The organism is Paenibacillus sp. 23TSA30-6, from assembly GCF_014858585.1.
Taxonomy (GTDB): domain Bacteria; phylum Bacillota; class Bacilli; order Paenibacillales; family Paenibacillaceae; genus Paenibacillus.
Genome location: NZ_SLTL01000007.1, coordinates 172529 through 230199, shown reverse-complemented (window position 1 = coordinate 230199; position 57671 = coordinate 172529). Strand labels below are relative to the sequence as shown.

Annotated in this window: 52 protein-coding genes, 1 tRNA gene and 1 pseudogene (2 of these 54 running past the window's edge); 45 read left to right on the top strand and 9 right to left on the bottom strand. The window is 46.1% G+C overall.

What is annotated here, in order from left to right; genetic code table 11:
- On the bottom strand, positions 1-600 hold the 5' portion of the coding sequence (locus tag E0698_RS08985) for a phosphodiester glycosidase family protein (RefSeq protein ID WP_192511326.1). It extends 531 nt beyond the left edge of the window; the window shows 600 of its 1131 coding nt (coding positions 1-600); the start codon lies at positions 598-600; the stop codon falls past the left edge of the window.
- A gap of 88 nt (positions 601-688) precedes the next feature.
- On the opposite strand from E0698_RS08985, the pseudogene E0698_RS08980 reads away from it, so the two are divergent.
- The 5 genes and pseudogenes from E0698_RS08980 to nspC all read left to right on the top strand — a co-directional run.
- Positions 689-903, top strand: a pseudogene (locus E0698_RS08980) (hypothetical protein); the annotation flags it as partial.
- A 111-nt stretch (positions 904-1014) separates the two neighbouring features.
- Entirely contained in the window at positions 1015-1638 is a 624-nt protein-coding gene (locus tag E0698_RS08975; protein ID WP_134910368.1) for an SMI1/KNR4 family protein, read from the top strand.
- 181 nt (positions 1639-1819) lie between these two features.
- On the top strand, positions 1820-3700 hold the full coding sequence (htpG, locus tag E0698_RS08970; RefSeq protein WP_192511325.1) for a molecular chaperone HtpG: 1881 nt from the start codon (positions 1820-1822) through the stop codon (positions 3698-3700).
- 425 nt (positions 3701-4125) lie between these two features.
- Complete coding sequence (locus tag E0698_RS08965) at positions 4126-5325, top strand: saccharopine dehydrogenase family protein (RefSeq protein ID WP_137062499.1); 1200 nt, start codon at positions 4126-4128, stop codon at positions 5323-5325.
- 8 nt (positions 5326-5333) lie between these two features.
- Positions 5334-6473: a carboxynorspermidine decarboxylase gene (gene nspC / locus E0698_RS08960; RefSeq protein ID WP_192511324.1), complete on the top strand. Its 1140-nt coding sequence runs from the start codon at positions 5334-5336 to the stop codon at positions 6471-6473.
- A gap of 188 nt (positions 6474-6661) precedes the next feature.
- On the opposite strand, the gene E0698_RS08955 is transcribed toward nspC, so the two are convergent.
- Positions 6662-7156: a hypothetical protein gene (locus E0698_RS08955; RefSeq protein ID WP_192511323.1), complete on the bottom strand. Its 495-nt coding sequence runs from the start codon at positions 7154-7156 to the stop codon at positions 6662-6664.
- 536 nt (positions 7157-7692) lie between these two features.
- Between E0698_RS08955 and E0698_RS08950 the strand changes: the two genes are divergently transcribed.
- Together E0698_RS08950 and E0698_RS08945 are read left to right on the top strand one after the other, a co-directional pair.
- A complete protein-coding gene (locus tag E0698_RS08950) occupies positions 7693-8208 on the top strand; it encodes a hypothetical protein (protein ID WP_192511322.1) in 516 nt (171 codons plus the stop codon).
- Between the two features lie 72 nt (positions 8209-8280).
- The gene (locus tag E0698_RS08945; protein ID WP_192511321.1) at positions 8281-8787 is read left to right on the top strand and encodes a GNAT family N-acetyltransferase; all 507 of its coding nucleotides are present in this window, start codon (positions 8281-8283) and stop codon (positions 8785-8787) included.
- A gap of 97 nt (positions 8788-8884) precedes the next feature.
- Here the strand turns inward: E0698_RS08945 and E0698_RS08940 are convergent, their stop codons facing one another.
- The gene (locus E0698_RS08940; RefSeq protein WP_192511320.1) at positions 8885-9328 is read right to left on the bottom strand and encodes a GNAT family N-acetyltransferase; all 444 of its coding nucleotides are present in this window, start codon (positions 9326-9328) and stop codon (positions 8885-8887) included.
- 417 nt (positions 9329-9745) lie between these two features.
- Between E0698_RS08940 and E0698_RS08935 the strand changes: the two genes are divergently transcribed.
- Positions 9746-9829 (top strand) — tRNA-Leu (locus E0698_RS08935).
- Positions 9830-9973: 144 nt separating this feature from the next.
- On the opposite strand, the gene E0698_RS08930 is transcribed toward E0698_RS08935, so the two are convergent.
- Entirely contained in the window at positions 9974-10498 is a 525-nt protein-coding gene (locus E0698_RS08930) for an NAD(P)H-dependent oxidoreductase (RefSeq protein WP_192511319.1), read from the bottom strand.
- Between the two features lie 200 nt (positions 10499-10698).
- On the opposite strand from E0698_RS08930, the gene E0698_RS08925 reads away from it, so the two are divergent.
- Positions 10699-11055, top strand: a complete 357-nt coding sequence (locus E0698_RS08925) for a winged helix-turn-helix transcriptional regulator (RefSeq protein ID WP_192511318.1) — start codon at positions 10699-10701, stop codon at positions 11053-11055.
- Between the two features lie 216 nt (positions 11056-11271).
- Complete coding sequence (gene fabV / locus E0698_RS08920; protein ID WP_192511317.1) at positions 11272-12444, top strand: enoyl-ACP reductase FabV; 1173 nt, start codon at positions 11272-11274, stop codon at positions 12442-12444.
- Between the two features lie 249 nt (positions 12445-12693).
- Here fabV and E0698_RS08915 read toward each other — a convergent pair whose 3' ends face one another.
- On the bottom strand, positions 12694-12897 hold the full coding sequence (locus tag E0698_RS08915; RefSeq protein ID WP_025685103.1) for a hypothetical protein: 204 nt from the start codon (positions 12895-12897) through the stop codon (positions 12694-12696).
- 168 nt (positions 12898-13065) lie between these two features.
- Here E0698_RS08915 and E0698_RS08910 point away from each other — a divergent pair, with 168 nt between their 5' ends.
- The 4 genes from E0698_RS08910 (at position 13066) to E0698_RS08895 (ending at position 18239) form a co-directional block, all read left to right on the top strand.
- Positions 13066-14217 (top strand): sn-glycerol-1-phosphate dehydrogenase, encoded by a 1152-nt coding sequence (locus E0698_RS08910; RefSeq protein ID WP_192511316.1) that lies wholly within the window; start codon positions 13066-13068, stop codon positions 14215-14217.
- A 199-nt stretch (positions 14218-14416) separates the two neighbouring features.
- The gene (locus E0698_RS08905; protein ID WP_134910359.1) at positions 14417-15514 is read left to right on the top strand and encodes a GntR family transcriptional regulator; all 1098 of its coding nucleotides are present in this window, start codon (positions 14417-14419) and stop codon (positions 15512-15514) included.
- A 320-nt stretch (positions 15515-15834) separates the two neighbouring features.
- The gene (gene araD / locus E0698_RS08900; RefSeq protein ID WP_192511315.1) at positions 15835-16545 is read left to right on the top strand and encodes an L-ribulose-5-phosphate 4-epimerase; all 711 of its coding nucleotides are present in this window, start codon (positions 15835-15837) and stop codon (positions 16543-16545) included.
- Entirely contained in the window at positions 16542-18239 is a 1698-nt protein-coding gene (locus E0698_RS08895; RefSeq protein ID WP_192511314.1) for a ribulokinase, read from the top strand. The genes araD and E0698_RS08895 overlap by 4 nt, the downstream gene beginning before the upstream one ends.
- 173 nt (positions 18240-18412) lie before the next feature.
- On the opposite strand, the gene E0698_RS08890 is transcribed toward E0698_RS08895, so the two are convergent.
- Positions 18413-18997, bottom strand: coding sequence for a helix-turn-helix domain-containing protein (locus tag E0698_RS08890; protein WP_013370447.1), 585 nt, complete (start codon positions 18995-18997; stop codon positions 18413-18415).
- Positions 18998-19298: 301 nt separating this feature from the next.
- Here E0698_RS08890 and E0698_RS08885 point away from each other — a divergent pair, with 301 nt between their 5' ends.
- From E0698_RS08885 to E0698_RS08790, 20 genes are all read left to right on the top strand, one after another.
- Positions 19299-19511, top strand: a complete 213-nt coding sequence (locus E0698_RS08885) for a hypothetical protein (RefSeq protein ID WP_192511313.1) — start codon at positions 19299-19301, stop codon at positions 19509-19511.
- Complete coding sequence (locus E0698_RS08880) at positions 19492-22536, top strand: hypothetical protein (protein WP_192511312.1); 3045 nt, start codon at positions 19492-19494, stop codon at positions 22534-22536. The genes E0698_RS08885 and E0698_RS08880 overlap by 20 nt, the downstream gene beginning before the upstream one ends.
- Positions 22537-22589: 53 nt before the next feature.
- Positions 22590-26333 (top strand): DUF6531 domain-containing protein, encoded by a 3744-nt coding sequence (locus tag E0698_RS08875; RefSeq protein ID WP_238353923.1) that lies wholly within the window; start codon positions 22590-22592, stop codon positions 26331-26333.
- Positions 26263-27555, top strand: a complete 1293-nt coding sequence (locus E0698_RS08870) for an RHS repeat domain-containing protein (protein ID WP_192511310.1) — start codon at positions 26263-26265, stop codon at positions 27553-27555. The genes E0698_RS08875 and E0698_RS08870 overlap by 71 nt, the downstream gene beginning before the upstream one ends.
- A gap of 14 nt (positions 27556-27569) precedes the next feature.
- Positions 27570-28226 (top strand): hypothetical protein, encoded by a 657-nt coding sequence (locus E0698_RS08865; RefSeq protein WP_134910351.1) that lies wholly within the window; start codon positions 27570-27572, stop codon positions 28224-28226.
- A 262-nt stretch (positions 28227-28488) separates the two neighbouring features.
- A complete protein-coding gene (locus E0698_RS08860) occupies positions 28489-30285 on the top strand; it encodes an RHS repeat-associated core domain-containing protein (protein ID WP_192511309.1) in 1797 nt (598 codons plus the stop codon).
- An 82-nt stretch (positions 30286-30367) separates the two neighbouring features.
- Positions 30368-31021, top strand: a complete 654-nt coding sequence (locus tag E0698_RS08855; protein WP_192511308.1) for a hypothetical protein — start codon at positions 30368-30370, stop codon at positions 31019-31021.
- Between the two features lie 183 nt (positions 31022-31204).
- Complete coding sequence (locus tag E0698_RS08850) at positions 31205-31699, top strand: hypothetical protein (RefSeq protein ID WP_192511307.1); 495 nt, start codon at positions 31205-31207, stop codon at positions 31697-31699.
- A 926-nt stretch (positions 31700-32625) separates the two neighbouring features.
- On the top strand, positions 32626-33762 hold the full coding sequence (locus E0698_RS08845; RefSeq protein WP_192511306.1) for a polysaccharide deacetylase: 1137 nt from the start codon (positions 32626-32628) through the stop codon (positions 33760-33762).
- A 321-nt stretch (positions 33763-34083) separates the two neighbouring features.
- On the top strand, positions 34084-34509 hold the full coding sequence (locus tag E0698_RS08840) for a phage holin family protein (RefSeq protein ID WP_192511305.1): 426 nt from the start codon (positions 34084-34086) through the stop codon (positions 34507-34509).
- A gap of 80 nt (positions 34510-34589) precedes the next feature.
- A complete protein-coding gene (locus tag E0698_RS08835) occupies positions 34590-34877 on the top strand; it encodes a Dabb family protein (RefSeq protein WP_192511304.1) in 288 nt (95 codons plus the stop codon).
- 26 nt (positions 34878-34903) lie between these two features.
- On the top strand, positions 34904-35344 hold the full coding sequence (locus tag E0698_RS08830) for a DUF86 domain-containing protein (RefSeq protein WP_134910343.1): 441 nt from the start codon (positions 34904-34906) through the stop codon (positions 35342-35344).
- Positions 35345-35352: 8 nt separating this feature from the next.
- Positions 35353-36000: a helix-turn-helix transcriptional regulator gene (locus tag E0698_RS08825; RefSeq protein ID WP_134910342.1), complete on the top strand. Its 648-nt coding sequence runs from the start codon at positions 35353-35355 to the stop codon at positions 35998-36000.
- A gap of 96 nt (positions 36001-36096) precedes the next feature.
- A complete protein-coding gene (locus E0698_RS08820; protein WP_149094918.1) occupies positions 36097-36420 on the top strand; it encodes a YtxH domain-containing protein in 324 nt (107 codons plus the stop codon).
- A gap of 208 nt (positions 36421-36628) precedes the next feature.
- On the top strand, positions 36629-37438 hold the full coding sequence (racE, locus tag E0698_RS08815; protein ID WP_025683453.1) for a glutamate racemase: 810 nt from the start codon (positions 36629-36631) through the stop codon (positions 37436-37438).
- Between the two features lie 117 nt (positions 37439-37555).
- Positions 37556-38812, top strand: coding sequence for a M14 family metallopeptidase (locus tag E0698_RS08810; RefSeq protein ID WP_192511303.1), 1257 nt, complete (start codon positions 37556-37558; stop codon positions 38810-38812).
- Positions 38813-38946: 134 nt separating this feature from the next.
- A complete protein-coding gene (locus E0698_RS08805; protein WP_134910339.1) occupies positions 38947-39213 on the top strand; it encodes a hypothetical protein in 267 nt (88 codons plus the stop codon).
- A gap of 190 nt (positions 39214-39403) precedes the next feature.
- On the top strand, positions 39404-39706 hold the full coding sequence (locus E0698_RS08800) for a heme biosynthesis protein HemY (protein ID WP_014280825.1): 303 nt from the start codon (positions 39404-39406) through the stop codon (positions 39704-39706).
- A gap of 23 nt (positions 39707-39729) precedes the next feature.
- On the top strand, positions 39730-39951 hold the full coding sequence (locus tag E0698_RS08795; protein WP_007429791.1) for a DUF1450 domain-containing protein: 222 nt from the start codon (positions 39730-39732) through the stop codon (positions 39949-39951).
- A 93-nt stretch (positions 39952-40044) separates the two neighbouring features.
- On the top strand, positions 40045-40314 hold the full coding sequence (locus E0698_RS08790; RefSeq protein WP_192511302.1) for a hypothetical protein: 270 nt from the start codon (positions 40045-40047) through the stop codon (positions 40312-40314).
- Positions 40315-40468: 154 nt separating this feature from the next.
- On the opposite strand, the gene E0698_RS08785 is transcribed toward E0698_RS08790, so the two are convergent.
- Complete coding sequence (locus E0698_RS08785; RefSeq protein ID WP_192511301.1) at positions 40469-42478, bottom strand: sulfatase-like hydrolase/transferase; 2010 nt, start codon at positions 42476-42478, stop codon at positions 40469-40471.
- A 245-nt stretch (positions 42479-42723) separates the two neighbouring features.
- A complete protein-coding gene (locus tag E0698_RS08780) occupies positions 42724-43878 on the bottom strand; it encodes a THUMP domain-containing class I SAM-dependent RNA methyltransferase (protein ID WP_192511300.1) in 1155 nt (384 codons plus the stop codon).
- A gap of 157 nt (positions 43879-44035) precedes the next feature.
- On the opposite strand from E0698_RS08780, the gene E0698_RS08775 reads away from it, so the two are divergent.
- Positions 44036-44680, top strand: coding sequence for a class I SAM-dependent methyltransferase (locus E0698_RS08775; RefSeq protein ID WP_192511299.1), 645 nt, complete (start codon positions 44036-44038; stop codon positions 44678-44680).
- A gap of 123 nt (positions 44681-44803) precedes the next feature.
- On the opposite strand, the gene E0698_RS08770 is transcribed toward E0698_RS08775, so the two are convergent.
- The gene (locus E0698_RS08770) at positions 44804-46024 is read right to left on the bottom strand and encodes an MFS transporter (RefSeq protein WP_192511298.1); all 1221 of its coding nucleotides are present in this window, start codon (positions 46022-46024) and stop codon (positions 44804-44806) included.
- Between the two features lie 230 nt (positions 46025-46254).
- On the opposite strand from E0698_RS08770, the gene hemE reads away from it, so the two are divergent.
- The 10 genes from hemE to E0698_RS08720 all read left to right on the top strand — a co-directional run.
- Positions 46255-47301 (top strand): uroporphyrinogen decarboxylase, encoded by a 1047-nt coding sequence (hemE, locus tag E0698_RS08765; protein WP_192511297.1) that lies wholly within the window; start codon positions 46255-46257, stop codon positions 47299-47301.
- A gap of 31 nt (positions 47302-47332) precedes the next feature.
- Positions 47333-48274 (top strand): ferrochelatase, encoded by a 942-nt coding sequence (gene hemH / locus E0698_RS08760; protein ID WP_192511296.1) that lies wholly within the window; start codon positions 47333-47335, stop codon positions 48272-48274.
- A gap of 7 nt (positions 48275-48281) precedes the next feature.
- Positions 48282-49727, top strand: a complete 1446-nt coding sequence (hemG, locus tag E0698_RS08755; RefSeq protein WP_192511295.1) for a protoporphyrinogen oxidase — start codon at positions 48282-48284, stop codon at positions 49725-49727.
- A gap of 156 nt (positions 49728-49883) precedes the next feature.
- Positions 49884-51371: a CapA family protein gene (locus E0698_RS08750; protein WP_192511294.1), complete on the top strand. Its 1488-nt coding sequence runs from the start codon at positions 49884-49886 to the stop codon at positions 51369-51371.
- 74 nt (positions 51372-51445) lie between these two features.
- The gene (locus tag E0698_RS08745) at positions 51446-52219 is read left to right on the top strand and encodes a glycerophosphodiester phosphodiesterase (protein WP_192511334.1); all 774 of its coding nucleotides are present in this window, start codon (positions 51446-51448) and stop codon (positions 52217-52219) included.
- A gap of 35 nt (positions 52220-52254) precedes the next feature.
- Entirely contained in the window at positions 52255-52878 is a 624-nt protein-coding gene (locus tag E0698_RS08740; protein ID WP_192511293.1) for a fumarylacetoacetate hydrolase family protein, read from the top strand.
- Between the two features lie 211 nt (positions 52879-53089).
- A complete protein-coding gene (locus E0698_RS08735; RefSeq protein WP_192511292.1) occupies positions 53090-53896 on the top strand; it encodes a DUF92 domain-containing protein in 807 nt (268 codons plus the stop codon).
- A gap of 17 nt (positions 53897-53913) precedes the next feature.
- On the top strand, positions 53914-54498 hold the full coding sequence (locus tag E0698_RS08730) for a TetR/AcrR family transcriptional regulator (RefSeq protein ID WP_192511291.1): 585 nt from the start codon (positions 53914-53916) through the stop codon (positions 54496-54498).
- 120 nt (positions 54499-54618) lie between these two features.
- Positions 54619-56565, top strand: coding sequence for an ABC-F family ATP-binding cassette domain-containing protein (locus E0698_RS08725; protein ID WP_192511290.1), 1947 nt, complete (start codon positions 54619-54621; stop codon positions 56563-56565).
- 276 nt (positions 56566-56841) lie between these two features.
- A protein-coding gene (locus tag E0698_RS08720; RefSeq protein ID WP_192511289.1) for an aldo/keto reductase family protein crosses the window boundary here: on the top strand, positions 56842-57671 show its 5' portion. It continues 160 nt past the right edge of the window; only the first 830 of its 990 coding nucleotides appear in the window; the start codon lies at positions 56842-56844; the stop codon falls past the right edge of the window.

The following is a 57671-nucleotide window of genomic DNA, read 5'->3' as shown; positions in this document are numbered from 1 at the left end:
ATTGCGTTTGGCGAGACCGCTTAGGTTCTCCACTTTGCCGATGCTATTGCCTGCCAGCGCCACGTCCAGACTCACCTTGGGATGAAGCATGGAGATGGTGACCACCTTAGCGGAGAAGATGCGTGATCCGACTTTGAAGCTTTTATGAGCCGTCTGGATCGGTGTGGTGCTGCCAGGTAGCTTGCCCGTGAATACCGGAAGCCTGACGGACGTTGTGCCCTGCTTGATATGTACGGATGAAGTTTCCTTTTGCCATGAGACTTGCAGGTTTAGATGCTGGCTGATGAGCTGCAAAGGAACATAGGTAGAACCATTGTCGGTAAAAGGAACGCTGTGCATGCGAACCGTCTGGTCATTCACTTTAGCCGTAGACTGTCCAGCAAACAAGGTGAGCTGGGTATCGCCTTGAGAAATCTCAATCTTTTTGTCCGTAGCCGTCTTGTTGATGGTGATCCCTTCATAGCTGTTCAGGAGGCGGAGAGGGATGAACGAATGGTTACTTTGATCCACATAGACCAGCATAGGTGTTGGTGCAGCAGCGTAGATCGGGGTTACAAGTAATAGCAGGGACAGGATAACAAGTGCGGTGATTCTTTTCATGAATAGATCAATCTCCTTATGTAGTCTTGACACTTTACGAGGTGCTTGTACTTATATCGGGTTTTATAAGTTGTAAATGTATGTATGCCGCGAGCTTTGGCGCTATTTTGTCGGCAGTACGATATCCGGATTGGCGGTTACGCCAGATGAAGGCATGTTAGCGGTTGGAACCTGCGGCGGTATGCTTCATGTAATTGATTTGCAAAGCGGCACCAAGAGGATGAATACAGCATCGGCACCGCTCCAATCCGCGAGACAGGGCGTTGGATCATCTGGCGTAACCATGAGCCACTGCGCTGGTAATACGAATATTTTGCAAATGAGGATAAAAGCAAAATCTGTTAAGCTAACTTGGAAGAATGTGTAATGTCACATGATGCAGTTCTGATATAGAAAGGAAAGAGGTGCGGAGACATGGACAAGAAGGCGGATATTCGCACATCCATGAAGGAGTTATTTGCACATATGGATGAGGCTTTTTTTATGGATTTGGTAGAAAATGTACCCTTCGAGATGCGTGACGGCAATGCCGATGAGGAAGGCTGGATCAAGTGGAAGCCTCTTCCTTCGCAGATCACAGAGCAGGAAGTTCGGGATCTTGAGGAAACCTACCATTTCGAGCTTCCTCCCTTGCTGAGAAGTTTCATCATGTCCTATCATTATGTGTCTTTACAATTCGATAACGAATGCATTCCGGGGGTGTACTGGAGCGATTGTACCTTCGTTGAGTTTCCACGAATGCCTGTGGGCCAAGGGCTAAAGGGATTTTATGAGCTGATCGACCAGTGGTCGCCATTGCTGTCGGCAGGGTATATTCCCTTCGCAGTGGCAGAGGAGAACGAGGGTCCTGTCTGTTTGAATGCAGGGAGCAGACAGAAGGATGGTGACTATCCCGTTGTATGGTTCTATCATCAGGATTTGCAGCATCTGGACGAGGATGAGTTACGCATCAGGGATAACCTGATTCCCCATGTACAAGGGCTGTTCCCATCTTCCGTCGAGATGTTTAACGTCATGTTCAAGGAGATCAGGCACTAACAATTTCGGAATTGGGACTATATCATGCATCTATTGTATTGACATAAAAAATGAGGAATGTTATAAAAAAAGGTAGGCTGGCACTCGAATGAGGGGAGTGCTAACAGACTTTCGAGTTTGGACGGTTCCCCATGTGCAGCCTTACCTTACATAAGGTTCATATTCGAAAGGAGATATCAGAATGGAGAAAAAACAGTTTCAGGCTGAGTCCAAGCGTCTGCTCGAAATGATGATTAACTCGATTTACACGCAAAAGGAAATTTTTCTAAGAGAGCTGATCTCCAACGCAAGTGATGCAATTGATAAAATTTATTACAAAGCGCTGACGGATGATCAACTGGTCTTTGACAAAGAAAATTACTATATCAAAGTAACAGCCGACAAGGAGAACAGAACGCTCACTCTTCGCGATACCGGGATTGGTATGACCAAGGAAGAACTGGAAAACAATCTGGGTGTCATTGCTAAAAGCGGCTCGCTGGCGTTCAAAAATGAAAATGAATCCAAGGATGGACATGACATCATTGGGCAGTTCGGGGTCGGCTTCTATTCGGCATTTATGGTGGCGGATGTTGTTACAGTGACTACAAAGGCACTGGGCAGCGATACCGCTTATAAGTGGGAATCCACAGGTGCAGATGGATATACCGTTGAACCGGCTGAAAAAGACGAGGTCGGCTCTGTGATTGTTTTGAAAATCAAAGAAAACACCGAGGATGAGTCCTACGAAGAATATTTGGACGAGTATCGTTTAAAAGCACTGATCAAGAAATACTCCGACTTTATCCGTTATCCAATCAAGATGGATGTTACGGGCAAACGTCTGAAAGAGGGCAGTGACAACGAGTTCGAGGATTACGAGGAAGAACAGCGTATTAACAGCATGGTTCCAATCTGGAGAAAGAACAAAAGCGAGCTGACCGACGAGGATTATCAAAATTTTTATGCGGAAAAACGCTATGGCTACGACAAGCCACTCCAGCATATCCACGTCAGCGCGGACGGCGCGGTGGTGTACCAGGCTATTTTGTTCATTCCAGAAAATATCCCGTTTGATTTCTATTCCAAGGAGTATGAAAAAGGGCTGGAACTGTACGCCAACGGCGTGCTGATTATGGAAAAATCGCCTGACCTGCTGCCGGATTATTTCAGCTTTGTCAAAGGTATGGTGGACTCCGAAAGCTTGTCGTTGAACATTTCCAGAGAGATGTTGCAGCATGACCGCCAACTGAAGCTGATTGCCAAAAATATCGAAAGCAAAATCAAAGGCCAACTACTGACTCTGCTCAAAAATGACCGGGAAAAGTATGATCAATTCTACAAATCATTTGGCAGACAATTGAAATTTGGCGTCTACAACGATTATGGCACTCATAAGGAGACGCTTCAGGATCTGCTCATGTTCTACTCTTCTACGGAGAAAAAGCAGGTTACACTGGACGAGTATGTATCGCGTATGCCTGAGGATCAGAAGTATATTTATTATGCTTCCGGGGAGTCCAATGAGCGTATCGAGAAGCTGCCGCAGACCGAAATGGTGGCCGACAAGGGCTACGAAATTCTGTACTTCACCGATGATATTGATGAGTTCGCTATTAAAATGCTCATAAGCTACAAGGAGAAAGAATTCAAATCCGTATCCAGTGGCGATCTGGGCATTGAGGCTGACGAGAACGAGAAGGAAACAGAAGCGGAACAAAACGACAACAAAGAGCTGTTCGAGTACATGAAGGGCTTGCTGGAAGGCAAGGTATCCAGTGTTAAAGCCTCCAAGCGCTTGAAGACACATCCGGTGTGTCTGTCCGCAGACGGCGAAGTGACGATTGAAATGGAGAAAATCTTAAATGCTATGCCGAACAACGCCGATGTCAAAGCGAATAAAGTGCTGGAAATCAACATCAACCATGCGGTGTTCAACTCTCTGAAAGAGGCTTTTGCCGAGGACAAGGAGAAGGTCAATCTCTATACGGCATTGCTGTATAATCAGGCACTGTTGATCGAAGGCTTGCCACTGCAAGACCCGGTTGAATTCACCAACGATATTTGCAAAATCATGGTTTAATAAGGTTTAGTTTTGTTTTAGTTTTATAGAGAGCCGTTCCCGCATCGGGGGCGGCTTTATTCATGATAAACAATCCTACAGTACCAGCTAATCATTTTACCACCCTCTGAATCTTCTTCATAGGAATTGGCGGGGTGGCCTTTTTATTAGATATAAGATAATATTAACTCTTTAAGGCTGTTTACCTGGAATGCAAAAAAAACTTCCGGTAAACGTGTACTGACTTCCTTGGAACGCCTTGGGAGGGGCTTTTATGGCGTTTTCATTCCTGAATTTGGGATTTGTAAAATTTTTGTGACATAGCGGTGTGAATTTTCACACTGCAAATTATCGTTTTTCTTGATTATTTGGTGGGATGTCTTTATAATCATTTTGTTTGCAAGAATGATTAGCGATTAGCGTATGGAATAAGGAGGTTATTTATTTTGGGAAAAGCATTGATTATTGGCGCCGGTGGCGTGGCCAGCGTTGTGGTGCATAAATGTTGCCAAAACCCAGATGTATTTGAAGAAATTTGTATCGCGAGCAGAACTGTTGAGAAATGCGATGCGCTTAAAGAAAAGCTGGGTGGAGGCCGTACGAAGATACAAACGGCTCAGCTGGATGCTGACAACACCGACATGGTCATTGACCTGATTCGAAGCTTTCAACCGGATGTAGTTATCAATGTGGCTCTCCCTTATCAGGATTTGACGATTATGGATGCTTGCCTTGAGACAGGCGTTCATTACGTTGATACGGCGAATTATGAACCGCCGGATACGCCGAAGTTTGAATACAGCTGGCAATGGGCCTACAAAGAAAGATTCGAAAAAGCGGGCATTACAGCTCTGCTGGGCAGCGGTTTTGATCCAGGCGTGACTGGAGTATTTACGGCTTATGCTCAAAAGCATTATTTTGATGAAATTCATACGATTGATATTGTAGATGCGAATGCAGGGGACCATGGATATCCTTTTGCAACTAACTTTAATCCGGAAATTAATATTCGGGAAATTACGGCGAAGGGCCGTTACTTTGAAAATGGAGAGTGGATTGAAACTGAGCCTCTTTCCGAGAAAAAGGTATACGACCTTCCTGAAATCGGACCGAAAAACATATATCTCTTGTACCATGAAGAACTGGAATCTCTTGCAGTAAACATTAAAGGTGTGAAAAAAATCCGTTTCTGGATGACTTTCTCGGACAATTACCTGAATCATTTGAACGTGCTTCAAAACGTAGGCATGACTTCCATTGAGCCTATTGATTACGAAGGACAGCAAATCATTCCATTGCAATTCCTGAAAGCCATTTTGCCAGACCCGGCTTCCCTCGGACCTAGAACCAAGGGTAAAACGAACATTGGATGTATCATCCAAGGCGTTAAAGACGGAAAACCGAAAACGTATTATGTATACAATGTGTGTGATCATGAGGAATGTTATGCAGAGGTTGGCTCCCAAGCCATTTCCTACACAACAGGCGTTCCTGCCATGATCGGCGCAATGCTTATCATTAAAGGCATCTGGAAAAAACCAGGCGTATACAACGTTGAGGAATTTGATCCAGATCCATTCATGGAAGCACTGAATAAACACGGATTGCCATGGCAAGAAAGCTTCACGCCAACGTTGCTTGATTGAGGCCTGCGATGAATATTGATATTAGCGGACTTCCATCACCTTGTTACCTTGTTGACGAAAGACTTCTTGTGAAAAACCTTGAGGTTTTAAATTCTGTTCAAGAGCGAACAGGCTGCAATATTTTGCTTGCTCTTAAGGGATTTTCGATGTTTTCGACATTTCCTCTGGTTGGTAAATATTTAAAAGGCGTAACTTCCAGTTCGTTGTTCGAGGCGAGACTCGGTCGCGAAAAGATGAACAAGGAGGTTCACGTATACGCACCCGCTTATGTTGACAGTGAATTTGATGAGCTGCTGGAGTATGTGGACCATATCGTTTTCAATTCCTTTGATCAATTGAAACGGTTCAAAAGCAGAGTGCAGGGCGTAACTTCTAAAAAAATTGACATTGGAATTCGGGTCAATCCGGAATATTCGGAAATCGAAACTCCGCTGTATGATCCTTGCTACAACAACTCCAGAATGGGTGTGACCTTGGCTAACTTTAAGCCTGAGGATCTGGATGGCGTGGACGGTATTCATTTTCATACGATGTGTGAACAGAATTCAGACACACTGGAGCGCACCATTAAAGTCGTGGATGAGAAATTCGGGCCATACATTAAGCAAATGAAATGGCTTAATTTTGGCGGCGGTCATCATATCACCAGAGAAGACTATGATCTGGACACGCTGGTACGCTGCATCCAATATTTCCAGGATAAATATGGTGTACAGGTTTACCTGGAGCCGGGCGAAGCTATCGCCTTGAATACCGGTTATCTGGTCGCTACAGTTCTGGATACGATGAAAAACGGAATGGACATTGCGATTCTGGATACTTCGGCTGAATGTCATATGCCTGATGTACTGGCTATGCCATATCGTCCGAATATCATTGATGCAGGCAAGCCTGGTGAGTATGCACACACCTACAGACTCGGTGGCCTTACCTGCCTGGCCGGAGATGTGATTGGAGACTACTCCTTTAAAGAGCCATTGAAGCCGGGAGACAAGCTTGTATTCTGCGACATGGCCCATTACACGATGGTCAAAAACCACATGTTCAACGGAGTCAACCTGCCAGCCATCGCCAGCTACAATGACGAAGAAGGCATTAAGGTGATCCGCCAGTTCTCCTATGAGGATTTTAGCTCACGTCTGTCCTAAGATATGGATAGTGTGAAATGACTGAGTGTATCGATTGGAATGACTGAACTACAAAAGCCTCGCCCCTTGAGATGGGGGCGAGGCTTTTTGGCGTAGTTAGAGATTTTTTTGATTTTTATACTTGCCTTTTGTATGTTTATACTAGTACGACAGTAGGCATGAAGTAAGGTTGATCAGTCGGTTTTTATTTAATCTACAATTCTAGAAGAAAGTTTATACCAGAATACATGTCCTCCTAGTTGAAGGCCCGGTGAATCAACAGCTAGGTAGTATTCCTGATCGCCATCAAGCGCTTTTGTTAAAAAGTATTGACCGTCTCTTGAACGTTTAATTCTTTTTCCAGTGCTATCGTAAAGAGTTAGTTCCAACCACCCATCGGAATACTTATCACCCTCAATTACAAATTCAACTGAACCTGCTTCAAAAGACTTGAATTTAAAAACATCGTAGCCTTCCCAGGTTCCGTTTATGCTTTCTCCTAAGGTTCCAATAACAGAATCTCCTATTAGCTGGTAGTTAGCTTCTTCAAAACTGTCATTTGGTTCCTGTTCATTTCCAGTAAGGGTAGAGGCAGTATTTAGTTGCTTGTTTGGTACAGGATTTGCTTCTTCGGCTAAAGCGACACTGGCAGTAGTACTCAGCATTAGTGTAAGACCTAATGAAGCTAACAACGTTTTTCTCATGAATAGACTTCCTCTCTTTTTGGGACTTATATTCATTTATATGAATATATTAGTAATTAAGTCGATTTTATTGTATACTATTTACCAGTAAATTGGAACAATAAAAAGGAATATATATAAATAAAATGAATAAAATAGAATATTTTGTTACAAAGGTGTATTTCTTTCATCTCTCAGGAGTAGAATCTAAGGAAGTTCTGTAGAAAAGGACATGAACTATGTACAAACGACTAAAACGAAATACATAATCGGAATAAATAATTTTAAGTATGGGTAGAGAGCTTATTGTTGAAGTAGGGGGGAGAGGGATAGCTTCGCCTCACTTGTTATAGAAAGGTAAGGCGAAGCGTCTAGTCAGCACACGCAAAATACGGCTTTTATTCAGTTGATTATAGGCTTTGTTAGAAAGCTTTTTTGCTTTAAAAATCGCTGAATTTCTTGGCTGCCAACATTTATGATATACTCATTGGATTGGAAACCTATTTGAATGTTAAATGTATGAAACATATGGAATGATAGGCAGAGGTGAAATGAATATGTTTGACCCGACGGTTTTTGATAATTTAAAAGTGGCTATGGAAAATGCAGTATATGATCTGGATAATCTGGATTCACGTATTGAAATCACGCAACGGATCGACCGATTGGAAATGTCCGTGATGTCGCGTGAATTCGCTATACAGTTCAGGCTGACGAAACGACCCGGTGTGACAGCAGAAATTCGCTTAAAGGCAGATTTAAACAACTTGGCTGCGGAAATTTTGGAGATTGAAGATCAAATCCCCGGATGTGTGCTGCTGCTCAGCTTCTATATGGAGGTTCGTGAGATTGAAACACAATGTAGCCAGATAGAAGATATATTGATGCAGATTTGGAAGCCGGATCTTAGGCCGGTCCAAACGCTCAGTTTTGTTCACGGGGAGAAGGCAGCTACATACCAAAATAAGATTGAACTTCAATTTTCCAGACAAATTAATGAAGATCAGATGGAGGATATCCCGGAGCTATTGGAGCATATTTTGCTGACGCTTACGGAATTACACAAGGTATGAAAATTGATTTCAACGATTTGGTCAGATTGAACTGGAAAGGGAAGTTAGAATTAAAGGAGCAGGGAATATAAAATGAATGAACTTGAATTTTCACAAGTGTATGCGATTATGGAAGCCTCTTTTCCTGAAACGGAATGTAGAATCTTTGCGTCGCAAAAGGCACTGCTTACTCATCCTAGCTATCACTTAATCACTGAAAAGAATGAGCAAGGGCATACGATCGCTTTTCTGGCGGGCTGGGAATTTACACATTTTCGGTTTGTAGAGCATATTGCGGTAGATCAGGCTATACGTGGTGGCGGGTTAGGTAAAAAGCTCATGAGCAGATTTATTACACAGTCCGATAAACCGGTAGTGCTGGAGGTTGAGCCACCTGAGGATGAATGGACTCGGAGAAGAATTGGTTTTTACGAACGCTTGGGATTCCATCTCAACGATTTTGAGTATGTACAGCCTCCTTTGAGGGAAGGGCAGTCCGATCTGAGGCTTCAAATTATGAGTTATCCGTGTGCGCTGTCAGAGCAGGATTTTGCTCCATTTAGACAAATTTTATATACCGAGGTTTACGGGCTGAAATGAGAGAACATATTTAATTAGTGTATATAAAAATGTAAAAGGCTCTGTTTTTGCCGTATTCATACGGGAGCAGAGCCTTGTTTCATTGAGACAGCGTAACTTAATGATGGCTGTGTCTTGTCCAAACCATTACAAATTCCTTTTCACGCGTTTCTGGATCAACGGATTCCTCTTGAATGATAAAGCTATTTTTGGTATAAAAGTTAAATGCCTTCGTGTTGGACTGGTACACTTTCAATTGGATCTGCTCATGTTGCTTCTTAACCCATTCTAGTAGTAACTTGCCATAGCCTTTTCGTTGGGAACCTACTCGTATAAATAAGGCCGCCAAATATCCATCTATCATGGAAACGAAGCCACCTATTGTGTGATCGTCTTGTATAATAACGTAGTTTTGAGCTAGAGGAAGGTATTTGTCCTCCATTTGTCCAACCTGTGATGTCCAATATTGTGGATCAATAAAATGATGGGCCTCTACGGAAGCTTCCAGCCATATAGAGGTTAATTCTTTAAACTCTTTCACTTTCCCTGGTCGAATAGACATAGAGTGACCTCTTTTCCCAGTATGTAATTGGGTTACGATAGTATGATGTTTAACATAAAAAAGACCGTCCGTAGACGGCCTTTTTACCCGTGGCGCTTATTTAAAGCTTTGATCCGTATCCCGCGCCTCCGTCATCTCTGAGAATTAGAGAATGGCGGACTGGGTAAGGGATACGTTCAACATCTGATTACTAATGTTGACGCACCTCCTTTCCTGATGCGTTCATCTTACCATATATGGTATGATATATCCAGTTATTTTCGTATGTTTTCGGGAATTATATATAGAAAATACAATATAAAAATGGCTTGCTTTTATTCTCTATGGGCGATATAATCTTAACTACGGTGATTATATGTACTGGACATTTTTTATGGCTTTGTTACATAGATAAACATCGGCATGATTACATATTATGCGGTCGTGGCGGAATTGGCAGACGCGCACGGTTCAGGTCCGTGTGGGCTAACCCCCGTGGAGGTTCGAGTCCTCTCGACCGCATCTTACCCTAACAATTACAGGTTCTTGGATTGGCTGGATGCCACCAAGAGCCTGTTTTCATATGGTCAAGAAGCTCCGTGTGTTGCTCATCTCTTGGTGAACGGCATTTATGGCCATGTTATCAGAAATAAATAATCATTCTATTTACTGGAATATATATTTAATATAGTCTTTTACACTCTGATCAATTTCTTCATCGCTCGCTTGAAATGAGGCTCCAAAGACAGCGAAATAGGGTAATGATATTGCACCAACATGTACTGCGCTGGCTTTAAAAGGTGTTATAACTTCATCTACAGTAAACGTAACGGAACCAGTAGGTAAATAATTTTCTTTTTTATCGCCAATGGACACTGCTATCCCTAGCTTCTTTCCTTTTAGCTTATTACCTTTTGAACCATAAGCCCATCCATGAGTAAAGACATCATCCATCCATTTTTTTAATAAAGGCGGGTAACTATACCAATATAAAGGGAATTGAAATATTACATTGTTGTATGCTTCAAGTAACTTTTGCTCTTTCAAGACATCAATGCTCCAGTTTGGATACTCTTTATAAATCTCATGAATTGTAATTTCATGGGTATATTGAAGTAATTCTTGTTTCCATCTTTTATTTACTCTAGAATCTTCAATATTCGGATGAGCTAAAATCACAAGAGTTTTCATAATAAATCACCTTTCTTGCGTAACATATTTTGCTTTTTGTAGATACTTATATTATTATTCTGTACGCTTCAAAAAAAGTAAATACACACAATAAAGTAATATAGTTACTTGAAAGTGTGCATTGGACTTAGAGTGAAGATATGCGATTATAAAAATAATTAGATAAACTTTGTTATTTTTAGCGTTGAAGAGGTGGTACTATGAAACAATATAATTTAGGCATAGAAGCAACACTTGAGATCATCGGAGGTAAATGGAAATCATTAATCATATGTTTATTAATGTCTGGTAGAAAAAGGACAAGTGAATTACAGCGTAGTATTCCAGGCATTTCTCAAAAGGTTCTTATACAGCAACTTCGTGAACTTGAAAAGGATGGTATTATAGGAAGGCATGTGTATAATCAAATGCCTCCAAAAGTGGAGTATTATATAACGGAATATGGAATTACAGCAAATGAAATTATTGACTTAATGTGTTCTTGGGGTAGAGCTAATATCAAAATAAGACAACAGCAAGGAGAAGGTGTGATGTTGTTAGAAAATGATTCAAAATGAATAGTTGAGTAAAAGAGCGTTGTAGACTGTGATGTTTACGGCGGTTTTCTTTTTTTCGTAGAGTTGGCAGTTTTGGGATATCTGTTGTAGCGGCATATTCCTCAGTTACCTTCAAGTACTATGCTTTGTGTTGAGCCGCAAGCTAGTTTACTATATAGTTATGACTGGACCATTCCATCTATATTAAATCAATGTCTAAGTAGGGGGACCCTTGCAATGATTATTAAACCGAAAATCCGTGGTTTCATATGTACGACTGCGCACCCGGGAGGATGTGCGGCTCATGTGAATCGTCAGATCGACTACATTAAAGACAGCACGTCAATACAAGGAGCTAAAAAGGTACTTGTAATCGGAGCATCTACTGGATATGGGCTTGCTTCCCGTATTGCTGCGAGCTTCGGTATGGGGGCGGATACCATAGGTGTATCCTATGAACGTCCCGCTTCAGAGGGGCGCACGGCTTCAGCAGGCTGGTATAACACTGTAGCCTTTGAAAGAGCGGCCAGAGCGGCTGGCTACATAGCAGAAAGCATTAATGGCGACGCTTTTTCTCATGAAATTAAGCAGGAGACGTTGAAACTGGTTAAGGAAAAGCTGGGTAAGGTAGATCTGATTGTGTATAGTGTCGCCTCACCACGACGGACGCATCCAGATACGGGTGAAACGTTTAACTCCGTTCTCAAGCCTATCGGGCAGACTTTTTCTGATAAAACAGTGAATACCAATACAGGTGTCGTATCAGAGATTACGCTGGAACCGGCAACGGAGGAGGAAATCGAAAATACGGTAACGGTAATGGGGGGCGAAGATTGGTCCTTGTGGCTAAAAGCGCTGGAAGAAGCCGATTTGCTGGCTGAAGGGATAACCACATTGGCTTACTCATATATTGGCCCAGAGATCACGGAGGCTATTTACCGTAAAGGGACCATCGGCCGAGCCAAAAATGACCTGGAGGCCACAGCCCATACCTTAACGAAGCAACTGGAGCGTTATCATGGTAAAGCTTACGTTTCTGTAAATAAAGCTTTGGTTACACAGTCAAGCTCGGCTATTCCAGTTGTACCTCTGTATATTTCTTTGCTGTTTAAGGTTATGAAGGAAAAGGGTTTGCATGAGGGCTGTATCGAGCAAGCGCAGCGTCTGTTCGGGAAGCTATATAGTGAAGCCACAGTGGAAACCGATGAGGAAGGACGCATTCGTCTGGACAATTGGGAAATGAGGGCGGATGTCCAGCAGGCTGTCCAAGAGGCTTGGTCCGGGATTACTACAGAAAACGTGTCTGAACGGGGCGACCTCGAACAATATCGTCTGGACTTCCTTCAATTATTTGGATTCGGGTTTGATGAAATTGATTATGATTTGGACGTAAATCCAGATATTCAGTAGCATCTTGGCTGATCGCGAATTGTACAGCAAACATAATAAAAACGGGCACTTACAAGCGAAATAAATGGCTTGTGGTGCCCGTTTTTTTATATGTTTGGCAAATGTATATAAGCTGAACTAAAAAAAGGTACATGGAAAACGAAGTAGGGGGAATGGTGCTGTATAAGCGAAGCACCATCCGTCTGCGAAGTGACACTAAGGTAACTTTTAAGTTCGGCTTATATAGTGTTCTTGTTTCAGCAGTTGAAACTATTGGGGATCTGACGTAGATACCGATTTGTAATGAAGCAGACGAAAAACAGCGATGGTAATCATGATCCCGGCAACGCCGAAGACAGATACGGAGGTCAAAGCCTGATAGGCTTGCCAGCCGAATAAAAAAGCAATACCACTGCCAAAGGTTGTGCCTGCCAGTAAACCGAGTGCGCAAGCGATGTCTGTTCTGAATTTCATAAGTATTTTTCCTTTCGGAATCAGGATTTGAAAAGCAACTTGTACTTTTTATCTGGACTTGGACAGGAACTTGTGCGTACAATTAAATAGAAATCGTTTTCAAAGGCAATCTTGTTATCATTATGGATCATTCTTGTGCAAATTATTCCTTTTCAGGAGGTAGATGAAATGAATATGAATGAGCAGATCAAGCAGTGGAACGAAGAGGCACAGGCAAACAACGCTGATCATCCTTACCGAAAGGTCGAATTGTTTATTGAAGTGCGCGATGGGGCGCTTAAAGCTGTCGTCCCCTATCTGAAGCAACGGAATTACTGTCATGTGACGCTGGTAGAGGATGAACATACTTCTGCGGCGGCAGGGGAAAAGGTGGCACAACTCATACGTGATGCAGGTTTGGTGGTCGATGTGGTTCGGTTGCCTCCCAATGCTGTGGGGGATGTGATTGCAGATGAGAGTTATATCGTGAAAGTGTTGTTGGGCGTGACAGATGAGAGTCAGGCTGTACTGGCCGTAGGCTCTGGCACTATTCATGATCTGGTTCGCTTCGCATGCTATAAAATGAATCGCCCGTTCCTGTCGGTGCCGACGGCCGCTTCTGTGGATGGATTTACATCGGCAGGCGCGCCGTTGATTGTGGGCGGCAGTAAGCAGACATTTCAGGCTGTTCCGCCGGAAGCGATTTTTGCTGACCTGTCCGTACTGGCGAGTGCGCCACAAGCGATGACAGCGGCAGGCTTTGGCGATATGCTCGGCAAATTCACCTCATTAGCCGATTGGCATGTGTCCAGGGATTTGGGAGACGAACCCTATTCGCCCCTGGCTAATCGAATCACGGAGGAAGCGCTGCAAGCCTGTGTAGAGCATGTTGATGAGATTGCAGCGGGTTGTCAGGCAGGTGTCGAAGTGCTGATGAACGCGCTGATCGCATCCGGAATTTCCATGCTGATGATTGATCATTCCCGTCCGGCATCGGGTGGAGAGCACCACATTTCCCACCGAATTGAAATGGATTTTATTGCAGAGGGACGCAAGCAAATTTTGCACGGTGCCAAAGTGGGCGTAGCTTCTGCTTTACTGGCGGACTTGTACAGGGATCTGGCTGCTAGCCAAGATGTGGATGCTTTTAAGGTATACCGAACCTTGCCAACGTCGGAGCAGATGCGTGCATGGCTGGCTCAGGTAGGTGGCCCGTCCACGATTGCCGAGCTGGGCGTAACCGAGGAACAGCTTGCACGCGCACTACGCACAGCTCATACCCTGCGTAATCGCTATACAGGGCTCAAGTATATGAACGATCATCAATTGCTTCGTTCATAATATGTACATCTGCACAAGCGGTATTTAGACGGGATTAGCCAAGCACTTGTAACATGGAAGGGATTAGCGAATGGGTTTACGCCTCCGGTAGCTATACACCGATATCCTGCTCCTGTGACATTTGTATGTACAAATGAACGATATGCTATAATCGTGAAATACAAAAGGGTACACGATATTGCAAGTGACGGAGGAAATTATGGCGCCCAAATATATACAAGTTAAACAGGAAATTTTATCATGGATTCATTCATCCAGGCTGGAACCTCAAAGCCAGCTTCCATCTGAACATGAAATGTCTGAGCAATTTGCGGTTAGTCGGCAAACCGTGCGTCAGGCGTTAGGCGAGCTGGTACAGGAAGGTTGGCTTTTTCGCATGCAGGGCAAGGGAACCTTTGTTGCCACACGGGACAGCAAGCAGCCCGAGGACCCACGGACCATCGGGGTCGTTACGACCTATATATCCGATTATATTTTTCCCTCGATTGTGCAGGGAATTGAAACCAAATTAAGTCGTCAGGGCTATAAGCTGCTGCTTTCTAGTACAGGCAATGACCCCGAGCAGGAACGGCAGTGTTTGGAAATGCTGTTAAGTCAGCCCTTGAGCGGGATTATTATTGAGCCGACGAAAAGTGGGGAACGCAATCCCAATCTGAATTATTACCTGACCTTGGAAAATCGCCAAATTCCTTATTTAATGATCAATGCGCGGTATGAGGAAATGGATGCGCCATGTCTGCGTGTAGATGATGAGAAGGGTGGATTTTTAGCGGCTGAGCATCTGATTAAGTTGGGACATCGGCGGTTAGCCGGGTTTTTCAAAACAGATGATATGCAGGGAATTCTACGTATGAAGGGATTTGTAGCCGCCCACCGCAAATATGGGGTTACGCTGCATCCGAATGCAGTGACCACCTACCGGACGGAAGAAAAAAATGAGGTTCCGTTACAGCGTGCGTCTGTGCTGCTGAGTATGGAGCCGGGAGAGCGTCCTACCGGATGGGTAACATATAATGATGAGCTGGCAGTGCGTTTGTTGGATATTGTGCGTTCAGCGGGTCTGAGCATTCCGGATGATTTGTCGCTGGTCGGGTTTGATGACTCTTTTTTGGCAACGGCAACGGAAATCAAGCTAACTACAATCCGGCATCCGAAGGAGGAGCTGGGACTTCGTGCTGCTGATACGATACTGTCGATGATCGAAGAAAAGGGCTTTCGCGAAGAGGATCGTCAGTGGATTATTCCGCCTGAGCTGATTATCCGTGAATCTACGGGGCCTGTTGCCAGTGATATATAAGCCTTAAGTATAAGTATGGGCGAGTTTTTATCTGGACACATGTAAGGACAAGTTGGGAAAAATGTAGTTCTAACACCTAATAGCATATTGGCGTGCTCACTCGCCGTACCGGACACGCCTGTTTTCTGGATTGCAGAAAACAGGCTGTTTTTGCTATGTTTTTTCTGAAAATATAAACAGTTACGCAGTGAATAAACATATAAAAAAACGCTGGCTAAGTTGTACGTACAAGTGTATAATGAAAGCGGAACCAAGGATATGAGGTCATCAGCACTTCCATTGCAGATTTCAGAAATGATAGTAAAAGGAGTGTTTTATACATGTTAGAACAATTGAAACAGGAAGTATGGGAGGCTAATTTGGCTCTTCCCAAGCATGGTCTGGTTACTTTTACGTGGGGAAATGTAAGCGGTATCGACCGTGAGCAGGGGCTGGTTGTAATTAAGCCAAGTGGTGTGGCCTACGAGGAGCTGAAAGCAGAGCAATTGGTCGTACTCAATTTGCAAGGCGATATTGTTGAGGGGGACCTTCGTCCTTCATCGGATACACCTACACATCTGGCGCTGTACCGTGCTTTTCCACAAATCGGCGGTATTGTACACACGCATTCCTCTTGGGCCACAAGCTGGGCGCAGGCAGGACGCGCGATTCCGGCATTAGGGACAACACAGGGTGATTATTTTTATGGAACGATTCCATGTACTCGCGCGATGACTTCAGAGGAAATTGCCGGAGAGTATGAGCTGGAGACGGGAAATGTGATCATTGAGACGTTTCAGGATATTAGTCCGGCGGACATTCCAGGTGTACTCGTTAATCAGCATGCACCGTTCGCTTGGGGAAAAAATGCTGATGATGCTGTTCATAATGCGGTGGTGCTGGAGGAAGTAGCCAAGATGGCGTACCGTTCCTTCGCGTTGAACCCGGAATTAACCTCTATGGATCAGGCGCTTTTGGATAAGCATTTTCTGCGCAAGCATGGAGCGAACGCTTATTACGGTCAGACGAAAAAGGAGGAGACACACAAATGAGCAAGTATACCATTGGTGTCGATTATGGAACAGAGTCCGGGCGCGCGGTCATTGTTGACCTCTCTAACGGAGCTGAAATTGCTACACACGTAACACCTTATCGCCATGGGGTTATTGATGAAGTGCTGCCTGGCAGCGGACGTAAGCTGGAAATGGACTGGGCGCTGGAGCATCCGGCTGACTATATTGAAGTACTGACGACTTCTGTACCTGCTGTCATGAAGGAGACGGGAATTTCTCCAGACGACATCATCGGGATCGGAATTGATTTTACGGCATGTACGATGCTGCCGATCGACGCGCAAGGACAACCATTGTGCTTTGACGAGAACCTGAAGGATAACCCGCATAGCTGGGTAAAACTGTGGAAGCACCATGCAGCGCAGGATGAAGCGGATCGTCTGAACGAAATTGCATCACAGCGCGGAGAGGCATTTCAGCCCCGTTATGGTGGTAAAATTTCATCCGAATGGATGATCGCAAAAATTTGGCAAATTCTGAACGAGGCGCCGGATATTTATGATCAGACAGATCGCTTTGTAGAAGCGACCGACTGGGTTATTTCCCAGCTTAGTGGAGAGCTGAAACGTAATCAATGTACAGCAGGCTACAAGTCCATTTACCATCATCGTGACGGTTATCCGGACCGTGAGTTTTTCAAAGCGCTCGATCCTCGTCTGGAAAATTTGACAGATACGAAGCTGCGTGGTGAAGTTTATGACTTGGGTAGCCGTGCAGGTGGATTAACAGAGGACATGGCTGCAAAGCTCGGGTTGAATCCGGGAACTGCGGTAGCAGTAGGTAACGTGGATGCACATGCGGCTGTTCCGGCGGTAGGTGTCGTCACACCAGGCAAGCTGGTCATGGCGATGGGAACTTCTATTTGTCATATGCTGCTCGGTGAGGAAGAAAAAGAAGTCGAAGGCATGTGCGGTGTTGTAGAAAACGGAATTATCCCGGGCTATTACGGCTATGAGGCTGGTCAGTCGGCGGTAGGAGATATTTTCGCATGGTTCGTTGAGCATGCTGTTCCCGGTGAGGTGAAGGAGCAGGCTGCGGCAGAAGGCGTGAACGTCCATGTGTGGCTGGAGCGCAAAGCGGCAGCGTACAAACCGGGCGAAACCGGATTGCTTGCGCTGGATTGGTGGAACGGTAATCGTTCTGTGCTGGTGGATACGAACCTGACGGGTCTTATTGTCGGCTATACGCTGCTGACGAAGCCGGAGGAAGTGTATCGTACATTGCTGGAAGCCACAGCGTTCGGTACACGTAAAATCGTCGATGCGTTCCATCACAACGGCGTGCCGGTAGATGTATTGTACGCATGCGGTGGATTGCCGCAGAAAAACCGTCTCTTGATGCAAATTTATGCCGATGTAACGGGACGGGAGATCAAAGTGGCGGCTTCTACTCAAACCCCTGCCCTGGGCGCAGCGATGTTCGCGGCAGTGGCTGCGGGAGCAGAGGCCGGAGGGTACGACGATATCGTCGAAGCAGCGCGCCATATGGCTCGTGTACGGGACGAGAGCTTCAAACCGATCCCAGAGAACGCGGCCGTCTATGATAAGCTGTACGAGGAATACAGCCGTCTTCACGACTACTTTGGACGTGGAGGCAATCCGGTGATGAAGAAGCTGAAGGCGATTAAGGAAGAAGCCGGACGTTCTACAGAAGCGGCAAGCACTCATTCTTAAAAGGTAAGTATCTAAAAAAGCACAGTACGCCGGAAAACGGCAGACTGTGCTTTTTTTTGTTCTTATATTCCGTGATTTGCAACAAGCGAAAGTCTTGTGAAATGAAAGATGGTAATGCGTTCCTTTCATAGACTTTCAGGTAAAGTACAATCGTTTAGTTTTAACGGGCATTCTCACTTTTTCAGCATGGCATCAGCAAACAAAATGGATTTTGGAATGCGGAAAAACTGTTCCGCCTGATCCTGGAAGGTTTGAGAAGGAACGGTACCCTGATGCAACCATTTTCGGAATGTGCCGGGATGAACGCCAATCCAATGACTGACATCGGTCACCGAAATATCATGGACCATACACAGACCCGCCAAAATCCGGTTTTTGACCGGGGAACGAGTCACAGTCCGTTTCATAAAACGGGACGGTGATGGCTGACAGATGAGCGGTGAACGCCGGACAACCTCTTCGTTAAACAGAATATGGTGCGGATAACCAAGTGTGTTACACGTTTTTTCCAGATTAGTGTTGCCGGGAATACGGCCTTCATATACCCACGCGCTGACGCTACGTGAGGAAATGGAAAGCTCCTCGGCAAGCTGAGACAGTTTAATGTCATTAGCCATCAAAACGGCTAGCAGAACACGATTGCGTACTTGACAGCGTGTCGGCTTGCGAAAACGTTTGACGCGCACACCTTTTCCCAAATATTTGCGATTGATCAGAGACCACGCCTGAATGGAATGTTTATCTTGTTGTTTAGGCATATATCCTCCGATTTTTTTTAACCACATACTACTATACCCGAAGGGGGCTTTGCAAGTGACTCCCCTCCTGATTTTCTTTTAATCCCATGGGCTTAACCGGTTTATGGAAAATAAGGTCCATTTGACCTATGAAAAGGGCTGCTTAAGGGGCCGATATATTAAATTGTTGTATTTATTATGGGAATGGAGGAAATATGTTCTTTTTTTTATGATTGTAAGGTTTATAAGAGAGAGAAATGGATAGGGGACTCCAAGTGTACCCAACTATTTCCTGAATGACAAGAGGAGGTTATCCAGTCAGATGTTTTGTAAAAAGATAATGGTATGGTTTCTGACGGCACTTTTGGCAGCAAACACTTTGCTGTGCTTGCCTAGTGTGGCAGGAGCGGAGGAACAAGACACGAGGGACGGAGTAGAACAAAATCAAGCGGATACGGCACAGGAGGAACTTGAGCTTTCTGATGGAAACGTTTCTTTCACCCCGTCTAACTTCTGTGACAAACAGCGTCTATAACGCATTAATGATGAGCTTGGCTGCAACAGTGGAATATACGTCGATCCCTATTAATCCCGGGGAAACGTATGAATTTGAGAATACAGATACGATTAGTAAATCCATATACAGTAACGCGTCCGAATCCAAAGGCATTCTGTATGATAGTGTGAGTTACAAAGAGGACGGAGATATCAGCACTGTCCATATGGATTACGGCATAAGCCCCATTGGTGTTCCCGGGGGAGGTACAGCATTTATTACGAATGCAGGGACAACAACATTAACCGTAAAGATAACGGATGTCTTCACCTACAGCACATCGGAGAGCCCGGCATTGGAGCGTGTTACAGTCTCTAAGAATGAGAGTTACCGGATCGTAAATGACGGATGGACTGCCCGTTCGATTCAGCATGATGGTTCAAGTAAGGACAATCGCCGTTTTGATTTTGCCAAATACAAGGCAGATGGAACTTTAGCCGCATCTGGTCTTAACAGCATTGCTCATCCCTCTTTGGCTGAAGGAGAGGAACTGATCGTTACAGGCGGCACTTCAAATGCAGTGACCTTTGGTTTACCATACGGAAAATACAGTACAGAAAGTACCGGAGAACCTGCTTACGCACGGGTTTCCTTGAACCAAGGAGAAAGCTACCAGTTTATTAATGTTGGAACCAGATTAGACTCAATTGAAAGTGATGGTACACCCAAGGATAAATTGGACTATGTTGTGTATCTGTCCAATGGAACGGAATCCTCGCGTGGCACTGGCACTTCAGCCAAGCCGCAGGTCGGTGTAGACAAATACGCGGTTATTACCCAGGTTACGGCCAACCCGGTTACATACGGCGCACCTTACCGTAACTTTATCGCCCGTCCTGTGGGCGGGGATGCGATCAGCCGTGTCGAGTTTGAGGCAGGCAAGAGCTACATTTTCCATAATAACGGCACGCTGATGAACCCCATCTACAACAACTCAAGAAAGGCAGGAAATTTGTTCGATTATGCTATTTACAAGCCAGATGGAACGGTCAATTCCTACGGTTTTAACAGCCAGGCTGGTCCTATGATTCCAGCATCAGGTTATGCCATTGTGACTGTGATAGGCCCAGGACCGATTACATTTGATTATACGGACGATTTTTCCTGGGAAACGAGCAAGGATCCTGCCTTTTTACGCGTAACCTTATCGAAGGGTGAAAGTTATGCTTATACGAATATCAGTGATCATTTAAGGAATCTGCACAGCACCGCTCCAACCGTTAAGGGCAAATTTGATGTGGTCCTGTATAAAGCGAACGGCATGGAGGAATCCAGACGCAGTACTGGAAACTCAACCTTTCTGGTTGGTGCAGGCAAAAAGGCCAGCGTGACGGTAACCAGTGACACGCCGATCACCTTTGGTGGTATCTATCGGAGCTTTAAGGCCAGCGAAGATGACAATGGTATCGGCCAAACGACGTTGGAACCGGGGGATTCGTATGTTTTCCGGAATCATGATAGCCAATCGAACTCATTGCGGCGTGATAAAAGTAGCGGGAATGCACGCTTTGATTCTGCAAGCTATCGAGGACTTCGTTTACTTACATCAGATCATTTCAACAATATAGTAGATCCGGAGATTGTCGCGGGCGGTGAAGCAATTGTCACCAATGTATCAGATCGGCCAATCACCTTTAGTTATAGCAGTAAAGTAGAGGCTTTGCTCAGCGGGCAGGCGGCATTCCATCGAATTACGTTAAAACGTGGAGAAAGTCGGAGATTTATTAATGTAAGTTCTATAGACAAAGCCCTGGATGTCATTTCTGCCAACGGTATGAAGTGGAGCTATACCAATTACCGTGCAGACGGCACTTTCACTCAAGTGAATGATACAACGCAATTGCCTCTAGTACAGGCTGGTGGCTACGTGGTGATTACTTCTGTATCGGATATACTGGTTACGTTTGGCGGTCCATTAGGAATATTCGATGTGGATAATGCCGAAGCTCCGGCCGGTCAGGTAACGGTTAATCAGGGAGAGAGTTACGTATTCGTGAATACAGGTACAGAGACTTCTACGCTGACCTCCAATGCTGCAAGCGAAAATCGTCTCTATGACTATGCCATTTATGGAGAAGGTACCGGTGTTCATTCCAAGGTGGATGACGCAGGCATGAGTGTTTCGTTGCCTGTGATCTTACTTGGAGCTGGAAAAACGCTAGTCGTGACTGTGACTTCACTACAGGCTGTAACTTTTAATTATGGAAATGAGATCAAGGCTGAAGCGGGTACTGACCCGGCGTTGTTAAAAACGTCTTTGTCCGGCGGAAAGCAGGAAGTATGGATCAATCGCGGAAGCGAGGCAGCCCCTGTCTTGACGAATGCAGAGACGGCTGGTGGAACGTATCAGTATACCGTTACGGATCAGGCTGGAAAAGTGATTCGTGAACATAAAGAGGCGACAGATAATCTACAGCAAGTGCCAGGTAAAGCAAACATTCATCTTGCCGTAGCAGCAGCTACTCCTGCTGTTAACTTTGGAGCGCCTTATCGTGTGTTTGCTATGAAAAATAAAGATGACAGCAAGCTGGACGAGCTCATTGAACTCATAGAAAAGGAAGCTGACTTTACAGTAGGTCAGCAAGGGAAATATCGGTTTACGCCGAAAGAAGACGGAATGTACCGTTTTGCGGTGAAGGAAAAATCCAACGAAGCTGCACAGCAGCCTATTGTAACCTTGTTTACCGACCCTGATTTTTCGAATCAGCTTGTCTCTTCAACAGAGCAAGCGCAAATATATGGTTGGAATTTCACTGTTTTAGAGTATGAGATGAAGGCAGGACAAACCGTTTATGTGAAGCTGACAGAAACTAATAGTGGCGCATTACAAACCGTAATTAAGGCAGCACATATGTCGCTTGGCAAGGATACTTCATATGAATACGGCAAAGGGAACCGACTGAATAAAGTTATTTTTTCCACCGGAGATCAAATCGAGCTGCATTATGATTTAAACGGAAACGTCAGTATGCGGCTGAAAATGGTATTTCCTTTTACAAATTAAATAGGGGTGAGCATGTGTTTAAACGTTATATTTGTAGTCTATTATGTGTGGCAATGTTGCTGGGTCCATGGAGTACATGGGCACATGGAGAGGAAGGGAAAGGAGAGGCTGCGGCTTCTCAGTCTTCTTCGTCTTCCACTCCACAGATTATTACCAGAGCATGGCTTGCACAGCAAACAGGCAAGGATCAGGCTTGGGTCAATGCACAGTTATCCAAAGGCTATACTTTATATGATATTTATAAAGCATGGCAAAAAGATGGTGGGGAAAACTCATTACCTGAACAAAGTCCTGCCTTGTGGGTACAGCAAAATGGGCTTAAATTGAGCACAAAAGCGAAGATGGAACCGTCCAAGGAGCCGGCTGAACTCAAGGCAGGTGAAAAGCCCGTTCAGGATGAAGTGGTGAATCCCAAACCGCTGGATAAGGGTGAGGAACCATCGCTGGTCCCTGAGACAACTGAGGTAGGTATACCATCCATACCCCGTGTAAATGATTCCGTATATGCGCCGATTCTAGGAGAAAACGGTCTGATCGGGCAGGATTTACTTAAACAAAGTTTGTTACAGGGTTCTGCTACAACAGATGTGTATGCTCCTTTTGATCAGGCGGCGCTTGCACAAAGCAGGCTAAGTGATGATACTTCGCGTTATGGGCTGGATTACGGTGACAACAGTGTGTCCACCGCTTCAGGACAGCTTGTCGTGCAAAATACGGACTTGGTGCTGCCAGGATCGTTGCCCTTTGCACTGACTCGTGTGTATAACAGTTCATTGGCGAATAACCAGATTGGTGTGCAGCAAAATGAAGGGGTGTACACAAACACAAGTGCCATCCGCGAGGAGGAAGCAGCTTCTGGTCTGGGTAGAGGCTGGAAATGGGATCTTCCCCACATACAAAAACAGGATGGTAAACAGTATCTGTACATGCCGGGAACGGGCTCCTATGAACTGAGAGATGATTTGCAGCTTGAAGGATATGCATACAAAGATCTCAAGATCAGTACAGATCAAAGCGCAAGCGTGCAGGGAGTAAGCAGTGCATACAAAATAGCAGAGCTGAATGGAAATGACTATTATCTGGATCAAGATGGTTATTTGATTTTAATCCAGGATGCGTATAAGAATCGGGTGGAGTTTGACTATACAAGTTCTGGTGGAGCTAAGCTCATTCGTTCGATTCGAAATAATGATGGCAGAGAGCTTGACTTCACTTACAATGCCGGACAGCTTGTTGTTAAAGAGCAGGGCACAGACCATCAGTACACCTATCGTCAAAGTGACGAGGGAAGCAGGAAGGTGCTAACGGAAGTGCTGGATTCTCTTTCTCGAAGCACAAGCTATACGTATACTTTAACGGATGCTCCGTTTAATTTGGTAGCAGATAGTGAGGGGAAAACTGGGGCCTTACAGCAAAATGCATCGGCGCTGCTCACGCGAATTGCACGACCTACTTCGTCCATCACAGACATTCGTTATGAAGCCTATAACAAGCAAATAGGCGTATACGGTACACAAGGCGTGTTCAAGGTGGTTTCACGCGCAGATGTGTACAGTACGACGGCAGGCAATCGTTTTTTAAATAAAATTGATTTCACCTATTCGGGAGAAGATCTGGCCAGCTATGGCAACAACGCTGAATGGACGGTGACGGCTACAGGAACACGTACAGCGGAAACCTTCCGTTTTGGCAAAACCTTTAGAGGAGATCATGCACCGGACAAACTTGTTCTAAGCCGCTATGATCAAGAGGGGGATTCTACCGGGTATCATGTGGATTATACGTATAATGATGCTGTGAACTGGAATTTGCCTGTGCAAATGCGGGAGTCTTATACGGAGGGCGGTTCTTCATCCGAGCCTGTAACGACATCCTATGAGTACAATGAATATGGTCTGCCTTTGAAGATTTCTCAAAGTACGGGGCAAGAAAGCGTTCATACGTATAAAGTCTCTACCGAGCCTTATTTCTGGGTGCAACCTGTTCAGACGGTTAGTAAAATAAGTGAAGGAAAAACCGGAACGACAGTTCGAACCTATAAAGCAGAGGGCCAATTGTACGAGCACAAAAGTTATGAAGGCACAGCTCAGGGGAAACTTTTATCACACACCTATACTTTTTACAATGCAAAAGGGAATGTAAGCGGTCAGAAAGTTCTCATTGATGATAGAAACTATACGGATGTTTCTATTGATTATAAATCTTCCTATGGTTCTCAACTCCCAACAAGACAGCTTTTGCCTAAAGGTGTTGAGTATACGTATGATTACTATCCGACTGGAGAAATCAAGTCCCAAACCGATGCCAAGCGCAAAACGGAGTCCTATGTGTATGACGCATTGGGGCGTGTAACGAAGGTTACTTATCCGAATGGAACTCAAACGGTTGTGGTATACAAGGATGATACGAACGATGTCACCGTCACCGGACCGGATGGCGTGAGCGCTGAAAGATTGTATAATCCATTCGGACAGCTGCTCCAGCAGCAGATGGATGACGCGATCTACGGATATGGTTATGATGATCATGGAGATATGGTAGAAAGCACGGATGCCGAACAAGCCACCACTCGCTACGCCTACGATGCTTTTGGACGGCCTGTGAAGGCGACCTATGCGGATGGAACAACAGATACCGTGGCGTATAATGCAGTGGATCGTACCGTTACTCAGACGGATGCCTCTGGCTACCGTGTACGTGAAGTATCGGATGCTTTAGGTCGTGTGACTTCCACACAAGAAGCTAAAAATGGATCCTTTCAGCCGCTGGAGTCGTTAGCTTACAATCATGCGGGTATGGTCACTAGCCGGACGGACGGTAACGGCCAACGTATGACCTATGATTACGATGCTCTGGGACAAATGACTTCGGTCACAGATCCATCCGGACAGCAGGTTAGCTATATGTATGATCTGGCCGGAAATTTGAAGACCGTTCAGTATCCTGATGGGCAAAAGAATGTGTATTCCTATGATGAGTTGGGCAGACGCATGTTGCTTGAGAAATCCAGTGGAGGAACGACGCTAAATATTTACGATACGGATGGAAATATCACCCGTATGCTGACAGGAAAATTGCAAGCGATCACCTTTGAATATAATACGAACGGGCTGGTTACGGAAGCGGCGGGACTGGATTTTAAAACCAATTATACCTATGACCTTGTGGGACGCCGAACCAGCATGACAGATGGGCAGGGAACGACCTCCTATGCCTATGATCCAGCAGATGGGTCGTTGACTGGTCTGAAGTACCCAGATGGCACGCAAATAAACTATGAGTACAATAAGCAGTCTCGCACAGGCTATGTGCTGACCGATGCTTCTGGAGCGTCTATGCACGTTCAATCCAAGCTGGACAGCTTGGGCCAAGTGACTCAAATGGACATTAGCAGTGGAGCAGGTACAGCAAACGTACAGAGTCTGGCAGGAGCCAGTGCTGCTTTGGGCGGATCACTGGATAGCATGACGTTTGATTATGCACCAAATGGGTTGCTGAAAGGTCAGTCCTCAAGCCGAGGGCTGAGTACGCGATTCAGCTATAACGGACTGGATTTGTCCGGAGTAACGGTGGAGCAAGGCGGTACGGCGCTGCACCAATTTGGGTATGAGCGGGATGCCAATAAAAACATCATCGGACGTACGCAAAACGGAACGACAGACCAGTTTGGATATGACCCGTTAAACCGAATTGCCAGCGAAGCCGCAGGTGAGAAGAACAAGACCTATGGCTACGATTCCGAATGGAAACCGAAGCGCCGAAGGCAGCGGCAAAGTGTTCGGCATGAAAAACGCTGAATATACGTATGATTCCGTCAGCCGTCTGACGAAGGTGAGCGGTGAGGGCAAAGAGGTCGGATACAGCTACAATGGAGACGGACTGCTGTACGAGCGTACGGAGGGTGGCAAAACGACCCGGTATTACTACAACGAAGAAGCGAAGCTGATGGCAGAAGCTGAGGTCGAAGGTGGAGCAGCGAAGATCACGTACGCTTACGTGTATGACTTGTCCGGTCAACTGTGGGCGAGACAAGACAAGGCAAGCGGACAACTGCAATATTATCAGTTGAATGGCCACGGTGATGTGGTGGGCCTGAGTGATAGTACAGGCAAGCAGTTAAATAGTTACACCTATGACATTTGGGGCGGCCCGGAGTCGGTGAAAGAGACCGTACCGAATGTGCTGCGCTATGCTGGCGAGTATTGGGACGACGCGACCGGACTCCAGTATTTGCGAGCCCGCTGGTATGATCCAGGCACAGCGCGTTTTATGGGCGAGGATACGTATCAGGGAGAAATGAGTGATCCGCGAAGCTTGAATGGGTATGCGTATGTAGCGAATAATCCGTTAATTTATATTGATCCAAGTGGACATTATTTCGAAACCCTTGATTATCAGGAACTTAGAATATTACTAAATGAAGCGAGGGTTAAATCGAGTTCCAGCAAGAATCAGGATTATCAGTTATACAAGGACTTCATACGGAAACGATACGATTTTTCGTCGGTTTTTGGAGGAGCAAACCAGTATAATTACTTATACGACCTGTTAACGGGAACGAGTGGCTATAAGAATAGTGCAGGCAAGTCAGATTGGGCTAGAGGACAGTTGTTAAGTGCATACCAAAAGTGGACCGATGCCGAAGTCCTTGGCATAGCTGCGATGGGGATGATTGGTAATACTGGTGGAAAGTCTGTTAAGGGAAGAACAACAGGTTTTACAAAAATCAGCTTCAAGACAGACTTGTTTAATCGATATCAGAAACATGTATTCTCAACCGACCATATTAAAGACGGGATAATGAAATTAGGAAAAGATAAACAATCAATATTCAGTAGCATAACTGGAAAAATTGGCTCTGTAGATCCCTCTAAGTTAAAACAAGGTTCAAACCAAATGCATACCAAAATTAACGGATATGATGTAACAATAAGATTTTACGTTGAAAATGGTGCAGTTATTAATGTGAATACCTTTATGGGAACTGCTGACAGGGTAATTGGAAACCTCATTAAATAAATTGGAGTGGTAAAATGGAAGATATAAAATTGCAAGAGACTGTATCAAAATTAGTTGCTAGTAGGGATTCTCTTGAGGAAGCAGAAAGACTAATGCTAGACTATGTGAAAGTAAATCCAAATGATGTTGATGGTTGGGCTAGATTGGTCATTTTGGAGACACTTTCTCCGATTGAAGATTATGAACGAGCTACTAAGTATCTCAACAATGCTCTAGCCTTTCACAAGGACAATTTGTTGTTTTTTGTCTTAATGTTGTTCTTCTCCGATTGGTATTTAGGTGGCTTAGATGAAAAGCTGGTAAGGAAAGCGCTCGAACTAAAAAGTACAGTAAATTGTGAAGTTTCCTCCATATTGTCTTACATTCTTGCTTGGCATTACAAGAGTATGGACATTTGTAAATTTGATTCATTATTAAATGAGTCGATACAAGAGTGTCCAAAACATGTTACTAATTTCACTGATTTGGGGATGCACTATCTAGGTAAGGGCGATAAAGAATTAGGAAAAAAATTGATTCGGAAGGGGATATCAAACGTTAAATTAATTTATATAGATTCCAATATTGATTATGATCCACTCGATATAGTTCGCTTTGTAAATGAGAGGATAACTGGAGTATTTATGACTGAAGATACGTATCACTCTCTTAATAAATTGATACAAAACTAAATGTGAAAGGCCTTAAAAAGGGGAATTACGAAATTTCCAAGAGCCTCGCCTACAAGCTCTTTCTTCTCTATACAAGATTTTAAACATTTAGCCACAATGCGATATAGTTTCGTGTTGTGGTTTTTTATTATAATTTATATATATTTACAAATAAATTGGAGCAGTCACCTTTCAATATAACGCGGACAGGCTGGTTACCGAAGCGGCGGGACCGGATTTTAAAACCAATTATACCTATGACCTTGTGGGACGCCGAACCAGCATGACAGATGGGCAGGGAACAACCTCCTATGCCTATGATCCAGCAAATGGGTCGTTGACCGGACTAAAGTACCCGGACGGCACGCAAATAACCTACGAGTACAACAAGCAGTCTCGCACAGGTTATGTGCTGACCGATGCTTCTGGAACGTCTATGCATGTCCAGTCCAAGCTGGATAGCTTGGGCCGGGTTACTCAAATGGACGTTAGCAGTGGAGCCGATACAGCAAATGTGCAGAGTCTTTCAGGGGCGACGACGGCTGCTGCGGGTGGATCACTGGATCGCATGACGTTTGATTATGCTCCTAATGGTTTGCTGAAGGGTCAGTCTTCGAGTAGAGGGCTGAGTACGCGATTCAGCTATAACGGACTGGACTTGTCCGGGGTAACGGTGGAGCAAGGCGGTACGGCGCTACACCAATTTGGTTATGAACGGGATGGGAATAAAAACATCATCGGACGTACACAAAACGGAACCACGGATCAATTTGGATACGACCCGTCAAACCGAATAGCCAGCGAAGCCGCAGGTGAGAAGAACAAGACCTACGGCTACGATCCGAATGGAAACCGAAGCGCGGAAGGCAGCGGCAAAGTGTTCGGTATGGAAAACGCCAGTTATGGCTATGATTCCGTCAGTCGTCTGACAAATGTGAGCGGTGAGGGCAAAGAGGTCGGGTACAGCTATAACGGAGACGGGCTTCTGTACGAGCGTACAGAGGGCGGTAAAACGACCCGGTATTACTATGACGAAGAAGCGAAGCTGATGGCGGAGGCCGAGGTCGAAGGTGGAGCAGCGAAGATCACGTATGTCTATGTGTATGACTTGTCCGGTCAACTGTGGGCTAGACAAGATAAAGCAAGCGGACAGTTGCAATATTATCAGTTGAATGGTCACGGTGATGTGGTGGGCTTGGGTGATAGTATGGGCAAGGAACTGAACAGCTACAGCTACGACATTTGGGGCGGCCCGGAGACGGTGAAAGAGACCGTACCGAACGTGCTACGTTATGCTGGTGAGTATTGGGATGACACGACCGGACTCCAGTATTTACGAGCCCGCTGGTATGATCCGGGCACAGCGCGTTTTATGGGCGAGGATACGTATCAAGGCGAGATGAGCGATCCGCGAAGCTTGAATGGGTATGCGTATGTAGCCAATAATCCGTTGAAGTACACTGATCCAAGTGGGCATAAAGTTTGGCTAGTTCACGGTACTTTTGCTTATCTAAATACATGGAATAATAGTAAAAATTACATCGAAAAGGAACTTTTTCATGAACCGATTGATACTCCGCGATGGAGCGGTAAGAATAAGAATGGAGCCCGCGTTAAGGGTGCAAAAATTGTAGCAAATGAAATTTATAATTATCATCAGACTCATCCAAAAGAACCGATACGAATCATGGGGCATAGTCACGGAGGTAATGTTTCCATCATGGCAACTAACATCTTGGCTAAACGTGGGGTGCACGTTGATACTCTTATCACCATTGCGACACCAGTACGAGGGTATAAGCTGAAAACGGATGTAGGACAACATATCAATGTATATAACGATTATGATTTAGTACAAAAAGAACTTGGAGGGAGTATTTGGACTTTGGGGCAAGCGATGCGTACATTCAGTGGCGCTGAAAATGTTAAAGTTAAATTATCTTCATATTTTTCTACACATCGAATTGAAGCCCATTCTGTAATGCATAATAATCCTAATACATTGGATAAATACGTAAAGCCACTTTTGTTACAACATAATTTTTCTGAAGCAAGGTATAAAAATTCAATGAAAAACTGAGCAACACTTTAAAAGGATAAGCGCTATTTAGATATGATATAAATTGAAAAGTAAAAAATCAAACATAGACAGGAGGGAGTAAATGAGTAAAATGCCTATCTGGTTCAAAATAATATGGATGATACCTATTCTTATAAATATAGCGGCTTTCATATGGTTTATTTTAGGCTCAACGGGGGGCTTTCAACATGGACATGATATCTTGGGAACCGCTACATTGGTTTTATTTGGAGTTCCGTCAATTATAATTGTATTAATATCGTTAACGTATATTTGGCAGGGATGGGCACCATTTAGTGGGATAAAATATTTGGTGTCAGCAATATTGATGTTATCTTTACTATTTTTTTCTTATTATTTAGTAGATGGAACTCCCACTCGAGGATGGCTATATGATAATGTTGATAGTGATCCAATACGCTTAACTTCAGATCAAAAATATGAATATCGCATTGATTTAATTAATCCTTTCCAGAGGAATAGTAGGGAACAATTGCACTTGAAAAATATTTCAACAGGAGAAGAAAAAAATATCGCTATTTCAATTAGAAAGGAAAATGAGGGCTATTCAGGTGGAGGTAGCGAGGACTGGGCTTGGGGGATTTTAAAACCGACAAATGTACCGAATCAATACGAGTTGTCTACACTGGACGAACATAAAAATGGGAGGTATGGTATGGATCCCAGAGTTTTTCTAATTGATGTAGAGGCGGGGACTGTGCAAATATTGAAATAGGATTTTTAAACATTTTACCACAATGCGATATAGTTTCGTGTTGTGGTCTTTTTTTAATTATCAGTCCTTAATTGCTTACTTCATGCTATTGTAAATAAATATTATGGTGGGCTGGTTACTGAAGCAGCGGGACCGGATTTTAAAACCAACTACACCTATGACCGTGCGGGACGCAGAACCAGCATGACAGATGGGCAGGGAACGACCTCTTATGCCTATGACCCAGCAGATGGGGCGTTGACTGGTCTGAAGTACCCGGAAGGCACGCAAATAACCTACGAGTACAACAAGCAATCTCGCACAGGCTATGTGCTGACCGATGCTTCCGGAACGTCTATGTATGTCCAGTCCAAACTGGATAGTTTGGGCCAAGTGACTCAAATGGATATTAGCGGTGGAGCCGGTACAGCAAACATGCAGAATCTGGCAGGGGCGAGTGCTGCTGCGGGCGGATCACTGGATAGCATGACGTTTGATTATGCCCCTAACGGGCTGCTGAAAGGTCAGTCTTCAAGCAGAGGACTGAGTACGCGATTCAGCTATAACGGACTGGACTTGTCTGGGTTACGGTGGAGCAAGACGGTACGGCGCTGCACCAATTTGGTTATGAGCGGGATGGGAATAAAAACATCATCGGACGTACGCAAAATGGCGAGGATACGTATCAAGGTGAGATAAGCGATCCGCAAAGCTTGAACTGGTATGCATGTGTTGCGAATAATCCGATGGGGTATGTTGACCCGAGCGGGCAAGAATTTATGCCTGCGACTAAAGACGGAATATTTTATACTAACCAGAAGAACATTATACATTGTGAAAGAGTAGAGATTTTTGGTTCAGAGTAAAGCTAAATTCGCCTTGAGGGATAAATTCCTTCAAGGTTTTTCATTTGCATTGGACTCATTGGGGTATTTTATGCAGATGAATTGAATATGGGAATTTCATGATAGGGAAGTATAAGAGTACAATGGGTACAGCTATAAAGCTGAATTAAATATATTTAAAACTATTGCCGTAGAGTCACGTTTAATTACAGAGTATAATGCAATTGATGGTGAAGGAGTTCTCTACAACTTGGAAGCAATAAGGAGAATTAAGACTAGGGAATCTCTTTCTTTTATGAAGATAAGAGCAGGTTCGGAAAAAAGAAGTTATCTTATTTTCAGAAGAATGTCTTAATGCCGTTTCAATAATTATTGTATGACTGTAAAGGGCAAGTGGTCTGTTCTAGCCATTAATACTGTGTACGAAATTCATGAAAGGCTTGTTTCATAAGCTCTAGTTCAACTAAAAGAATTTATTAATAGCTTGCATTTTAACTCAGCCAATTTATTCACAACTTTGTAATCTCGATGGTCGGGGAGATTGCAAGATTGTTGTCGAATTGTTTCACTATATTTACATACTATACTCTGGTAATCTATTAATATATATAGGGGGAAAGGAAAGGCGTTCCGATTCAATCGGTTGAGATGCGTTTATGTTCTATATGTTTAGTGAATGTCTATATTGCCATGTCTATATCGTCATGTCTGTATAACTTCATAGACAAGCTAGAGATAGCTCCCGCACAATATAAAATACAGCACAGGATGGTGTAAGTAATGAAGTTTTTGAAAGTAAAATGGATGGCTGTATGTTTGATAGCAATCTGTTGTTTGGGTCTGTTGGGCATACATACGAATACGGCAAGTGCTCAAGCGAAGGCTCCTTTGCTGGGGGTCAATGATGTATTACTGGACTCTAATACGATTCGGCCAGTGATGGAAAATGACAAGTTGTATGTACCTATCGTTACATTAGGTCAAAAGATGGGGATCTCCACTTCGGCTAGCGGACGTACATTGGTGTTGACCGGACATAATCGCAGCTTTACGCTGGATCTGACCAAGGGTGATGTTTTTGAGCGCGGAGGACGTACGATGGTGCCAATTCGCACATTGGCGGATGCCTTCGGTTTTACCATCACGATACCTTCAAGCAATCTATATCGGATTCAGAACGCGAATGCGAGCTTGTCTGATACACAATTTTTGAATAAATTTGCCGCAGAAATTAAACAGTATGCAGCCGTGAAGCCCGGCAAAACTAGCAATGCAGGAACCAAGGGGAACGCTTCCTCATCGAGCCGAACGATTTATTTGAGCTTTGATGATGGTCCTACGGCGCATACTTCACAACTGTTGGATATTTTGGATAAATATAATGCCAAGGCTACTTTCTTTATGCTGGGACCGGAAATTCGTGAACATAGTGCAGTTATGAAGAGAATGGTAGAGGCGGGTCATGGCTTGGGCTTGCACGGGATGTCGCACCAGGTGAAGAAAATCTATGCTTCTCCGGCAGCGGCGCTTGCAGAAATGAATCAGGATAATGAGATTTTATTCCAGGCAACTGGGCAACGCACTTCTTTGATTCGTACTCCTTATGGCAGCAAACCGTATTTGAAGAAAGCATTCCGTGATCAGCTGACGGGTGCGGGCTATCATATTTGGGATTGGAATGTAGATTCCAACGATTGGCGTTATACCAAAAATCCAGAGCATTTTGAACAAACTGTTCTGAGTGATATTAGAAGATTGAAAAAACAAGGCAGAACACCTGTCGTTCTTATGCATGATAAGCCATCTACGATCAAGGTACTTCCACAGATTATGGCGGCTTTGCAGAAGGAAGGCTATTCTTTTGAGCCGTTGAATGGCAATCTGACTCCACTTAATTTTTGGAATGATCATCGTTAATTGAATAGCTTGTCAGAAAAACAGGCTACCCTACTTTATTTTTTGAAGAGGGGGGTCTGTTTTTTTATATAAGCGGTAAGCAGAAATCAGGTCTTGGATAAACAAGCGTTACAATGCCCAATGAAGGAAGTAAAGGCACCTTTAAAACTATTTATTAGGTTTTTTAAGGTGTTTTTTGTCGTGTTTGCACATAAAATCATGAGGTTTGCAGCTTGTTTTATATGAATCTATGAATTCAGTTCCCTCTTCAGGTCATATGACTTTACGGGTTGCCACGTCGCTGCATATATTGCAGTAACCGCCCCGAGAGGAGGAACAGGTATGAATATTAACCCCGCTATGTTTAGTATGTTTTGCGCTACCACAGGTGCCATTATTACCTTTGCATTTGGCGGCTGGAATCAGCTTATGGTGCTGTTCACGATTGCCATGGCTGTTGATTATGTGACTGGGGTTGCCGCAGCGATTAAGACTGGGGAAGGCTTGAGCAGCAAAGCAGGGTTTTGGGGATTGACGAGGAAGGCTTTGATGCTGATGGTGATTTCTTTGGCACATCATGTAGACCTCCTGATGGGCACTGAAATCATGAAAGGAGCGGCGACGTATTTTTATTTATCCAATGAATTAATCTCGATTACGGAAAACTGCTCACGCATGGGCTTGCCGCTCCCACCGAAGCTCAAGAATTTTTTTGCTCTGCTGAAGGACAAGGAGTCTGGTGGGAAAGATGGTGGAAAAGATCGCTAGAATTACGAAGTTTCTTTCCGTATGCGGGGCGTTATGATAAAATTTTCAAGAGAACATTTTAAGATAAGGAGCCTATACGCATGATTAAACATATTGTTTTGTTCAAATTGAAAGACCGCTCCCCTGAAAGCATTGAGCATACGGCATCCGTCTTGCGCAGCATGAATGGCAAAATCAAAGAACTTCTATCACTCGAAGTAGGTACGGATGTGATTCGTTCGGAACGATCTTATGATATTTCCCTTACGGCTGTTGTCGAAACACTGGAGGATCTGCAGACGTATCAGATACACCCTGTGCATCAGGAGATCATTGTACACATGAATGAAGTGAAGGATGTATCGAACGCAGTTGATTATGAAATTTAAAAGCGGTTACGGGGAGGTGAAGGACCTTGTATTATGTCAACCGGGAGCAAATTGAGCTTCGACTAGGTGCCGTTCCCGACATTGCTGCAGGACTCCGCCGCATAACGGCCGCTTGGAACGGAGATTTGTTGCAGGGACTGGTGCAGGAGCGCTGCCTACATCTGGCGATTGAAACGGTAACGGACGTAGGAAGCTATATCATTGATGGATTTATTATGCGCGATGCCAGCAGCTACGAGGATATTATCGGTATCATTCATGAAGAGGGCGTACTGGATGATACCGTGTTTAATCCGATCATGGAGCTGGTCGCCTTGCGGAAACCCTTGGTGCAGGAATATTTCCATTGGGACCGGACGAGCCTTCATCCGCTCACACCTGAGCTGCCCGAGCTATTGGAGCGTTTTGCATCCAGTGTGCATGACTATTTAAATAAGGAATTGGGTCCGCAGCCCGAGGGAGTGTAAAGGCTAAAGTGACGGATAAGTATATCGTTCCCGAAATGCCCACCAGGCGCATGATTATGACATTGTTGAAAACCAAGGGACCTGTGGGCGTCGGAAGCTTGGCAGCTCAATTGGGCATTACCGAAATGGGGGTGCGCAGGCATCTCAAATTGATGGAGCAGGATGGTCTCATCGTCGCTACCGTAGTGCGGCAGGCGATGGGACGTCCGACGTTTTTGTACAGTCTGAGCGAGCAGGGAAGTGAGCAGTTTCCCCGCAATTATGATCATTTGTTGCTGGAACTACTGGGGGAACTGGATGAAGAGCAGGGAATGGAAGCTGTTTACTCTCTGTTTGACGGCAGAAAACGCAAAATGATGAAGCGTTACGCCCCTCAGATAGAGAGCGAGACCACGCTGGCTTCACGTGTGGAAAAGCTTTCCGGCATTCAGAACGCCTCCGGTTATATGGCGGAGTGGCGGGAAGAAGAGGACGGGAGCTACTCTATTGTGGAATACAATTGTCCGATTTCTCAAATCGCAGGCCGTTACCGCAAGGCATGTGAATGCGAGCAGCAAATGTTCGAGGAGCTGCTTGATGCCGAGGTTGTTCGTGAGGATTGCTTGGCGGATGGAGGACGTTGCTGCCTGTATCGTATCCGGTCCCGAAAAAAGTAGGAGCTTTTATGGTCGTTCGCTGTGTCATGACAAGCTCTCCCTGCTTATAATGCATTAACAGATGGGCATTCGCCCGGGCATAAGGGAGAGATGATGATGAAAGAAAACCACAAAAGCTTTATCCGTGGTGCGGTGGCAGGTAGCATTGCCGGTTCGCTCGCTGCGCTGTTGTTTGCCCCCAAGTCAGGTCGTGATCTGCGTCAGGACATTACGGATCAGGCACGTCTAGTCAGTGATAAGGGGCAGGAACTGGCCGGGAAAATTACAGATGCCTCTATTGAGTATACCGATAAAATTAAGGATACGGCCTCAGCGGTTATTCATGAAATCGGGCAATTTCGCAAAAAAGGCGGAGTTCTTCCTGAAGTCAGCATTTCATCCGATCCTGTTCAAGAAGATATCAAAAAGGATTCCCTGTAAGCAACTCTAAACCAATATAATTTAACTGAATATGGATTCGCTTCGAGGCTTCTCCTGTTGGGATGAAGCCTCTTTGTTGATCGCTTTCCCTTTTTCGGGTAATATTTTGGGGTACCTTTTACTCGAATACAACATAAGGTATGTAGCAACGGATAGCTTCCCAAGAGGGAACGACTCATACTTGAACAAAAAAGGAAGCGGTGTGTACGTGCAGCAAGCGATTGCAATATTGGATTCCGGTGTAGGAGGTCTGACGGTTGTTAAAGAAGTCATGCGTCAACTTCCAAGGGAAAAAATCATTTATTTTGGAGACACTGCGCGCACCCCGTATGGACCCCGGCCATCGGAAGAGGTTAAGAAATTTACAGAGCAAATGGTTGATTTTCTGATTCAATTTGATCCGAAAGTCATTATTATTGCCTGCAACACGGCAACAGCCGCGGCATTGGACTATATTAGCCAAAAGGTATCCATTCCGGTGATTGGAGTCATCCACCCCGGGGCACGTGCTGCAATTAGCGCAACAGCCACCGGGCATGTCGGGGTGATTGGGACTGTAGGTACAATCCGAAGCGGAGCCTATACGGCTGCGCTGAAGCAACTATCCCCCTATGTAGACGTGGTGAGCCATGCTTGCCCTTCGCTTGTTCCTTTGGTGGAACAGGGATTGTTCCGTTCAGAGACAACATCAGAGGTCGTAGAGGAGACATTGAGACCGATTCAAGCGTACCCGATTGATTGTCTGATTCTTGGTTGTACGCATTATCCTTTTTTGAAGGAAACGATTCAGGAAGTGATGGGCCCCAACGTGAAGCTGATTAGCTCCGCAGACGAAACGGCTCGTGAGACGAGTACGATTTTGTATAACAAGGGCAAGTTGGAAGCCGGGGATGAGACACCGGTGCATCAGCTTTTTTGTTCTGGTGATCCGGAATTGTTCCAGAGTATTGCAGCACAGTGGCTTGGGGAGCAAATTCGTCAAACGCCTGTTGTTTGGCAGGTCACCAATCTCGATTGACGAGACGGCCGATTTTTTTGTCATTAGACAAAAGAATCGGCTGTTTTGGTATTCGCTTCATCAAGACACGCCGCGTCTGCATAACATGCAGTAAGACAGATGGAAGGGGCGTAGAAGATGAGGGAATATATCGTACAAAAAGGAGATACTTTGCACCGGGTCGCCTCGGCTTTTAAATTATCGGCAGATACATTGATGGCAGACAATCCATGGACTGCCGCGCAACCCTATCTGGTTTGTGGTCAAGTGCTGTACATTCGTCCGTCAATGGATCGTAAATACGTTATTCAGCCCGGTGAGCATGCCAGACACATTGCCAAGCAGTTTGGTGTGGAGCTTGATGAACTGCGGCAGGCTAATCCCGAACTTGCGGAGCATGATTTTGTGGAAGGAAAAACAATGATTATCCCTGAACACCATCAGGATCAGATTATACGTTTGCGCGGGGAGTATGGGTACGAGGACTTGAGACAAGATCTTGCGGCACTGGCTCAAAGGTATCCGTTTATTGAAGTTGGCAGCATCGGCACCAGTGTCATGGGAAAGGATATTCCCTATGTACGTATTGGACGGGGACCACTGAAAATTCACGCCAATGCCTCCGTACATGCCAATGAATGGCTGACGACACCGTGTTTGCTGCGTTTTGTAGAGCGATATGCGCAAGGAGTCGACAGGATGAATGGAAATGAAGAGGGGGAGCATCACGATGAGCGAGAGGATCAAGGTAATGCTCCTCCATGGATATATGGCGTTTCTCCACAGACTTGGCTAAACCGTACTTCCTTATGGGTAGTGCCCATGGTCAATCCAGATGGGGTGGAACTGGTTCAACAAGGTGTCCTTCCGTCTCATCCCCTGTATCCTGACTTAAGAAAATGGAATGATGGCCGCGCTGATTATCGTGGGTGGAAGGCGAACATTCGCGGTGTAGATCTCAACGATCAGTTTCCGGCGCATTGGGAGGAAGAGGTGCGAAGACGCGGCAAAACAGGTCCGTCCAGAAGGGATTATGCGGGTCCTGCACCTTTGTCTGAGCCAGAGGCTAAAGCGCTTGTCGATCTGACGGAGCGGGAACAGTTTGATATGGTGTTGTCCATACACAGTCAGGGACAGGAAATCTATTGGAATTACCGGGATTTGGAGCCAAAGGAGAGTCGGGATTGGGCATCACGGCTGGCGGCTGCGACAGGATACCGGGCGGTAAAGCTGGGGGGCAGTGATGCAGGGTATAAGGACTGGTTTATACAGCGCTTTGGCAAACCTGGTTTTACCGTTGAAGTCGGGCTGGGCGTAAATCCGCTGCCTATGCGTGATTATGACGATATTGCGGCAGAGGTGGGCATGTTAATGGCAACGGTGCTGTCATGGTAAAAGGGTCGACCTGAAACGCCATAGTTTATCAGTACGTATTAGGAGGAGCACGTGTTTTTACAAGTGTTCCTCTTATAAGTCCCCTCTAATGGGGTATATATACTTAGGAGCATTGGAAATGGAGTGAGCAACCTATGAAGTGGAAAAGATTACTGTCTCTCCGTCAATGGTCACATGTGTTTCGTCGCATGCCCCGGTTTATTACGTCGTCGAAGATTCCATTGGGTGAAAAATTGCTGTTTGTCGTTCCTGTACTGCTCTATTGGGTACTGCCGGATGTCATGCCCTTTATGCCCATTGACGACATTGGGGTGACGCTGCTGCTGATGAACTGGTTTGTGACCCGCGCTGAACGAAAATATCCCGATGTGCTTGAGAAGCAGCGCGTACGTGTCCGGTAGGAATATAAGCTTGTGAATTTCGTGATTGCGATTTTTCGCAGTTTTCTTTACAATAGGAATATTGCCTTTCTAGTATAAAGGCTATTTTGTAGTTTATAGTTGTTGAACTTACCTGTTAAATTGTGTGGCACGGATATTCATGCTCCGTTGGACCACACTTCATTTAATCAATATGAAGGAGATGAAGTTGATGAATTGCAAAATTACTCGCAACGCTGCTAAAGTATTGAAGCTTGAATTGGATAAAGAAGAAAACCAAGGGAAGAGCCTGCGGGTTGTCATTACTCATTCCCATGGAGATCATGCTCATTACGGGCTGGATTTGGACACGCCTAAAGAAACAGATACCGTCGTATCTACAGATAAAGGCATTGATGTTATTTTGGAAAACGGCCAGCCGCTGCTGGATGGCGTGAAAATTGATTACTTGTATTTCCCCGAAGAAGGATTTGTCATTACTAACCCTTCCCAAGGTAATCACGGCGACCACTAAGCCGGAGCACGGAGGGACGACAAATGGCCAATGATATTCGCGTATGTGATGAATGCAATCATATTCGCTTGAAAACAATCTTACCCAAGCTGCAAAAGATGGCACCGGATGCGGAGATCAAAATCGGTTGCAAATCGTATTGCGGTCCTTGTGGAAAACGGGCGTTTGTATATGTGAACGGACGCTATGTAAGTGCAGCTACAGAGGACGAAGTATTGGAGAAGGCTGCGCGTTTTATAAAATAATTCCAGTACGCAGCATTCACAGCTTTGTATAGTTCCCCTTCTTTTGATCCATGCTAGTGGATGCAGACCACTGCCCAGAAGGAGGAGTGACTCATGGCCCAATATGATTCTAATCTGGACAATCACAGTGTCGAGGCCCAAACGCAAAACTCGGTGGACAAGCTTCACCATGCCGTTTCTCAGGCATTGTCACATCCGGCTGAGCAACTGATTGAGCAGGCGGAGCAGTCCCGTACTCATGTGGAGCGTGCCATAGAGCAGGCGAAGGACAGCCTTGGCGACGATGCGGTAGAGGTTGCCGAGGAAATGCTTGGTGAAGAGACACAACGGCTGGAGCAGGCCAAAAAAGCATTGCGCCCATAAGCATTCGTAAAGGTATATGAGCGCGGTTTACTAGCTCAAGAATACCAAAAGCCCGATCATCAGCATGTTGCTGCTTGATCGGGCTTTTCTTGTAGGTACTCATCCTTCTGGGAATCCGGGAAGGGTGCTGTGCAAGCAACCTTCCTCAGAAAGTCTATTTGGATGTCGAAGGAGTTGTAGTTACTTCTTTGATTTGCGGTTCCCATTGGCGAATGAGATCATACGTGATCACCTGATCGGAAATGTTCAACCGATTGAGAGCTTCAGTATACCCCGGTCCGCAGGCGTTCACATCCGAAGGCTGGCCTGTGGTGAGGTTGTAACAGGTTCCTTTGGAGAATGTGCCATCCTCGGATGGAATGTAGTACACACGACCATCAGTGAAAGCACCGCTGCGCAGCACGACCATACGAGGCTTCCCGCTGAACAGATCATTTCCCATAAAGTGATACGGTTTCGTTGAAATGCCGAGCAGATGCATCACCGACGGTGTCAGATCAAGCTGTCCTGCCGGTTCAGTGTAAGTTCCCGCATGGCTTCCATCGGGAAGATGCACAAGCAGCGGCACCTGGTTCATGATTTTTTGCATATCAAGATCTGTGAGTGGTTTACCCAGAAATTTCTCATACAGGGTCTTATCTTTAATGGAATTGTCGTGATCCCCGTAGAACATCAGGATCGTATTATCCCACAATCCGTCTTTCTTCATTTGATCCACCAGTTCACCTAGTGCTTCATCCACATAATGCACGGATTTCAAATAGTCTCCGAACATGGTCCCTTCAAACTCGCCAACATCCAAATCCACAGCGTCAGGTGACAGATTGTAAGGGTGGTGGCTCGAAATTCCGACCATATAAGCGTAGAACGGCTGTTTGACCTCAATGGTGAGATCATTGAGCGTTTGCCGGAAAAAGGATTTGTCTCCCAGCGACCATCCAAGCGGCTCGTCTATTTTAAAATCTTTTTTACTGTAGAACTTGTCATAGTTCATCGCCTTATACATCGTGTAGCGATTCCAGAAGCTGCTGTCGTAAACGTGAAATGCATTAGGGCTGTAGCCAGTATCTTTTAGAATAGAAGGCAACGTATCGAATTTATGGTCCGCATAACGGATGAATACCGAGCCTGTAGGGAGTGGATGCAGTGAAGCATGTGTAGTGAAATCCGCGTCTGAAGTACGGCCCTGCGCAGTCTGGTGATAATAATTGTTAAAATACATGCTTTCCTTCGTCAGCTTGTCAAAGTTAGGCGTTATGGCCTGACCGTTGATCTCCTTGCCGATGAAAAAGTTCATATACGCTTCGGCTTGAATGACCATCACATTTTTGCCTTTATACTTGCCGGAAAGGTCATTTTTCACCTGAAGCAGCTTTTGATGCTGATTAAACCATACCTTATCCTTATCGGACTCCGCCTGAGCCAGCGTAGGCTGGGGTCCCAGATGGTCCTGGCCATAGCGGTAAATGTCGTACCCGTGAAATCCGATCAGCCCGGTTACATTGTACAGGGCCATCGACCACCAGTTACCGACGAATATGCCGGTTGCCCACGTGGACGTATAGTATTTAATCGGTCCAAAGGTAAAAATGTAGCCGATCAGGAAGGCCAACGCACCTTTGGAGAAGCGAAGCAGAAACCTTTTGCTGAATGAACCGCGTGACGTTTCGATGTAAGAATCACTTGTTGTATACCGACGCCGCAAGGAAGCCACAAACATCACATACGGAATGAACAGAATCCAGTCTGCAAAAAAGAAAAGATCCCACCAGTACATCAGAGATACGATACTTCCACCCAGGGAATCAACTTGTCCGGCTTGAAGCAAGACGGGAATCGTAATGAAATCCTGAAAATACCGATAATAAACCATGTCAGAGTAAATGAGTGCGGTAAGCAAAATATCAAGCACCACAAGAGCGATTAAACGTCCGCGCCGTGACAGCCATAAGGTCCAAAAACTCACAAGCAAGAGCGAACCGATCGCGATGACATAATCCAGCGGATTCATGTCAACATTTTGGGCATGCAGGTTATGGTGGATCAGAACGAGCTTGCCAATCATAAGTACAAAAAACAGACCAAACCCGAAATATCGGGACAGCAGCATTCTGCTGAACATGTTTCCAGTGCGATTTGTACTGGCCGTGCGAATAACCAACACTTTACCCCCTTCGGCAGAAATGTTCGGCTAGTATAAACTAAATATTAACGTAATGTTAAAACCGAAATCGCCTTTAATTATTATAGCGCTCATCCCGCGCATTTCAATGATTAAGTAAAGAAAATACAGCATTTTCCTTCCAGTACAGCAGGGGAAAGCTACATTTTTATCCTATGAACAACACAAATCAGGCCAGAAGGCGAACGGATGGTTCGCTTCCTGGCCTGAGCATCATCTACTTAAGACTACGACGGCGGAGTATCTTTGCGGCGCGGTGGTAGAGGGCCCAGATACTGATAGTATTGGCATTCGATCCGGCCATTAAACAGCTTGCGGCGCTTATCAGCTTTACGGCCCCAATAGTGCTCGAATTGCTTGGTGGAGCTGATGGCAAAGAAGGACCATGTCTTCATTTCCGCTGCCGTGCGTGCGATTGACCGGATCAGCTTCTCCACCTCGGTTTCCTCACTCAGTCTCTCACCATAAGGTGGATTGGTAATCATCACACCATATTGGCCTTCAAGTCTGACTTTCGTTACAGGCATCACCTTTAATGAGATATCTTTAGCGAAGCCTGCCGCCTTTACAGCAGCCTCAGCGACTTCGATGGCACCTGGATCAATATCGCTGCCTGCAATCTCGAAAGGAATGTCATCGCGGGTCAAATCCATCGCTTCGTCGCGAGCCTGATCCCATAGCTCGCGACCAATGACAGGCCAGTCTTCCGAGTTAAAGGTACGTCTCAGTCCCGGAGCAATATTCCATGCCTGCATTGCTGCTTCTACCAGCAGAGTACCGGAACCGCAGCACGGGTCATAGAACGGTCGATCCGGGGTCCAGCGGCTAAGCTGAATAAGAGCCGAAGCCATCGTCTCTTTGAGCGGAGCCTCCGTCACGAGCTTGCGATAGCCGCGCTTGTGCAGTCCCGGACCTGTCGTATCAAGCGTTAGCAATGCACGGTCATTTAAGAGAATGACCTCTATAACGTAACGAGGGCCGTCCTCTTCAAACCAATCCGTGTGGTAGGTTTCCTTGAGCTTTTCTACAATCGCCTTCTTGACGATTCCCTGACTGGCTGGTACGCTACTAAGCTGTGATTTGTGCGAGCGTCCCTCTACCGGAAATTCACCATCCATAGGAATCCAATCCTCCCATGGCAAAGCTTTGGTGCCCTCGAACAGCTCGTCGAAGGTGGTTGCGGCAAATTCGCCCATTTTAATAAGAACGCGGTCTGATGTGCGCAACCACAGGTTACACCGGCATATATCCATATAATCACCGGAAAAAACGACGCGGCCATTCTCGACGGTCAGGTCCTCATATCCGAGTTCTCTGAGCTCCCGAGCCACGACGGCTTCAAGTCCCATCGGCGCAGTTGCAATTAGTTGCAGTTGAGTCATTAAACGTATTCACTCCGTCCCCATAATCATATAAGCTTGGTTCAATCCCTATAGTATAGGTCATTGTACACGAAGAGACAAATAATTAAGGCAAATAATTTACGAAGGACATCGCGTCCAACCTGCGTTATGATAAAGCGAGAAGGAGAGATGAAACGTGGAAATTACACCCAATATGACGCCTGAACAATATATAGACCAACTGGTACAGGAAGATGAAACGCTACGCGGCATCAGGGAGGCCATTGTTGCAGAGGGGATGCCTGAGGTATCGGTGGCTCATCCTTATGGAAAGCTGCTGACCTTTCTAATTGAGGTATCCGGCGCGCAGCAGGTACTGGAGATTGGCGCATTAGGCGGATACAGTGGATTATGTCTGGCCCGTGGATTGGGAGAAAAGGGACGCATTGTATCATTGGAGCTGAAAGAAGCGTATGCGGCACTGGCACATAGACATATGGAGGAAAACGGCTACGGTGACCGTGTCGAATATCGTCTCGGACCTGCAGCGGACAGCCTGAAGGAGCTTCAGGAAGAGGGGAAGACCTTCGATTTTTTCTTCATCGATGCCGATAAGGAAAATTACCCGGTGTATCTGGAATATGCGATTGCTCTGGCGAATCCAGGTGCCATTATTGCGGGAGATAACTGTTTCCTTCGCGGACGGACGCTCAATACCGACAAGAACGGTCCTGCCGTACAGGCCATGAGACGCTTTAACGAAACGATAGCTACGGACCCGCGGCTAGTCAGTACGCTTTTGCCAGCCTATGACGGATTGGCATTGGCCCGTGTAAAATAGGCTGTAGTGTTACTTATATAGCTATACAAAAAGTAGCTATACAAAAAGAACCTCCTTGTCCACAAAATTGTGGATCGGAGGTTCTTGTCTGTTCTGGAAGGCTGACCTTACCAGAAGGCTATCTTACCTGAAATCAGGTGCAGGCTTACGATCATAGAGCTTCATACGTACCCAGAATATATTGACGATCAGCAGGACACCTGACATGATGAACAATCCTTCGATGCCGATAAACCCGGACAGTACCCCGCCAATAACAGCGCCCAGCATATTACCAAGCGCCAGCGAGCTGGTATTGAAGCCGAACGAACGACTTTCCATTCCTTCCGGTGTATACGTGCGAATCAGCGCGTTTACGCTTGGCAGCAGTCCGCCCATAAATATACCCATGAAAAAACGGATCGTGACGAGCTGCCATACCTGATTGACAAAAGCCTGCGGAATGAGCATGAGCGCGGTTCCGAGCAGAGCGAGGGTCAAAATGCGGTGCGCCCCGATCTTGTCACTCAATCTTCCAAGCAGCGGCGCGGCGACCATATTGGATACGCCGGTAATGGCTGTAACAAACCCGGCAATGAGCGCAATTCCTTCTGCTGAACCATAGAGCTTTTGCACATATAACGGCAGCAAAGATACCGTACTGATCATGGCAAACTGGAGCAGGAACGTTACGGTGAACAAAGCCGGAAGCTGGGGCGTATGGCTTAGCTCCTTTAATCCGGCAAGAACCGAAATTTGCGGTATTCGTGCAGCTTCGGCTTTGCTGAAATCTTCCTTAACCAGAAACATTGCGATGAGAGAGGCTACAAGAATAAGAGCGCCTGTAATGTAAAAGATCGGTCTGAATCCAACCCAGTCAGCCAAAAAACCGCCCATCAGAGGGCCGAGAATCGTACCCGCCATCTGACCGGATTGCATAATCCCCATAGCGAAACCGGTCCGTTCTTTGGGTGTGGTACCCGACACCAGAGAAATCGAAGCCGGATTGAAGCCCGAAATCGTACCGTTCAGCAGACGAAGCGCCAACAGTTGCCACGGATGGGTGACCAAACCCATGCAGCCGATCACCAGAGCCATACCGAAACCCGAGCGGAGCAGCATTGCTTTGCGCCCATATCGGTCAGCCAGCTTGCCCCATAGAGGCTGGAACATAAATGAAGTCAAAAAGTTTGCGGCAAAAATAACTCCGGCCCACAGCCCGATATCATGTTCTCCCTTCACATGAAGGTCTTGAGCCAGATAGAGGGCGAGGAATGGAGTAATCATCGTAATACCCGCATTGACTAGAAACTGACCGAACCAAAGCACAATGAGATTGACTTTCCACGTCTCCCATGTTTTCAATGTGCTTTCACTTCCTTTCTGTCATTTCTTGCTGATGCAAAACTACTTATCCTAAGTAGAACTTCCCGGAGCTTTAAAAAAGCCATTTCTCTAGTATAGCACACTTCATTGAAACTTTATCCAAATGTCATGGGTTTGTCATGGATTGTCCGCTAGCGGCAGTTGTTACGACTCCTGAAAAAGGGCATAATAAAATACAGTAGTTACGATTCGAACTGGAGGCTGAAGTCATGACCTACAACGATACCTTTATCCGCGCTTGCCGCAAGCAGGCTGCGGATCATATTCCCGTATGGTACATGCGGCAGGCCGGAAGGTATGATCCTGAATATCGCAAAATTAAAGAGAAATACACGTTGCTTGAAATTTGTCGTCAGCCTGAGTTGGCCGCAGAAGTGACCTTAATGCCCGTGCGCAAGCTAGGGGTGGACGCTGCTATTTTATATTCTGATATTATGAATCCGGTGGCCTCGCTGGGGGTTGATTTTGATATTGTCAAAAATATTGGTCCGGTTATTGATAATCCGATTCGTACAGCAGCGGACGTGGACAAGCTGCGCCCGATTGATGTAGAACGAGATCTGGGTCATATTTTGGAAACGATCCGTATTTTGGACCGTGAGCTGGAGGTACCACTGATTACGTTCGCCGGAGCTCCTTTTACAATTGCGAGTTATTTAATAGAAGGCAGACCGTCCAAGGGGTATATCCGCACTAAAGCCATGATGTATGGAGAGCCTGAATTATGGCGTCGGCTGATGGACAAGCTTGGAGACATGGTTATTACATACGTGCGTGCCCATATCGCTAACGGTGGCAAGGCATTTCAACTGTTTGACAGCTGGGTAGGGGCGCTTTCGCCTCATGATTTCCAAACGCTTGTGTTGCCGACGATTACACGTATTTTCCATGAGCTGTCCGATCTGGACGTACCGAAAATTTATTTTCCAGGTGTAAGCTCCGGTGAGTTGCTTCCGCTGCTGGGCGGGGTAAAAGCCGATGTGATCGGACTGGACTGGCGGGTGAGTATACCTGAAGGACGCCGTCGTTTGGGGAATGCTTTTGGTGTGCAGGGAAATCTGGATCCTTACGTGCTCACAGCGCCGATAGATGTAATTAAACAGTACGCGAAAACGATTGTGGATGAAGGAATTTTGGAGCCGGGATATATTTTTAATCTGGGTCACGGTTTATTTCCAGAAGCTTCGTTAGATAAGCTGAGAGAGCTTACAGAGTATGTGCACGAGTATTCCCGTTCCGTTTTGACAAAGAAGTAATCAATCCAAAATGTTAAGAGGTGATGAGCTGATGAAAACCAAAGTGGGTGTACTGGTTATGTCCTACGGGACACCAGAAAGTTTGGATCAGGTGGAAGCCTATTATACGCATATTCGTCGTGGTAACCCTCCTTCCCCGGAGCAATTGAAAGAATTAAAGGACCGTTATGAAGCCATTGTGGGCGGTGTATTTCCGTTACGTCAAAATACGGATCGTCAGGTTCAAAATCTGCAAGAAACCTTAAATCGGGAAAATCGTAATCCGGATATTGAATTTGTCTGCTATCAGGGACTTAAACATGCCAAGCCGTTCATTGAGGATGGCGTGGAGGCTATGGTGCAAGACGGTATCCGTACAGCGGTAGGTGTCGTGCTGGCTCCGCATTATTCCGTAATGAGTGTAGGCACTTATATTAAGCGTGCACAGGCCAAGGCACAGGAACTGAATCTGGCTATATCGTTTGTGGAAAGCTATCATCTTCATCCAAAGCTGATCAAGACGTTAACCGAGCGTGTAAATGCAAAGCTGGCGCTTTTCGAAGAGGCAGGGGCGAATCGGGACGAGGTACGTGTATTGTTCAGTGCGCACAGCTTGCCTGAGCGGATTCTGGCGATAGGTGACCCTTATGTAGAGCAATTGATGGCTACTTCGCAAGCAATTGCGGATAAGGCAGGAATCACCAACTGGCAGTTTACGTGGCAGAGTGCAGGCCGCACAGCAGAGCCTTGGCTCGGTCCTGACATCCTGGATACCATGCATAGTCTCAAGGAAGACCAGGTTGAATATGTGCTGGCTGCGCCAGTCGGCTTCGTTTCCGATCATCTAGAAGTACTGTACGATCTGGATATTGAGGCGCAGGCTTTGGCGAAGGAACTGGATATGCGTTTCCAGCGGATTGATTCGCTTAACAGTGATCCATTGTACATGGAGACGCTTAGCGATGTCATCATAGACCAATGGAAAAAGGGATGAGGACATTATGGAGCAAAAATTACGCAACATTGTGATTGTAGGCGGAGGATTGACCGGACTGAGCGCAGCTTTTTATACACGTAAAATGTACAAAGAAGCAGGCTACACACCACGGATTACGCTGGTGGAGAAGGCCCCGGTGCTGGGCGGGAAAATCGAAACGTTGCATAAAGACGGATTTGTGATTGAAAAAGGGCCGGATTCTTTTCTGGCCCGTAAAACGGCTATGATCGAGCTGGCACAAGAGCTGGAGCTGGATCATGAGCTGGTAAGCACGAATCCAGAGGCGAAGAAAACATACATTTTGCATGAAAGTCAGCTTCATCCAATGCCCCCCGGTCTGGTACTGGGAATTCCGACGGAGCTGAAACCTTTTCTGCGAAGCGGGCTCATCTCGTTGGGCGGCAAGCTGCGGGCCATGATGGATTTTGTTATTCCGCCTCGTCGCATACCCGGTGATGAAGCCTTGGGTGATTTTATCGAACGCCGACTGGGCAAAGAAGTGCTGGAAAATGTAACCGAGCCGCTGCTGGCTGGCATATATGCTGCCAATATGAAGACGCTGAGCTTGCAGGCGACCTTCCCGCAATTTGCTGAAGTAGAGCAGCAATATGGAAGCCTCATTCACGGGATGATGACCGGAAGAAAGCCAGCCGAGACGCATACAGGCACGAAAAAAAGTGCTTTCCTGACCTTCCGTCAAGGACTGCAAAGTTTGGTACATGCGTTACTAAATGACTTGCATGACTGTGATTTGCGTACAGGCGTTGCTGTTACAGAATTCACAAAGACAGCAGGCGGTGAAGGCAGTGTCTACCATGTTGTATTGGATAATGGGGAGACGTTGGATGCGGACGATCTATTTATCACGACTCCGAATTTTGCTGCAGCGCCGCTGTTGCGAGGACATGTGAATGTGGCGGCACTGGAAGCCGTTAATTATGTGTCCGTGGCGAATGTGGTCATGGCCTTTAATAAAAAAGACATCGAGAATGTCTTTGATGGTTCCGGTTTTCTGGTACCCCGTAAAGAGGGACGCAGTGTGACGGCATGTACGTGGACGTCCGCCAAGTGGTTGCATACCAGTCCGGACGATAAAGTACTGTTGCGCTGCTACGTGGGGCGTGCTGGAGCCGAAGAAACGGTAGAGCTACCCGATGATGAACTGACTGCGCTGGTACGTAAGGATTTGCAGGACATGATGGGGGTTACGGCGACTCCGCTATTTACGGAAATTACCCGTCTTCGCCACTCTATGCCGCAATATCCGGTAGGACACCCTCAGGCTATCGCCGATCTGCGAGAAGAACTGCGTACAACGATGCCGGGAGTGTATGTTTTGGGTGCTGGCTATGATGCCATCGGGTTGCCGGATTGTATCCGCCAAGCCAAGGAATGGGCCTCTGTCGCCGTCCAAGCTGCGGAACGGGAAGCGGTCAAGGTACAGGCATAATTATAAATGGTTGGAGCACTTGAATAACGAACCCTTCGCGATCCCAAGCGAGGGGTTCTATTTATACCGAAATTTGATATATAATGGAGAAGGTGTTAAAATCGCCGGATCATTTAAGAATGTAATGCATATGCAACAGCATAGAAGGAGTGAAGAATGTACCCTCCCAGATCACAGAAAAATGAAGGTCGAAAGAAAGCAAGGAAGCGAAAAATAGGCAAGGCTTGGATCATCACGAATCTGGTCCTGCTGCTTATGATCGTAGGTCTTTTCGGATATTATTACATATTTGAACATGGGAAGAATAGCTCTCTTGCGGAAAACGCCGGACTATTGCAACAGGAGAACAAGGGCAAAACGGATTCAGCGGGTGGAGGACAGTCTTCTAGCCCGATAAGAGAGAACGTTACAGCCGTTTCAAATGAACAACCGGACGACAGCTCCAATGGAGATGAGCACGCTGCTGAAGATAAGACAGAGCAACCTTCTGATACTGCTACAGTTACAGACAGCCGCCCCGCGACCTCATCTGACACAAGTGCTGCCGAAGGCAAATCGTCAGAATCAGGATCATCTTCGGAGAAAGACGGGCAATCACCGGACAGCTCTTCAAATAAGGATGCATCGGACAGTGGGAAATCTACTGACCCCAACGAATCGGAGCAGGTGAGGAAAGCCGCATCGGATGGAACAGCTTCACCGACAGTCACGCTTCATTTTGTAGGGGATGTGCAGTTTTCCGGTAAGGTTGAGCAGCGGTTGGAAAAGAACGGATTTGATTTTCCATATCAATATCTCGGTAATCTGTTTCGCAAGGACGATCTGACGATAGCCAATCTGGAAACGCCGGTTACAACCGCGGGCGTGGGTGCGCTGAATAAAACGTATGTGTATAAGTCTTCTCCCAAGGCGTTGACTGCGTTGGCTGCGGCAGGAATAGACGCTGTAAATTTGGCCAACAATCATATTTTGGATCAGGGCACAGACGGTTTACTGGATACGCTGAAATATTTGAAGGAAAACGATATAGCGTATACCGGAGCCGGGCGTAATGCAAAAGAAGCGTATGCTCCGCACTATTTTGAGCGTAAAGGTATTAAAATTGCATTGCTGGGCGCTACACGGGTTATGCCCGAGGCCAACTGGAATGCAGGCGCCAAACAGCCCGGTGTTGCAGGAGCCTACGATTCGACCGCGATTGTGAAGGCGATTCGCGAAGCGCGCAAGCAGGCTGATTTGGTCATTGTCATTGCGCATTGGGGCAAGGAGCGCGCTACTGCACTGGAGCCTCATCAAACCGAGCTATCGCACGCTTTTATTGATGCAGGGGCAGATCTCGTAATCGGAGGTCACCCGCACGTACTACAGGGCATGGAGCAGTATAAAGGCAAATGGATTGCATACAGCACAGGAAATTTTATTTTTTCTAAATCTACAGTACCAGCCACCTGGGATACAGCGATATTTCAGGCAACTTGTACCCGAGCTGGGGCTTGCAGGATGAAGCTGACTCCTTACCGGGCGGAGCTGGGGCAACCAGTTCCAATGAAGGATGCGGAGGCCAGCAAAATTTTGCAAGGAGTAGCGGCGATGTCACCGACTAATGTTTCTGTAGGCGCAGACGGTACAGTAACCGCTCGATAGTTGTCGAAGGAAATCTTTTACACGAGGCTGGTCTGTATTGAGGCTACCACTTGTGGATGGAGGTCATTACCGGAATGGACAATTTGTGCGTGGCTCACCGCGGTTTTTCAGGAATTGCTCCCGAGAACACGTTGGCGGCTTTTAAGCTTGCAATAGATCAGCCGTTTGTGCGCTGGATTGAGCTGGATGTACAACTGTCGAAGGACGGCGTTCCGGTGGTCATTCATGATTTCACGCTGGAGCGCACGACTAACGGCACAGGTCGGGTGAAGGATACGGACTGGAAAGAGCTGAAACGACTGGATGCAGGTGGCTGGAAAAGCACGGAATATCAAGGTGAAAGCATTCCTGCTCTCGCACAAGTGCTGGATCTGTGTCGTGGCCGCGTATCGCTCAATATCGAGCTAAAAACCGCAGGAGATATGTATCCAGGGCTGGAGAAGGCCGTACTCCGTGAAATTGTGGCGCGAGATATGGAGAATGAGGTGGTATTGACCTCTTTTGAGCGTTCGGCTTTACGTCGGGCCAAAGAGCTGGCTCCAGGTATCCGTACCGGGCTAATTATCGATGCTCGTCCGGACGATCTGGCAAAGCAGTTGGAAGGGCTGCAATGCTCTTTTCTATCCATGGGCTACCCGCGTTTGGATCGAAAGCTGATGAAAGACTTGACCGGACGCGGTATCACTGTCATGGCATGGACGGTGGATGACCGTAGCATGATGCGGAGATTGGCCTCGTTACATCCTGAATTGATGATTTGTACCAATTGGCCGGATCGCTGGGAGCAGGTTTTTTTGCATTCCAAGCACCGGATGTGGCACTATATACGTAATCTATTTATTAAATAATGGGACTATATACGCGGGAAGGGTGACGGGTCGTAATGAACGTGGAAATTCGTAATGTCTACTGTGTCGGGCGCAATTATAAGCTGCATGCCGAGGAACTGGGAAATGAGGTTCCTACAGAACCGATGATTTTTTTAAAGCCTTCTCATGCGGTAGTACCGCTGGATGAAGCAACACTGGAGCTTCCTAAAGATCAAGGAGACATTCATTACGAGACTGAGCTGGTTGTGGCTGTGGGTCGTAATTACGAACCGGGTATGTCTGCGGAAGCGATTCTGAATGCTTTTGCCTTCGGAATTGATTTTACCCTGCGTGATGTACAAAGCGTTCTTAAGAAAAAGGGTCACCCATGGACGGCGGCTAAAGGGTTCAAATCTTCTGCTCCCGTTACACCGTTCTTGCCTTTAGAGAAACTGGACACACTGGAGGAGCAGGATTTTTCATTGCTCAAAAATGGACAGGAAGTACAGCGCGGTCATATCAAGGATATGATTTTTTCCATCCAGCATATCATTGATTACATAGGGAGTCATTATGGACTGGGTGAGGGCGATATTATTTTCACAGGCACTCCGGCAGGTGTAGGGCCAACCACGAGTGGAGATCGTTTCGAGCTATTTTGGGGAACTGACCGTCAAGGAAGCTGCACAATCGGTTAAGCTGATGCGTGGATAGTATGAATGAAGATGATTAAAAAGGGAGTTCTTTTGGTAGTTGGGCAGTATGGAGTGATTCTCGTACGCAAGAATGTAAGGGCCGTGTCCTGTGCCATAGCATGGGACACGGCTTTTATATAAGTGTAGAGCGTTGTACAATAATATACGAACTGAAAAATGAAAAACGAGATTCATTTCAAAGTGGGGGTATATCATGGATTGGATCATCGGATTGCTTGGCGCTGCTATAGTGGCGGGGGCTGCTTTTTATAAAAAATCCTTAACCTTATCGGGCTTTGCGGCAGCTGTGCTGATGGGAACCGTGTATTATGGTGCAGGTAACCTATTTTGGTTTGGGACCTTGCTCCTATTCTTCATTACATCGACCTTGCTGTCGAGGTTCAAAAAGGAGCGCAAGGCAGAGCTTGAAAAATCGTATGCCAAAACCGGAAACCGGGATGCAGGACAGGTATGGGCCAACGGGGGATTAGGTATGCTGCTGTGCCTGGGATATGCGATCTGGCCTCATGTTGCCTGGCAGTTGGCTTTTGTTGGCGTCATGGCTACAGTCACGTCGGATACGTGGGCAACGGAATTTGGCAGCCTGAGCCGCAAGCCGCCTCGCTCGATACTGAATGGCAAGGTGCTGGCACCTGGAACCTCGGGAGGTGTATCTTCTCTGGGGACGGCTGCGGCTTTGGCTGGGGGCGTGCTGATTGGAATAGGGGCATGGGTCTTTGGATACGCCGCAGGAATGCCGGGCCTGCCACTGTGGCTGTGGGCACTGATCGGAGGAATATCTGGCAGCGCGGGGGCTTTTGCCGATTCCTATCTGGGTGCTACGGTGCAAATGATGCGCTTCTGCACGGTTTGTGATCGGGAAGTAGAGGTAGACTCTCATTGTGGACAACCGACGGTTGATGTGCGGGGATGGCGCTGGATGAGCAATGATCGAGTGAACAGCATTAGCTCCATCTTCGGGGGGCTGGTCGCTCTGGCAGGAATTCTGTTTATACTTTAATACAGGGAGGTGCGAAGATGGGCGGTATACATGGAGATAAATATGAGGCTATTTTGGACGCCGCTTATACAATCTTCGGCACCAAAGGCTTTTATGAAAGTAAGATTTCCGAGATTGCAGAACAGGCGGGTGTTGCCAAAGGCACGGTATATTTGTACTTCAAAAGCAAAGAACAGCTTTTTACAGCGGTTACGCGCAGAGATTGCGAGCAATACCTGGCCGAAATGCAGGGCGCACTGGCTAACCGCGCTTTGGGAGAGGGACTGCTGCGAATGGCAAATCTGCACTTACATTACTACTACAAGCGCAAGCAGCATACTAAGTTGTTTTTTATGACTCCGAACAATGACCCTGATTTAATGGAGTTTATGCGCGGATTTATTCAGGATTATACCGATATGGTCAAAAACAAACTGGCTTTGGAGGGTGTGCAGCAGCCTGAGCTTCATGCGAAGGCTTTCATTGGCATGATGGAGCGCCTCAAAATGGACATTTTACTGGATAAAGATTTCCGTGAATGCGATGTGGATCAGACGGCTGAATTTGCGACTAACTTGTTTATGTACGGCTGTGAAGCCGGGAGCGGGATACGCAGACCGTGATATTGTAAAGCTAGAAACCGTACTGACCTCGTTCAGATCACGGTTTTTTTAATCATTTGGTGTGACTGTGTTAAAATAAACAAGATGCATCACAAAATAGGGGAAGAGTAGGGAATCCGTATGAATATTATGACCGTTGAACATATAACGAAAAGCTATGGTGAAAAAATGTTGTTTGAGGATGCTTCCTTTGGCATGGATGAACGTGACAAAATAGGGGTCGTTGGTGTGAATGGCACTGGTAAATCAACGTTTTTACGCGTGATTTCCGGCTTAGAGCCACCGGATGATGGCAATATTGCGGTCAACAACGGTGTACGCATTCAATATTTGGCGCAAAATCCGGAGTTTGACCCCGAGGTGAAGGTACTCCAACATATTTTCCACGGCAACCAGCCAGAAATGAAGGCGGTGCGCGAATATACAGAAACGATGGAGATGCTGGAGCTGAATCCGGGCAGCGAGGAGCTTCAAAACCGCCTGTTGCGGGCAAGCCAGCAAATGGATACGCTCCAGGCATGGCAGTTGGAGAGTGAGGCCAAAAACATACTGACCCGGCTGGGTATCACGCAGTTTGAGGCACGTATGGGAGTGCTCTCTGGTGGACAGCGTAAACGTGTTGCTTTGGCAGCAGCCTTGATCCAGCCCTGTGAGCTACTCATTCTGGATGAGCCTACCAACCATATTGATAATGAGTCGGTTGAATGGCTGGAGCAGTATTTGCAGAAAAGACGCGGCGCGTTGCTGATGATTACGCATGATCGCTATTTTCTGGATAGAGTGGCAACTGTCATGCTAGAGCTGGATCATGGTCGACTTTTCCGCTATGAGGCCAACTATACCCGTTTTCTGGAGCTAAAGGCAGAACGCGAGGAACGGGAATCATCTTCGGAGCAAAAGCGGCAAAACCTGTTGCGCAATGAACTAGCATGGATTCGCCGGGGGGCAAAGGCCCGTTCGACCAAGCAAAAAGCGCGTATTGAACGATTTGAACAGCTTAAGGATCAGCAGCCGGAAGCTCGTTCCGGGTCTGTAGACATGTCGGTTGCCTCAACGCGTCTCGGTAAGAAAATACTGGAGCTGGATCACCTGTCCAAATCGGTAGGTTCCCGTAAGCTGATTCAGGATTTGAGCTATATCGCTGTGCCCGGTGACCGGGTCGGGATTGTGGGTCCCAATGGTAGCGGAAAATCGACTCTGCTCCAAATGATTGCACAGCGTGTAGAAGCGGATTCAGGCAGTGTGATCGTGGGACCGACCGTGAAGCTCGGTTATTTTACCCAGGAACATCAGGAAATGAACGAATCGCTGCGTGTCATCGAATACATTAAGGAAGAAGCCGAAGTGATCCGGACAGCAGATGGTTCGGCTATTACAGCCGCGCAAATGCTGGAGCGTTTTCTGTTTGCGCCAAGCGCGCAATGGACGGTCATTTCCCGGTTGTCAGGGGGCGAGAAACGGCGCTTGTACCTGCTGCGTGTGCTGATGTCCGCACCAAATGTATTGTTACTGGATGAACCGACGAATGATCTGGATATTCAGACTCTTTCCGTGCTGGAGGACTATCTGGATGAATTTCCGGGTGTTGTTTTTATCGTTTCCCATGACCGGTATTTCCTGGACCGCACGATAGACAAGGTACTGGCATTCGAAGGAGAAGGACAGGTGCGTGTGCATGTGGGCGATTATAGCGAGTATGCAGAATGGATCAGTAAAAATGCTCCATCCGCTGCGAATTCGTCTGTCTCGGCGGGTACTTCTTCTGCTCAGTCTTCCACGTCTAAGTCTGCGGATGCTTCGGATTCAGTTAAGGAGACAACCAAAACCAAGCTTAAATTCACCTTTAAGGAACAGCGGGAATATGAGCAAATTGACGAATTGATCGAACAGGCTGAGGAGAAGTTGGCTAGCATCCAGCGACAGATGGAAGAGTCTTTCAATGATTCCGCACGACTACAGGAGCTTATGGCTGAGCAAACGAAGGCCGAACAGCATTTGGAGCATCAAATGGAGCGCTGGACCTATCTGAACGAGCTGGCCGAGCAGATCGAACAAAGTAAATCTTAAAATACGAAAAAAGTATATTGCGTGAATCGTTTTTTCGTCGTTACTTAAAAAAGCAAGTCTCTGTAAGCAATGGAGACTTGCTTTTTTGTGTTTATTCCAGTACATCGGTCGTGGAAATAACTCATGTCCTGACTTGGAAACTCGAAGCTACCTAACATTATGCAAATGTATGAATTTATTAATATGTTTTTCATATTATTAAGAAGTTTATTATATATTTCTAATATTAAAACTTGCTTGCTATAATCAAATTTATATAGAAGGGAGGAATTCAAAATGGAATATCGTAAACTTGGAAAAAGCGGTTTGGGGGTAAGCGAGATAGCATTGGGAAACTGGATAACCCACGGTGCACAAGTGGATGACACCACAGCGAAAGCATGTGTCCATGCTGCATTAGATTCAGGAATCACAACGTTTGATACTGCTGATGTTTATTCAGAAACGATGGCGGAAACGGTTTTAGGTCATTCTTTAAAGGGAATACGACGTGAAAGTATTGAACTATGCACAAAGGTTTTTCATCCAACAGGTACCGGACAGAATGATAAAGGGCTATCCCGCAAGCATATTATGGAGGCCTGTCATGCTTCCCTTCGACGCTTGCAGACGGATTATATTGATGTTTATTATGCACATCGTTTTGATCCAACCGTATCGCTTGAAGAGACATTTTTGGCATTATCCGACTTGGTTCGTCAGGGGAAGGTTTTGTATGTAGGGGTGAGCGAGTGGACAGCAGACCAGATAAAGCAAGGAGCGGATTTAGCGAGAGAGCTAAAGGTCCCCTTCGTGGCAAGTCAACCCCAATATTCCATGCTATGGCGTGTCATTGAAGCTGAAGTGATTCCCGCTTGTGAGCAGGAAGGAATTGGACAGGTCGTTTGGTCACCTCTGGCACAGGGTATTCTTTCAGGCAAATATGCAATAGACAAGCCGCTTCCTGAGGGTTCACGTGCTTCTACGACAGCAGGTTCACCATTTTTCGCACGCTTGGCCGGACAATGGTTACGTAAAGAGGTCCTTAAGGCAGTGGAGAAGATCCGGCCGATTGCACAGGAATATGGTTTAACGCTACCACAGCTTGCAGTAGCATGGGTTTTACA

Coding starts and splice junctions, on each gene's coding strand:
- E0698_RS08975 (WP_134910368.1), top strand. CDS start 1,015: ATGGACAAGAAGGCGGATATTCGCACATCCATGAAGGAGTTATTTGCA.
- htpG (WP_192511325.1), top strand. CDS start 1,820: ATGGAGAAAAAACAGTTTCAGGCTGAGTCCAAGCGTCTGCTCGAAATG.
- nspC (WP_192511324.1), top strand. CDS start 5,334: ATGAATATTGATATTAGCGGACTTCCATCACCTTGTTACCTTGTTGAC.
- E0698_RS08955 (WP_192511323.1), bottom strand. CDS start 7,156: ATGAGAAAAACGTTGTTAGCTTCATTAGGTCTTACACTAATGCTGAGT.
- E0698_RS08950 (WP_192511322.1), top strand. CDS start 7,693: ATGTTTGACCCGACGGTTTTTGATAATTTAAAAGTGGCTATGGAAAAT.
- E0698_RS08945 (WP_192511321.1), top strand. CDS start 8,281: ATGAATGAACTTGAATTTTCACAAGTGTATGCGATTATGGAAGCCTCT.
- E0698_RS08940 (WP_192511320.1), bottom strand. CDS start 9,328: ATGTCTATTCGACCAGGGAAAGTGAAAGAGTTTAAAGAATTAACCTCT.
- E0698_RS08930 (WP_192511319.1), bottom strand. CDS start 10,498: ATGAAAACTCTTGTGATTTTAGCTCATCCGAATATTGAAGATTCTAGA.
- E0698_RS08925 (WP_192511318.1), top strand. CDS start 10,699: ATGAAACAATATAATTTAGGCATAGAAGCAACACTTGAGATCATCGGA.
- fabV (WP_192511317.1), top strand. CDS start 11,272: ATGATTATTAAACCGAAAATCCGTGGTTTCATATGTACGACTGCGCAC.
- E0698_RS08915 (WP_025685103.1), bottom strand. CDS start 12,897: ATGAAATTCAGAACAGACATCGCTTGCGCACTCGGTTTACTGGCAGGC.
- E0698_RS08910 (WP_192511316.1), top strand. CDS start 13,066: ATGAATATGAATGAGCAGATCAAGCAGTGGAACGAAGAGGCACAGGCA.
- E0698_RS08905 (WP_134910359.1), top strand. CDS start 14,417: ATGGCGCCCAAATATATACAAGTTAAACAGGAAATTTTATCATGGATT.
- araD (WP_192511315.1), top strand. CDS start 15,835: ATGTTAGAACAATTGAAACAGGAAGTATGGGAGGCTAATTTGGCTCTT.
- E0698_RS08895 (WP_192511314.1), top strand. CDS start 16,542: ATGAGCAAGTATACCATTGGTGTCGATTATGGAACAGAGTCCGGGCGC.
- E0698_RS08890 (WP_013370447.1), bottom strand. CDS start 18,997: ATGCCTAAACAACAAGATAAACATTCCATTCAGGCGTGGTCTCTGATC.
- E0698_RS08885 (WP_192511313.1), top strand. CDS start 19,299: ATGTTTTGTAAAAAGATAATGGTATGGTTTCTGACGGCACTTTTGGCA.
- E0698_RS08875 (WP_238353923.1), top strand. CDS start 22,590: ATGTTGCTGGGTCCATGGAGTACATGGGCACATGGAGAGGAAGGGAAA.
- E0698_RS08870 (WP_192511310.1), top strand. CDS start 26,263: ATGGCTACGATTCCGAATGGAAACCGAAGCGCCGAAGGCAGCGGCAAA.
- E0698_RS08865 (WP_134910351.1), top strand. CDS start 27,570: ATGGAAGATATAAAATTGCAAGAGACTGTATCAAAATTAGTTGCTAGT.
- E0698_RS08860 (WP_192511309.1), top strand. CDS start 28,489: ATGACAGATGGGCAGGGAACAACCTCCTATGCCTATGATCCAGCAAAT.
- E0698_RS08855 (WP_192511308.1), top strand. CDS start 30,368: ATGAGTAAAATGCCTATCTGGTTCAAAATAATATGGATGATACCTATT.
- E0698_RS08850 (WP_192511307.1), top strand. CDS start 31,205: ATGACAGATGGGCAGGGAACGACCTCTTATGCCTATGACCCAGCAGAT.
- E0698_RS08845 (WP_192511306.1), top strand. CDS start 32,626: ATGAAGTTTTTGAAAGTAAAATGGATGGCTGTATGTTTGATAGCAATC.
- E0698_RS08840 (WP_192511305.1), top strand. CDS start 34,084: ATGAATATTAACCCCGCTATGTTTAGTATGTTTTGCGCTACCACAGGT.
- E0698_RS08835 (WP_192511304.1), top strand. CDS start 34,590: ATGATTAAACATATTGTTTTGTTCAAATTGAAAGACCGCTCCCCTGAA.
- E0698_RS08820 (WP_149094918.1), top strand. CDS start 36,097: ATGAAAGAAAACCACAAAAGCTTTATCCGTGGTGCGGTGGCAGGTAGC.
- E0698_RS08810 (WP_192511303.1), top strand. CDS start 37,556: ATGAGGGAATATATCGTACAAAAAGGAGATACTTTGCACCGGGTCGCC.
- E0698_RS08805 (WP_134910339.1), top strand. CDS start 38,947: ATGAAGTGGAAAAGATTACTGTCTCTCCGTCAATGGTCACATGTGTTT.
- E0698_RS08800 (WP_014280825.1), top strand. CDS start 39,404: ATGAATTGCAAAATTACTCGCAACGCTGCTAAAGTATTGAAGCTTGAA.
- E0698_RS08795 (WP_007429791.1), top strand. CDS start 39,730: ATGGCCAATGATATTCGCGTATGTGATGAATGCAATCATATTCGCTTG.
- E0698_RS08790 (WP_192511302.1), top strand. CDS start 40,045: ATGGCCCAATATGATTCTAATCTGGACAATCACAGTGTCGAGGCCCAA.
- E0698_RS08780 (WP_192511300.1), bottom strand. CDS start 43,878: ATGACTCAACTGCAACTAATTGCAACTGCGCCGATGGGACTTGAAGCC.
- hemE (WP_192511297.1), top strand. CDS start 46,255: ATGACCTACAACGATACCTTTATCCGCGCTTGCCGCAAGCAGGCTGCG.
- hemH (WP_192511296.1), top strand. CDS start 47,333: ATGAAAACCAAAGTGGGTGTACTGGTTATGTCCTACGGGACACCAGAA.
- hemG (WP_192511295.1), top strand. CDS start 48,282: ATGGAGCAAAAATTACGCAACATTGTGATTGTAGGCGGAGGATTGACC.
- E0698_RS08750 (WP_192511294.1), top strand. CDS start 49,884: ATGTACCCTCCCAGATCACAGAAAAATGAAGGTCGAAAGAAAGCAAGG.
- E0698_RS08745 (WP_192511334.1), top strand. CDS start 51,446: ATGGACAATTTGTGCGTGGCTCACCGCGGTTTTTCAGGAATTGCTCCC.
- E0698_RS08740 (WP_192511293.1), top strand. CDS start 52,255: ATGAACGTGGAAATTCGTAATGTCTACTGTGTCGGGCGCAATTATAAG.
- E0698_RS08735 (WP_192511292.1), top strand. CDS start 53,090: ATGGATTGGATCATCGGATTGCTTGGCGCTGCTATAGTGGCGGGGGCT.
- E0698_RS08730 (WP_192511291.1), top strand. CDS start 53,914: ATGGGCGGTATACATGGAGATAAATATGAGGCTATTTTGGACGCCGCT.
- E0698_RS08725 (WP_192511290.1), top strand. CDS start 54,619: ATGAATATTATGACCGTTGAACATATAACGAAAAGCTATGGTGAAAAA.